Genomic DNA, 41,748 nt, shown 5'->3' with positions numbered 1-41,748 from the left:
CCAACTGCCAACTGCCAACTGCCAACTGCCAAAAACCAACTGCCAAAAACCAAAAACCAACTGCCAACTGCCAACTGCCAACTGCCAAAAACCAACTGCCAAAAACCAAAAACCAACTGCCAACTGCCAACTGCCAACTGCCAAAAACCAAAAACCAACTGCCAACATCCAACTGCCAACATCCAACTGCCAACATCCAACTGCCAAAATTATGCCTCATTTTAACGTCAAAATGTTAACATTTTACGGTATTTCTCTCGCCTTGGTTGCGGTACTTTTTAAAGTAGTAACTGCTTACGGCGAAACAAATTTAAAGGCTCCTCCGGCAATTGCAGGAAGTTATCGCTTCGATGCGAAAGAGTTGCCAGAATGTCTGAAATCAGATACTTTGGTATTGACAATCGATCAATCTGGTGTTTATTTGAGCGGTAATTTGCGATCGGGCAGCAGCCAGAGCGATCGGGAAAAAACAGCCGAGGAGAAAGCTTCTCTAGTTGGCAAGTGGGAAACTGAAGGATTGAACTTGTCGGGTGCTGTTCCTAATTTAACGGGTTGCAGCGACTCCACAGCAACCGGTCAAAACAGTTCTGTTAAACTGCGCGGAATTGTGGACAAAGAAAGCCTGAAGGGTAAAATTAGTCTTACCGATGGGGCGGCGGCTAGTGATTTTACGGCTCAAAGAGAAGCGGCGGTGCAACCCCAGAAGCAGGAACATTGATCGATCGCAATCGGGAATAAGAAATCGGAAATGGATAATTCTTTGTCGCTTTCCGACTCTCCCCTTCTCCCTTAAGGAAGCAAGGAATCACAAAGCGGCGGCGGGGGTGGGGCAGTGGGCGATCGAACTCCCGCCCCCAGAGCTCGCCCGCGACGGTCGGTTGCTGCTAGATTGGAAAATATATCTAAAAGTGAATGATAAAAATAAAGTATCCCAGAGAAGTTCTTGGTTGAGAATTTGTCTTGCTCAAGACCCCCCGTGCCCGTATAGTTTGTTTGGAATGGATGTTGCCGTGATCTTAATGCCGTCAGAAACTTCGCTTACCCAGTCAAAACCCTTGATTTTAGACAGTTTGCCAGACTTGTCGCCGCCGAACGGTGGCGGGTGTCCCCGCCGGGCTAGATTGCAAATTGACTTGATGTTGCTGGCGATCGAAGCCTTGTATCTCGGAGGTGCTGAAGAAATGCTGGCAGTGTCAAAGGACCTGGAATTGGAATCGATTATCCAAAATCGGGTTGTCCTTTGGCTGATGCGTAATACTAACCCGCTGAGACGGTACGCCCAGCGCCGCTCCCTTACCATTGTGGAGGCAAAAGCGCTGGTGGCGATCGCCTGCAATATGGCGCGCAAGTTAACCGCGACAATTCGGCAGTTGCTGCTAGACTCGCAGCAGTTGCGATCGAGAAATATCCCCCTCAACCAGAACTTGCCGCTGGCCGAGTATTTAGAACGCTTTCGTGCTCACTTTCGATCGCGCATGAACCCCAAGCGATCGCTAGTTGTAGTTTACGATTCCGACGAAAAGCTCGACGAACTAGCTTTGAACTTGTTGAGCAAACTGCTATTTTGTACAGGCACAGCCGGAATGCAGCGCTTCTGGGTTAGCCTGTTTGATGGAGAAGTTGAATAACGATGACTATTAGGCGTCAGTACAGTCTGCCAAATTGCACCCTGGTTCTAGAAGGGTTGAGCGATGGATCGGCAGCCAGCCAGTTAGATATACGGCCGGTGCTTTCTATACTAATGAGCGCTGAATGCTATGTTACAGGTCTCGGCGAGCCCCTGACGGGGGGACGGGAGTTTTTTGAAAGCTTGGTGAGGGCCGTCAGCAGCTACGCTCAAGAATTTATGAGCGGAGTGCATTATCCCGATCGCTACGGCCCGAATGTGGGTATGGTGCAGTTGCACAGAATTGACGGGAATGTGCATCGGTTGACCGTTCTACCCGCCTCCACAGGCAGCCCAACCCAAATCGATCAAAAAACAGAACTGTCGGCAAAAGTAGATTTGACGACGGTACAGCTATTTGACTTGGTAGAGGCGATCGATCAGTTTTTTGCCGACACGCAGACGCTGCCGGAATTGTCGCTGCAATTAACCCCTATTTCCAGGCGTTATATCAAGTCTGCCGAACCTTTGGCGAAGCGGAGTTTGCCTGCTGTCGTGGGAGTGTCGAGTTTGGCTTTGGCTGCGATGGCGTTTTTCTTGGTGCCGATACCCGAAGTCCATCGCCCGAGAGATCCGGTGCCGCAGCCCAATCGATCGGGCCAGAATCTGGGAACGCCGAATCCGGGCGGATCGGGTTCGCCGAATCCCAATCCCGCGCCTGCGGCTGACGGTTTGGTGCCTGGGAATAAAACTCCGAAAGCTGAATCGACTTCGCCGACTCCGATCCCCGCGCCGCAGTCGGAGGCTTCACCGTCGGCCACACCGCAGTCGAATACTTCGCCCGAAACCACGCCCAGTCCTGTTGCTGAAGGTTTGGCAAGCCCAGAGGTGGCAGCCGTGCCGATTACCGATCCGGCGGAAATTGAGCTGTTGAAGGGCAAACTTTCCCAGCAAATTGACGGAGTTGTGAAGAATAAGCCTCCGGTTGATGCGGAGTTAGTTTATCGGGTGAGTGTGGCTAAAGACGGGGCGATTGTCGGTTACAAGTCGGAGAATTCTGCTGCTGTCGATCGATCGGAAACGCCGTTGTCGGAGTTGCTTTACAAACCGATTGGCAGCAGGCCGCCTGCGGAACCGCTGGCTGATTTCCGAGTAGTTTTTGCACCGGGCGGCACTGTTGCAGTCACTCCTTGGTAAAGTAGGGTGTGCAATGCACACCTGACCAATTAGTCTGCGGAGGCAGACTTCGCTTGTGTAGTTAGAGATTTGAATCGCCGAATCATATCAATTCCGGTTGAACTCAGACAAAATATAGTGGACCCGGCAGTGCCGTTTCCCTACCCCTATTCCTTGTAGGGAAACGGCACTGCCGTGTCCTGATTTCGGGTAATGTTAATTCCGATGCTACCGGATTTGATATCATCTACTCAAAGTCCTGTGGGTGCGATCGGCTCAATGTCTGGGTCAAATCCTCCGACTTGATTTGTGCGAATTATCCACAAAAATGCTCCCTGTTTTAAGAAAATTTTGGCGATTTCATCCTGGGTTCGCCTGGGCAGCATTGTGCGGTAACTAATAGCAGCTTTTATCAGGTTCGCTATACCCGCAAAAAAGCTCTTTTTCAGTTCAGAATCAATCCCCGCTAATCTCGAATTTTTGCGCCAATCTGGACGGACAATGCCGAGGGGCATTAATACTGTTTCTAAACTTTCTCCTAATGCTACTAGCTGATTAAATCGTTGAGTTTGTGCGTCGGTGGGATGTGTTTTCAGCCAGTCTTGAATCTGAGGATTTGACTCGACTTCGGAAGTAATTTTTTTGATTGTCGCGTAAATTGCCTGACTTGAATCTTGGACGCAAGAAGTTGCTGGCGTGACTAAAGTTGCCCCAGTGCCGTCTCCGCTGCGGTAGCGCGCCATCATGATATCTAGCTGTTCGTTTAATTCGGTTAAAGGCGACAAAATAATTCCTTCAAAATCGTAGTCGCAACACACGCAGTCTAATTTACAAATGATATCGCAAACCGGGCGATCGCCCAACCAGCCGCGCTGCAAGTCTCCCATGTAACTTTGCCATTTGCTGGAACCGGCGACAATTCCGTCGGGATTGTGGGCGTAAACTTGTTTGTATTCTATGTCAAAACGCAGTTCGCTGGTAAAGCGATCGCGCACAACTTTGGCTACCCCGAAAGCAAAATGTCCGGTGACAATTCCCAGCGGTGGCCGTTCGCCTTTTTTGCCGCCGATACCGCCGAAACTGTGAATAACTATGCCGATATCTCCTTCTTGCCAAGGAGAGATTGAATCGTTTTCTGTAGCATCATTTGGCGTTAACAATACTCTTTTTGCTTGTCCTTTTTGGGCTGGTGTATTTTCCCAATTTTGGCTGCTTAAATAAGCGAGAGATTTTTTCAGTCCGAAATGTGTTTCATCTGGAATTAATTGGGCAATTTTGCGGGGTTCGATTGCCTGCACTACAAATATATTGTCTTCGTCTCTTTCGCCGTAAATGTACCAGCCGTCTGGATTTAATGGCGATTGTTCGATCGAGTGATTGGTAGACCTCGCTACGCCATTTTTGTCTGGCTGTACTTGGGGAATCCGAATGATTTCGGCGGCGCCGTCAAATTGTTGAGATGTTTTGTTGAAATGGCGGACAATAAATTTGTCGCTGTTGGGTTCTGTTCGCTGTAGAATTGAGACTAAGGCGCACAAACGTCCGATAATTTGTACTGGTTCGCGCTCGATCGTGAGTTCGCGGCGATCGCTGCTGCTATAATTAATCGCAATCACCGGCCTGCGTAGCATCACTGTCACGCTGTCTTCGAGTCGGGTGCCTGCTAGAGTTTCTAAAGGGCCTACATTTCGCAACCCATTCAATCTATCTGGATGAATGTTGCCAGATTTTTTACTATTTTTAGCCTGTTTGGTGAAGTTGATATCTTGGGTTACTGCGTGGAGAAAAAACTGTACTTCGCGATTTGTACTCCATTTCAAAAATGCTGTTTTGCCAATAAAGTTTTGATATCTTTTTGGTGCATTTATTACTTCAAAAAACACTGTATCGTAGGGCTGGCGCTGTTCGTTTGAGGGCAAAATCAAGCGGCCGTGCCAAAGAGCGATCGGCTTGTATAAATGGGCAACTGCTGCTGAACTTTCGCAGATAATCTCCGGCTCAAACGCTTCTGAAATATCGCTGCCCGAGCCAAAAATAGCAGCCGTTAAATTGCCCTCACTTTCTACGAACAGCGGTTCTAAAAAAAGGTTTTGCGAGTCAGAAAGATTAGCGGTTGACTTGCCGGGATTTTTGGGGAACTGCGGTCGAGAAAAATGGCGTTTTTCCTCCAATTTCACCTGCAACCAATTGAGAAACAGCCGAATAAAAATAAAAGCTGTTAGGCAGGAAATAACAGCCAGAACAATCAGCGCCAGAATCAAAATGAATTGGTCTAAAGATTGACCGGAAAGTAAAATAATTGTGAGCCCGATCGCAGAAAATGCCATAATATCTAAAAACGAGTTTTAGGTTCGATCCAGTCTGTGCTGGCTTGACTGCCGAAAACTAGGGGTTTGTCCTCGCTGACAGCTACCGTTTGGCCTGTCATATCCACTGCACAAAGAGGCCAAGATCGATCGCCCAAATTGCCGGCGCGGAACAGAACTTGTCCCGGGCAAACTTGACTCCAACCCAACAATACAGCATGAGTGTAAAGACTGCGAGCGGGAGCAACGGTATAAGTGTAATTATCATTTTTATCCCAGATGACAGCGTAGTCGGACATATCCGAAGAGTTAAAAAGCGCTTCAAATTCGCGGGCGAGAACGCGGGAATCGGCTTGATTCCAAGAAACAGGCACTAAAATCGCGATCGTCCCGGACATATCTGTGTCATCGCTAGCATACATTCCGCTTTCCGCCAGCGGCGAAGCAGCCGCCACTGTTTGCAGTTCCCCGGTTTTGAGATTTTCCACAAACATGACGCTGCTAACCCGACACCGGGAGAATTCCGGCTGCACTTGCAACTCAATTCGACTGTAAGCCGCGTATTGGCCGTTAGTTGAAACGAGGGAAGGGCTGCGATAGTAACGGAGGCCTGTACCGGCAGTGGAACTCACTTTAGCGTGAGTGGCACTAATCCATTCCCAAGGAACGGGATAAGCGCTATTTAAAGGGTCAGTCATCGGTTTTTTTTCCAAAAGTTTTACTGAATTATCCAACAGATTCACGCTGGCACGCAACGGATTAGAAACCCGGTTTCTGCCTCGATGCTTCGCCACCAAACCCCAGATTTATAGAAACCGGGTTTCTTTTTGAGATTTTAGATTGGAGGACAAATCTCAAATCTCAAATCTCAAATTTCAAATCGGATAGGTAAGATAGTATCGAAATTAATCTGGTATTTACACTGAGAGGGATGAAATATGACGCGATCTTTTAACCAAAAACCTTCAATCCCCCCCACTCGCGTCTCCAAGTCGCGGGGAAAAGGTTTGCTTGTACTGTCGCTGATTTTTCGGCTGCTGCTACTGGGAGTAGGCAGCGGTTTTGCTTGGGTTTTGGGGATGGCGATCGCTCAAATTTATCCGTCAGGCGGGACGGAGATGCCGCTGGCAGAGAGATTGCTGCGCGTAACTCAAAATTTGACCTCCAGCCCGAAACGCGCCCCAGCAACGCCAATTCCGGCGCTCCCGACACCAACCGCTACACCCAGTCCCCAGTCAAAAGTCAGTCCTGCCCAGAGAGAGAAATTGCAGTCGGATTTGAGACAGTTGCAGGGCGAGCTCAACGCGCTGATCGGGCGCACGGCGGCTTTGGAGAGTCAGTTGGGCAGCAGCCGCCCGACGGAAACTTTGGAAAAGCGTTTGCAGTTGATGTCGCGGGAATTGGCAGGGCCGGAAACGGCGGCAAGTCTTGCCCCTGCTTTACCGGCGATCGGCAGCAGCCCGAGTCTGAACCCTGAAACGGTGAATACTGCGCCACAGAATGCCAACAATCAGGTGTTTGGGGGGGATGGGCTGATGGTGACTCTGCCCAGCGATGTTTTGTTTGATACTGGCAGCATTTCTTTGCGCGCGGGAACAAGTGCGATTTTGGACAATTTGGTGGCGGAGTTGGGGAATCACGAGGGTGCAACTGTGCGGGTTGCGGGCCACACTGACGACGCGGGGGAAGCGGCGGACAATCGCAACGTGTCGTTTGCGCGGGCTCAGGCTGTGGTGCAGTATTTGTCTGGCGTGCTCGGTCAGAAGTATCATTGGGTGGCGATCGGCTATGGGGAAAGTCGCCCTTCGGTAGACAATAGTTCAGATATTAATCGGCAGCGCAACCGCCGCATTGAAGTGGCAATTAGTCCTTAGTTTTTAGTCTTTAGTCTTTAGTTTTTAGTCGGCGAATTTGTAGATCCTCTGTTGAATTGTCAAGGAGGTAGTTAGTGTCACGCCGAAGGTGTAACAGGCGGCAAATCAGAATTATTTTTAGCCCGATCTATTGCCTCTCGATGTTCGCCCCTCAGCTTTGGTTTTAAATACAAGTTTTCAATCAAAGCTGCCACTCCCGCAAACCAAGGCGGCACAATTACTGCCCCAATAATTCCCAATACTTGCACGCCTCCCAAGACAGACAGCAATTGATATAAAGGATGCACGCCAACCGATGAACCAACCAGCAAAGGATCGAGTACGTAAGTTTCCAAGTTCTGGATAAATAGAAATAACAGCAATACCCACAAAAGTACCCAGCCACCTTTAGCTAATGCTACGATTAATGCTGGTACTGCTCCCAACACTGGGCCGATGAAGGGTATCAAGTTGGTAACACCTGCGATCGCACCCAAGCCTAAAGCAAATTCCGGCATTCCCAAAACGCTCAAACCTGCGGTAATAAATATCCCTAAAATGCCCGAAACTAACACTCGCCCGCGAATGTAACTCCCCATTCTTTGACCGATTGGCGTGGCTTGTGCTGCTAATCTTTCATCCCAAGGTTTCGGGAAAAACTGCACCAAACTTTTGATTAATGTGTCGCTGTCGGCAACCATGTAACCTGAAATAAATAATGCTAAAACTAAACTGAAGAAACCGCCGAGAATGCCTCTCGTTAAACTGTACGATCGCAAAACCAGTTGTTGGCTCGATCGAATCAGCCAATTAGTCAGCGATTGAGTGTCCACTAACTGACCCACCAAGGTTGGGGCATTGTCGCTCAACCGGCTCAATACATTAGTTGCCACAGTTCTCAAACTTTCGACATAAACTGGTAACTGTCGCAGCAGTAACTCTATTTGTTCGATGACCGTGGGCCCGATTAACACTACCGTCCCGCTAAATCCGCCGATAAGAGTTAAATAAACCATAATCACCGCCAGCCAGCGGGGAACGCGCATGGTTTCGGCCCAATTAACGATCGGGACGATCGACGCGGCGAGCACGACTGATATCATCAGAATTACTAGCAGGCTCCGCAATTGCCACAGCAGCACTAGCAGCAAGGACGATGCTACAATTAGCAGCAAGTTAGGTAAAGAAATAGTTATCCGCTGTTCTGACATGATTATTCGGACAAAATTGAGTAATGATATTGTTGTCGATCGTGTCACTCTCTATTTTATGATAAACGATATGATATAAATAATATAATTAAGATTATGAATTCGCTATTAAAACCCGTTGAATGGATCGGCAGTTCCCGTGACGACTTGCGCGACTTTCCTGAAGATGTCCAGCAAATTATGGGTTTTGCTTTGTACCGCGCTCAACTGGGTAAAAAGCATCCTGATGCTAAACCGCTTAAAGGATTTAAAGGTGCTGGCGTTCTAGAAATTGTTGAGAATTTTGATGGAGACACTTACCGAGCGGTATACACCGTAAAAATTGAAGGAATAGTCTATGTTCTTCATGCTTTTCAAAAAAAATCAAAGCAGGGAATTGCTACCCCCAAGCAAGATATAGCTTTGATTTAATCTCGACTTAAGCGTGCCAAAGAACACTACAAAAAATATTTAGAACAGCAAGAATTGGAGGAACAAAATGACTGAAGAAATAAAAGTGCATTCCAGTAGTGGAAATGTTTTTGCTGATTTAGGGCTACCCAATCCAGAGGAATTACTGATTAAGGCAGAACTAGCTCATCAGATTAGTGAATTAATTTCGGAACGCCAACTAACCCAGAACCAAGCAGCAAAGCTATTAGGAATCGATCGACCTACACTCTCAGCATTGATGCGCGGTAAATTATTAGATTTCTCTACGGAACGCCTATTTCGTTTTCTCAACGCAATAGGCGTTCCGTAGAGATTCGGATTGCCCACTCGCCACCAAATGTTCAAGCTAAAACTCACATTGTCGTTGCATCATAAGTAAACAAACAAGTAAAAAAATAAAAGATTAATATGCAATCACCACCTTCAACCCAAGATTTGTCCGCCATTTCGTCTATTAAATCACCAACGCTGTTTTACGAATGGCAAAATTATCGCTGTGCTTATGATGTTTATCAACCAACTACTGCGACAGAAGATAGCATCCCTTTGTTATTAATTCATCCGATTGGAGTTGGCTTGTCAAGAGTCTTTTGGCATAGATTTTGCGAGAGTTGGTACAAAGCAGGGAACACTAATCAGATTTACAATCCCGACCTTTTGGGCTGTGGCGATTGCCAAATGCCGGCTGTGGCTTGCTATCCAGACGATTGGGCCGCACAGTTGCAGTATTTCTTGGAAACTGTGGTCAAAAAACCTGCGATCGTCCTCGTGCAAGGTGCTTTACTAGCTGTAGCCTTGGCTTTAGCAAAAAGGCAGCAGGAAAGCGGCTCAAATTTAATTCGCGGCTTAGTCCTCGCGGGGCCTCCCGCTTGGGCGGTGATGAACAAACATTCGACAGAAAGACAGCAAAGAATTGTCTGGAATTTGTTAGATTCTCCCTTGGGAAACGCTTTTTACCGCTACGCCAGACGCGCTGAGTTTTTGCGTTCTTTTTCCATCAAACAACTGTTTGGCGATGCGGCAAAAGTTGACAGCGAATGGTTGGATGCTTTGCAGGCTGGGGCGGCAAATCCTGACAGCCGTCACGCGGTTTTCTCGTTTTTAGCTGGGTTTTGGCGGCAGGATTACAGCGGTACGATTCAAAAGTTCGATCGGCCTGCACTCATTGTGATGGGAGAAAAAGCCTCCAGCATCAGTCAAGCTGGTAAGGAAGAGAAACCGGATGAAAGATTAGCGCAATATTTGGCCCATTTTCCCAATGCGGAAGGTTTATTAATGCCGGGGCGGAATGTTTTACCTTACGAATCAACCGCAGAATTTGTTATTGCTGTTGCGGATTTTGTGAATAAGTTAAATAAAAATTAAATCTATTTGTGGAGTTATTGTCTAATAACAACTGATATCGTTTCCGGTTGCATCGGTATTGTTCAAATACTCAACAGTTAACAGTCAACAGTCAACAGTCAACAGTCAGAACCAGTTGTCTCATGCTTCCGGCTCGTCCAAAGACTGGCGTAATGTTGCAATAACATCCTCGGCTGAGTGGTGTCGAAATTTGCCTGTACGGAAATCAGCTAAGGTTTGTTGGGCATCCGCAGCTATTTCCGCGCGGATACTCTCGCGGTGACGGTTTTGCAGGATTTTGATCGGCATTTCCTGCTGTTCGTATGACAATTGCAAAGCAGTTTCTAGCACTTGGTCGAGGGTATTCATAGAGCTAGGCTATTACCTCTAAGGTTGAACAACTTGCGAAGTTTAGTAAATTGTATCGCTTATTCCAAGACTAGGCTAAACTTCAAGAAAAATGTACTAAGCTCGGTCTTGTCATGAGCGATCGCAAAATCATTACGATCGAACCAGGTAAACGCGGTGGAAAGCCTTGCATCAGGCGAATGCGAATTACCGTGTATGATGTGTTGGGTTGGCTGGCTGCGGGAATGTCTCATACAGAGATTCTAGACGATTTCCCAGAGTTGACGGAGGAAGACATTAGAGCGTGTTTAGAATTCGGCGGTTGAAACCGCTTCTTGTCAAACAAAGTCTGCCTCCGCAGACTATGAATTTAGTTTCAACTCCGGTGCCAGATGGTTGTACCATCCTTTTGATCGATTAGAGTAATGCCTTTATCCTTAAGTTCATTGCGAATGCGATCGCCCTCAGCGAAATTCTTAGCTTTCCGGGCATCTTTCCGCTGCTGAATCATCACCTCAATCTCCTCATCAGTTAATCCCCCCCTAATGATTTCGACTTTACTAATACTGAAAGATACGGAAGCGCCGATATTGATAGTCGCACTTCCCGGGACGAGATTGGGTTTTCTAAATCCTAAAACTTCGGCTAACTTAACAAGATTCTGCCACTTTTGTTGCAACACTTCCGAAGATATTTCCGTTTTTCCCCCATGTACAATTATATTCCTTTCGCGCTGCAAGTCCTTCGCCAATTCAAACATAACAGCTAAAGCATTAGGAGTATTGAAATCATCATCCATCGCTGCTCTAAATTGCTGTACAGCCTCACTCTCCACTATGGGCAATTTCAGAATTTTATCTGAATCCCAGCCCAATTGGGAACCGTGCAAATCACCAAAAAGTAGGCTTTCTCGAAGAGTCTGCCAGCCATTTTTTGCAGAGGCGATCGCCTCTTCGGTAAAATCAATTTGACTGCGGTACTGCGCCATCAACACAAACAGCCTCACCGCCATCGGTTCCACCGCTTTTGACTTCTCGCTTTCTTCCAAATCTCTACCGCCAGACCAATTGCCCTCCAACAAATCGCGAATTGTAATAAAATTGTGCAAAGACTTAGACATCTTTGTGCCGTTGACAGTCACAAAAGCATTGTGCATCCAATAATTAGCAAGTGACTTGCCAGTCGCGGCTTCAGATTGAGCAATTTCATTCTCGTGGTGGGGAAAAGTTAAATCGGAACCGCCGCAGTGAATGTCAATAGTTTCGCCCAAGCAATCGCGCACCATCGCCGAACATTCAATGTGCCATCCGGGGCGGCCTTTTCCCCAAGACGACTCCCAAAAAGGTTCGCCCGGTTTAGCGCTTTTCCACAGGGCAAAATCAGACGAATCTCGCTTTTTTTGAGCCTCTATTTCTTCTGTTTCCAATCGACCGCTAGCCCCAGCCTGCATTTCTTCCAACTTGCGACCTGAAAGTTTTCCGTAGTCGGCAAACTGCCTAACGTTGTAGTAAACGTCGCCGCCAGACCCATAGGCATAACCTTTATTTTCTAACTCGTGAATCAGCCGTTGAATGCCGTCCATTGTGTGCGTTGCGCGGGGATATTCATCGGCCCTGAGAATATTCAGCTTGTCCATATCTGCAAAATATTCGTCGATGAAACGTTCCGCTACAGCTTCCATTGTTGAATTCGTTTCTCGCGCGCGGTTGAGAATTTTGTCGTCAATATCTGTAAAATTCTGCACGTAGCGGACATCGTATCCGCGCCACATCAGATAGCGACGCACCATGTCCCACACAATGTAAGCGCGGGCGTGGCCGACGTGGCAGTAATCGTATACCGTAACGCCGCAGCAGTACATCCGCACCTTTCCTGGTTCGATGGGTTCAAAAGGTGATTCGCGGCGAGTCAAGCTGTTGTAAAGCGTTAGGGGCATGGGATTTGAGATTTGGGATTGATGTACTGCTCTAATTTATTATATTGCTGTTGGCGAATCTTTCGCTGTCGCTACCAATTTGCTACCCCCTGTATCACTCGGCGGTTGAAACCGCAACTACACAAACAAAGTCTGCCTCCGCAGACTAAGAGATAAATGGGTTATCAAACCTGCATTTAGTATTACTACCAAACATCTGTTAAATCTAAGACAAATTCCGGTAACACATCTTTCCCTGACAAAGTGCTGGGATTATCTAATATTTCCACATCCTGACTTTGCCTGTATATCTCGACTTTCTTATTTTTGCGATCGATTAACCACCCCAAACTTGCTCCATTTGCCATGTATTCCCGCATTTTTTCCCGCAATGGTTCCATGTTGTCAGACTTAGAGCGCAATTCTACAACGAAATCTGGACAAAGGGGAGCGAAGCCTTCTTGTTGTTTGGGTGTGAGAGTTTGCCACCGTTCTAATTTAACCCAGGAGGCATCAGGGGAGCGATCGGCACCGTTGAGCAGTTGAAAACCGCTAGAAGAGTCAAATGCTATTCCCAGCTTGGTTTGGCGATTCCACAGCCTGAGTTGTCCTGAAATATCTAGGTTTCGATTGCCTGTTTCGCTTCCAGTGGGCGGCATCACGATTAATTCTCCTGTAGCACTTCTCTCTAGCCTTAAGTCACGGTTGACGGCAGCAATTTGCTGGAACTGTTCGTGAGTTACTTTGAAGGTTTGGGGAATGGTAATGGTGTTGTTGAGCATACTGTGCGGCCTCGCGATGGCTATTACCTATTCTATCGTGTCACACTCTTTTTTACTCTAAAAATTATGGTAGTCCTGCATAGTCAGGATAATTAAGGGTTTTATTTAATAGATAAATTGGCGTTATAGTTATGAATAAAATACCAAAGAGCTGCCGATATGATTGGAGAGTTTTTTAGAAAATGAAAGAGTTTTTCTTACCAATTGAGATATTCTTTGTCTCATGGTATTATTAAATCTTTTTATAGCAATCCTAAATGATTTGCTTGCATTATACGCGAGCTTTCTGGCTCGCACTGCAAGGATTCTGGTCTCGCTCGAGAGAGGCGGCTGATGCGAGGATTGCTATATATAGTTTGTCTGACCAATATCCTTTCCTACAGCTCTATGTCTTTTAGGAAAAACTATTCCATAAGAAAGGACAAAAGTCTGTATAACTTACAGCACATTGACGATATACTGCCCGCACGTGAATCCCAAAGTCCTTGAGCGCCAGCTTCATCTCTTTTACCAATATATACTCCTACAATCTATGAGAATCAACACATCAACTGCTAACCAAATCTACTGCTTTTTACCATTATTCCCTACAAATGAATGACCGCATTTCATCACATTTAATTGTTAGCTGATCCTTTTTTTTGACTTTACTTCTACTTGGATCTTGACGGCTCCCAACTTTTTGTTAACATAGTATTGTAGCCACCTTTCTGAAACCCCCGTCGCCCGCTTTTATTCCAGCCAGAGATATCTTTTCTAATAAAGGTTTATCTATCAACTTTCTTGTTTCTTCTTCCAGCGGTTGATGTCTGGGAGCCATCACAAATTGTCTGGCACAATCTCGACACTTAAAACTTTGTTTACCATTGTGAGTGTGACCATTTTTTACAATATATTGAGAATCACATCGAGGACATTTCATAAGCGAAAATTTAAGGCAGATTGAATAAGTAAATTATAACAGATATTCCTGACTGTGCAGGACTACCGTCTTCCAGTTTGTCATATTCCCAAAGAAAAATATATCTATTCTAAAGCGATCGCTAATTTTTAAATCGATCGCTTATGCTGGAACGATCGCCTCTTGAAGATGGATAATATTTCCCTCGGAATTTAAGATATAAAACCATTCCCTCGGAATGATAGTTTGATTCAGTATTCTGAGATGATGGCTCAACTCTTCAATAGAGAATGTTTCTACATAAGTGACAGTTTTTGTATCGCAGGGTTTGAGGATATCGTTTTCTCCAATGTAGCGACCCTCACCAACATAGCCTAAACTTGACAAAAGTTATTCTACTTCTGGTTCGATGATGGGCATACTTAAGTCGTCATCTGGGTAATCGACAAAAACAGCAATTTTACCTGTTGCCGGAACTTCTAGTTCTGGAGAAGTCCAACCCTGTTTATAGTCCCAAACAATTGTACCTTTAGTCTTCATCTTCGCCTCCTGGGAAAATACACTGCCAAATGTTCTTCTGAAAGTGTTGAACGGCGAGTAACTTCCGTCCTTTTGCTTCTTCTAAGCAACGTTCAACTGCTTTTTTTCTTGTTCCTGCTACAACGGATTCGGTTTGAGGGTTCCCCATACGCTGGATTTAATCTTCAGGATCTTCGATATAGCCCAGTGGGTTAGTTGTCATTGTCCGAACCTTCCTGCTGCTGTTGGCGGGAGTCAAGTGCTCGATCGATCAGCTTGGCGACTATCCAAGAAACCGATCGCTCTTCTGAGGCTGCCCACGTCTCTAAAGCGACTTTCTTTTCTTTGGGGATGTATACCGCTATCAACTCCCGCTTGCGTTTTCCACCCACGAGTTCTTTTTCTTTTAATTTTATAGACATTGTATCTTCTATCTTTGATTTAACTATGCTACTATATAGTATAGTAGCATATAGTATGGTCGCGACCACAAAAATTTAATCCCTTTGGGACAGGAAGTGATGGAGAGGGAAACATCGGGATAATAGTTGGCTGGAAGTGCGATCGTATTTATAAAGATATAGATATTGCATACCGATCGCCCCCACCCTCCAAACCTATCAAAAAGCCCCCTCCTACTCAAATGTCACCAAACCTTAACATCCGTCTCAACACCGATCCCTCAAGCCTCCAATATGTCAATATTCCCTGACAATTTGATCCCCGAATGCCTGAAAATGCGTATAAGTACCCATAATTCAGGGCAAAGACCCCTTGACCCGATCGCAAGTTGTCTGCAACATTGAGTCATGACAAAGCGATCCCAAAGAAATGCTTCGATTAAGCAACTCTGGGAGTCGAATAGCGCGTGTGCTGCCAGCACAGCGTTGCTAGCAGCACCGATCGCACTCACAAAATCGATCTTGTCAATCAAGAATCGACAGATAAAGTTTTATTTAGATCGGACGGTGCGCGCAGAAGCCAAGAAGTCACAGCCCCCGATCGGATTGGGGACAAGACAAGCTAAAAACAAGCAAGGCTTCAAAGGTTGGAGAGATGCGGAAGCTCAAGCATATTTGCACTTACAAAGAGTTTCTAACTCAAAAAATCAACACATTTGTGTTGAAACGAAAAATCTAACCCGCCATCCCAAATAAGTGGAGAACAAACTCATGGCAAAAGAACGCCCACCATTAGAAGAGATGACTTTGCGACAACTCCGCAGAGTTGCTAGCGAATGTGGAGTCTCTCGCTACAGCCGGATGCGGAAATCGCAACTCCTGGCATCAATTCAAGAAATTCAGCGCACCAAATTTTCCTACAGCCCATCTCGCAAACTAGAGGCACAAGAAGCAGTGGAAGCAGCAAAGTTTGAACTCGGTCAAGAAGATAGAACAGGCGGTTCTTTGTCGTCTGTAGATGAAGGTTTAGCAGATTTGCCCAACGGCTACGGCGAAAGCCGGGTTGTGTTAATGCCCCGCGACCCAGAATGGGCCTACACTTACTGGGATATTCCCAACGATCGCAAACAAGAATTGCGCCGCCAAGGAGGACAGCAACTCGCCCTGCGGATCTACGACGTTACAGATGTTAATCTCGACACGCAAAGCCCGCACAGCATTCAAGAATATCCCTGCGACGAACTGGCGCGGGAATGGTACGTGCCAATCCCCGTGAGCGATCGGGACTACGCGATCGACATCGGCTACCGCTGTGCAGACGGCCGCTGGCTGGTATTAGCTCGATCGGCCGAAGTCCGCGTTCCTCCCGTCTATCCCAGCGACTGGATTGAAGATCAATTCATCACCCTCGACTGGGAAGAAGACTTGCAAGGCAAAACCTTCGCCGAACTGGTTCCTCCCGCCAAGAAAATGGCACAAGCAGCCAATGGCTTCGGTTTCAGCACCGGCAACGCCATCTACGAACAAATCTTCGGCATGGCAGAATCTGCCGAAGCCATGCGCGTAGCTGGTTCTATCTTCGGTTCCATGCAGCACGTCGCCGGTTCCGTCCAGCAAGTAGGCATCCACGAACAAGCTTTGAGTTCCTACGTGTTCCCCTCCGGCGTCGGAATGTGGGCTGTTCCCACCATGTCCGGCCTCACCGCGTCGGGTGTCGGTATGTCCGGCCTCACCATGTCGGGTGTCGGTATGTCCGGCCTCACCATGTCGGGTGTCGGTATGTCCGGCCTCACCATGTCCGGTTTCGGTATGTCCGGTGTCGGTATGTCGGGAGTTGGCTTCGCCGCCCCGATGCGCCCCCGCCAGTTCTGGTTAGTTGCTGATGCCGAACTGATCGTTTACGGCGCCACTGAACCCGACGCTACCGTCTACGTAGGCGGACAGCCGATTAAACTCAATGCTGACGGCACTTTCCGCTTCCAGATGTCTTTCCAAGACGGCTTAATCGACTATCCGATTTTTGCAGTAGCAGCCGACGGCGAACAAAACCGCGCTATCCACATGAAATTCAACCGCGAAACCCCAGAACGGCACACCAATACCAAGGAAGATGCTGTTGTGGAATGGTTGGGCTGATCGCTCGCGGTCGATCGCAATCCGGGCGATAATGCAGGTTTGTGCCAATTTTTTAACCATCACAAGGCATAGCCTGAGCCGATCGTGATTTGTTAGGGTTAATCCCAGACAACAACCCATAACACCCCCTATACACCGTTCTCCTGTTTTGAGGAGCGGTGTTTTTTGTATTTAGGACTTACTCAGAAACCGGGTTTTTATAGCAGAATAGATCGCCAATCGGGCGATCGGCAAAAGTTATACCAATTCTCAAAAGTAGGGATAAATATAGATTGTATGCGAGTAGGGACACGGCAATGCCGTGTCCCTACTTTGTTTCATCTGAGATATTGCACAATTCTCAATTACTTGTTGAGAAACAGGCTTTTCGGCCTGTGAAGCGAGAGATCAATTTCATTGTGGAACAGGCCGAAAAGCCTATTCTTGACAATGGTGCAAGATGCGAGTTTCATCCGATTGACAACTGCTATATTAGACAATTATCTCAATATCTATCTGTAGATAGATGTCTACTTAACTCGCTATCGAGCTTGTTCAATCAAAATTTGGACTTTTCACTCCACCATTATTAAGTAAGCTAAAGTTTACTTAAATTTTTATTGCACAAACTCGCTAAATCCAGCGAAACAAAAGAAAGCGAGTTATGAGAGAAACAAGGCGATCGCACCGCCACTTCTCAAAAACAAACCAATGCAAAAAATAAATTCCCCGCCGCAACGAAGGCAGAAGCCTCGTCTTTTAGCCTTATTCGCTGCCACATTAGCCGCCGTCTTGCTTTTATTTATTCTGCTTATTCTGCCGGCACTGACTCAACAGCCAGTCGTGCTCACCATGTTAATGCAAGGTCAAGACATTGTTAACTGGAGACCCTTTGTCAAAGAATTTGAACAGAAAAACCCCAACATTCGCATCAACCTCATAGAAGGGCCTTTTGACAGCAACCTCATAGAAAATCTTTACACATCTGCCTTTCTTTTAGGCGAATCGCCCTACGACATCATCAACATGGATATTGTCTGGGTTCCCAAATTTGCAGCCGCAGGTTGGGTAAGGGATTTGACAGACAAAATTCCCCCCAAACAACTATCAAAATTCATCCAAGGTAACGTCGAAGGCGGCCGATATCGAGGCAAACTTTACCGAATTCCCCACGCTTCCGATGCCGGAATGCTTTATTACCGCAAAGACATTTTAGAACAAGCGAAAATTCCAGCGCCGAAAACCTTTGAAGAGATGGTAAAAATCTCTCAAAACTTGCAGAAACAGGGAAAAGCAACTTGGGGTTATCTGTGGCAAGGCAAACAATACGAGGGAGTATCTGCGATGTTTGTCGAAGTGCTCTCCGGTTTCGGCGGCTTCTGGGCTAACCCTGAAACTTTTGAAGTTGGGTTAGATAAACCGGAGGCAATTAAAGCAGTGGAATTTCTCAAAAATACGATCGCCTCCGGCATTTCTCCTCCGGGTGTCACCACCTACGCCGAAGAAGAAACCAGGCTGTTGTTTCAAAACGGCAAAGCGCTTTTTTTGCGAAACTGGCCGTATGTTTGGAAGCTGGCAAATGCCGAAGGATCGAATGTTAGAGGCAAAATTGCGATCGAGCCAATGCTCAGCAGTACCGGTAAAACAGGCGGTTCCTGCTTGGGCGGCTGGGGCTGGGGAATTGCCAAAACCTCAAAACATCCAGAACAAGCGTGGAAAGCAATTCAGTATCTTACCAGCGAGGAAACCCAGCGCAAATTTATTTTAGAAACCGGTTTAGTTCCCAGTTACAAATCCCTATTTACCAACAAACAAATAGTCGCCAAATATCCCCACTACCCGCAACTGCTAAAAGTAGTGGAACGGCCAGCTTTGCGCCCGCCCATAGCACAATACGCTCAAGCTTCTGATATTTTGCAGCGCTATTTGAGTTCAGCTTTTACCGGGAGAATGAGTGCAGAACAAGCAATGAAAGCAGCAGCTAGCGAAACTCGCAATTTATTAGGGAGTTTGAAACAAGCCAAAGTTTCTTAAACAGTTGACAGTTGACAGTTGACAGTTGACAGTTGACAGCGAGGTTTTGCGGATGGGAATTTACACCCGGCCCTCTAGATACCGTAGGGTGCGTCGCCCTCGACAATCTACAAACAAACTCGAAAATCTGGCAGCGACGCACCATACAAGATACCGTAGGGTGCGTCGCCCTCGACAATCTACAAACAAACTCGAAAATCTGGCAGCGACGCACCATACAAGATACCGTAGGGTGCGTCGCCCTCGACAATCTACAAACAAACTCGAAAATCTGGCAGCGACGCACCATACAAGGTGAAAAATATGCAATTAGACAAGATGCGACAGCGCGAACAAAAAACCGGATGGATATTAGTAGCACCAGCTTTGATAATTCTGCTGCTAGTATTTGCTTACCCAATATTGCGCGCTTTTTGGCTGAGTTTATTCACCCAAAACCTCGGTACTGAATTAAAACTAATTTTTTCCGGTTTTGCTAACTACAGTCGAATGTTAGGCGACGGGCGTTTCTGGCAGACTTTAGGCAACACGACAGTATTTACGATCGCCTCTGTTGTGCTGGAATTAATTCTCGGCATGGGCATTGCCTTAGTTTTAAATCAATCCTTCACAGGGCGCGGCATTGTCCGCACAATCTCCCTGCTACCTTGGGCGTTACCGACTGCATTAATGGGTGTAGCTTGGGCGTGGATTTTTAACGACCAATACGGCGTAATAAACGACATTTTGATCCGCTTGGGATTGATTCAAAATAGCATTAGCTGGCTGGGAGATCCGACTTTGGCAATGATGGCAGTGATTGCAGCAGATGTGTGGAAAAGTACGCCGTTTGTCAGCTTGCTTTTGCTAGCAGGATTGCAGTCGATTCCTGCTGATTTGTACGAAGCCCACGCGATTGACGGCGCGAGTAGCTGGCAGAGTTTCCGTCAAGTTACCGTACCGCTGCTGATGCCCCAAATTGCGATCGCTTTGCTGTTTCGATTTACTCAAGCTTTCGGCATTTTTGACTTGATTCAGGTGATGACGGGAGGGGGGCCGGCAGGGGCAACAGAGACGGTTTCTATCTACATTTACAGCACGGTAATGAGGTATTTAGACTTTGGGTACGGAGCGGCTTTGGTGGTGTGTACTTTTTTGATGTTAGTGGCAGCAGTTGCGATCGCCGCTTACCTGTTATCGAGAGCCCGCGTCAATTGATTTTAGATTTTAGATTTTAGATTTTAGATTTGAGGATTGTAGATTGTAGATTTTAGATTGCTGAACGGTTTGAATTTTTCCTTTCATTGGTATAAATTATGTCGATCGCCCGCGAACAACCAACAAAAAAAACCTTTGACATCCGGCAATTAATCTTGCCAATCTCCGCGATATTAATCGTCGGATATTTCCTCGCACCTATTATCTGGCAGGTGCTAACTTCTTTCAAAGTAAATGCGGATATTTCGGCAATTCCCAACGTCTACATTCCCAAACGAATTACTTTCGAGCATTACCTGTCCTTGTTCCAGCGCCGTCCGTTTGCACTTTACATTTTAAATAGCGCTTTTGTTTCCATTAGTTCGACATTGCTGTGTTTGGCTGTAGGCGCTCCCGCAGCTTACGCTTTGACCAGGTTGCGGCTGTGGGGCGAGAGAATCATCCTGGCAACTGTGACGATTGTTACCCTATTTCCGGCGGTGCTGCTATTTTTAGGACTGCTGGAAATTGTCAAAGCTTTGAACTTAGGCAATAATTATTTAGCCTTAATTATTCCTTACACCGCGATCAATCTGCCCCTGACAATTTTGGTAATGCGGAGTTTCTTTCAACAGTTGCCAAAAGATTTGGAAGATGCCGCTAAAGTTGACGGATACAACACTTTCCAAATGCTGTGGCAAATCGTGCTACCGATGACATTTCCCGCGTTAGTCACAACTGGAATTTTGACATTTATTTCAGCTTGGAACGAGTTTATTTTTGCACTGACATTTATGACTCGCGAATCTCTGAAAACTATTCCCGTCGCCACGGCTCAACTCAGCGGCACGTCTGTCTTTGAAATTCCTTACGGGCCGATCGCCGCAGCTACCGTTTTAGGAACTTTGCCCTTAGTTTTCCTGGTTTTGGTGTTCCAGCGGCGCATCGTTCAAGGTTTAACAGCCGGGGCTGTAAAAGGATAGTTATACGACTACAGTGCGAGCTTCTAGCTCGCGAGCGCTCGGATCGCGAGCTAGAAGCTCGCACTGCACAATAATTATCAATAATTATCAGCGATTACCCGGACATGATATTCCCAATTACCCATTAAAAATCATGGCAAAATTGCAACTAAAAAACCTCAATAAAACCTACAGCCCTAAAGTAGTTCCCGTAAAAGACATTAGTTTGGATGTCAGCGAAGGGGAATTTCTGACTTTGCTGGGGCCGTCGGGGTGCGGCAAATCTACGACACTGCGGTTAATTGCAGGGTTGGAACAGCCGACTAGGGGCGAGATTATAATTGGCGATCGCAATGTCACCGATCTCAGACCGGGCGATCGCGATATTGCAATGGTTTTTCAAAGTTACGCGCTGTATCCGCACATGACAGTATACGAGAATATGGCATCGAGCCTCAAACTTCGCAAAATCTCCTCCGGCGAAATCAACAGATTAGTGACGGAAGTTGCAACATCCCTCGGATTGACAGAATTAGTCGATCGCAAACCAGGAAAACTATCAGGCGGACAGCGGCAGCGAGTCGCCCTCGGCCGCGCATTAGTGCGCCAACCGGAAGTATTTTTGCTCGACGAACCTTTGAGCAATCTCGACGCATTATTGCGGGAAAAAGTTAGGGCCGAACTCAAACAATTATTTGCATCACAAAAAGCTCCTGTAGTGTACGTAACTCACGACCAAACCGAAGCAATGACGCTTTCTACAAAAGTCGCAGTTCTCAACAGCGGCAGCGTGCAGCAGCTAGATCCGCCGCACTTAATTTATACCCGTCCTGCCAATCAATTTGTAGCCGGTTTTGTGGGCAGCCCGCAAATGAATTTGCTAGTGCTTAAATGCCAGGGCAATTTTGCGATGTTAGGTGATTTTAGAATTCTACTGCCAAATATGCCGACTCTGCCGCCAGAAATTGTGTTAGGAATTCGCCCGGAACACGTCGGTTTTGCAGATGCAGAGGCCGGCAAGATAGCGGCCCCAGAGGCAATTAAAGGTGAGGTTTATTTAGTGGAAAACTTGGGAATGCAAAATTTAGTTAGCGTCCGAGTTAAAGGTGTGGAGCCACTAACGGTACGGGCTTTGCTGCCCAATGACCGCCACTGGAATTCCGAAATTGTAGAGCTGGTTTTTGGGCCTCAGTTGCTGCACTGGTTTGATGTGAAAACTGGCGATCGCTTGCAATAAGAATTTGCCCTGAATAGCATGATTGATTAAAAATTGTCTAACCATGTGTATAAAAATATGTTTTTTACTTCTAATTAAGTTATGACTTTAGTTAGAGGTCTAACTATTTTGCTGCTGTTAACGTGATATTCATGTGTGAAAAAGCTAATTGGCTCACACATAGGTGGCGTATTTACCATAATTTATCGCTAACCTATAACTCTATTTATGTGGTTAATGGCAAGGTGAAGCTAAGTTGGCTTTCTCTGGCGTTAGCTGCTCAGTTTGGAGCGAGTCAATTAGATGAAAAAATGTTGAACTTTATCACCAATCAACTTAGGGAGTATTACCGAGATGAATTTGATTTCTACTGCGATCGCTCGCATCAGTTCCCTGCTTAAGGGCTTTCAAGTGAAGAGTTTTTTGAGTGTTGTCCTAGTCGGTTTTATGCTGCTGACGGCAAATGTTGATTCGGGACACAGTAACAAGGCTTTCGGCACTCCAGGAGGATCAAAAGCGGATCTAAACAATCCTGAAAGACCCCAAACAACCCGGGAATGGAGGCAAGAAGCTCGCGAAACGTCAGACTCTCCGGGCGAACGAGCTCAGAAGATTGGACAAGAAGCAGGAGCAGCCGTGAAAGAATTCGGGGAGATGTACCAAGACACGGCTAAGAGAAGTATCCGCGAATTAAAGGATAAGTAGGGCAGACGCAAGCAATTAGGCGAGCATAAATAAACTAGGACTGACATTCAAAAACCCGGTTTCTCTTGTGAAACTGGGTTTTTGAGTGGGCAGCGTTTTATGTTAAATTATATCAAATTTGGGTGACAAACCCCGTTTATACAGGATATTCCAGGTTCATGAAGTACACTATAAAGCTATATTGTGCGGTACGTGTTATGTAGGGTGCGTCGCTGCGGAGCAGGTTCAATGGAACTTGCAGATTGACCCGTGGCGACGCACCTTACTTACGACTCTTATTGTGTGTACCGCATATACATGGAATATGCTGTAAGACTCGGCGGTTGAAACCGCTCAAGACTCAAACGAAGTCCGATGAATAAACATCTTAACAGTCTTTGCCTGACAGGTATGCTATTCGTTCTGCCTGTTTGTCCGGCGACAATTGCCCGCGCTCAACTTCCCCAAAGTGCAGATACTAACGTCAACCAAACAAATCTCCTCAAAGATGAACTGTATTTTGGCTTAACTAAACCGGGAGGCGAGACAGTTTCTGAATCAGAATGGCAGGAGTTTGTCAAGGCAGTTATTACCCCTCGTTTTCGGGAAGGGCTAACGGTATTAGACGGATCGGGGCAGTTTCTCAACAGCTCTGGAATGTTGATTCGAGAAAACTCTAAAATAGTTATTTTGATTTATGACAGTAGCCCGGACAAAAATCGAGCTATTAATGAAATTATCGAAACTTACAAGCGCACTTTCCAGCAGGAGTCAGTGTTGCGGGCAACCAGCGAAGTTAAGGTTTCTTTCTGATGCGGTCATCCAATCAGCATATTTATGATATTATTCGTGGTAATCAAGGTCATACCCTCAAAGATAAGTAGGGTGCGGGTGCAATAAAAATTATAATTTGTGGGTATCGTTTGTGGGTATCGATCGCACACAGCAACAAGTCGCTAGAAAAACCAGCCCCGGAGAAAACAAAAACATGACGAACGACAGCAACCAAAAAGCTGAACCGCCGAAAAGCGATAATTCAAAAAATTTGTCCGGCATGGCGAAAGCTTTTATTGTGAGCGTGGCTTGGTCTTACGCAGAGGCATTGCAGCGAACGAAACGCTCGCAAAATCAACAGGAACCGAAGCCGGAATCTTTACCAGAATCTCAAACAGAATCTCAGACAGAAAAAGTCGATCGCACTTTTGAAAGCAATTAATCACAGAGGCTGTTTTGCGTTGAGAATAATCAACGCAAAACAGTCTCAGCGATTGCTTTCCGAAAAAAAGCGATTGCTGAGGCTACAGCAGACAACGCCACAAAATCGGTAGCGAGCAGATTTGGGGCGATCGACTTTTTCGGCAGATCCCCCAAATTAAAGCGGTTGGTATTCAATTTGACTAAATGTATTTCCGTGTCCAAAAGAGATTAAAACTAAACAATTTACGTTTTTACCGCTACAGTATACAAAACAAATAACTAATTTTGACATCGGTCTCATGTCTAATTCAAAAATGATTGGCAAAGCGATCGCAGGTGGCATTTGCTTCGGCATCCTCGCCAGCTTCAACGCCTCACAGGGCCCCGCATCCGCAGCAGCACCAACAATTGCCCAAGAAACAGCAGCCCCGGCCGCCAGCAACATCGACCAGCAACTCCTAGGTCAATGGCAAGGCACAGTCCCCTCCGGTCAGTCTTTCACCTTCGTCTTTGCCCCAGAAGGCAAATTGTTTCTCATGGCTAAAGGCCCCGACGGAGCCGCCCGCGCCAAAGAAATGAGGTACAAAGTTAATCTCGGTGAAAAACCGATGCACCTTGATGTCGGCCTCAGCAGCACAGAAACAGTTCAGACTGTTTTTGAATTGACTCCCGAAGGTCAAATGCGGCTTCAGTTGCAAGGCACCCAACCCGGACAGGCGAGACCTGATTCCTTAAACGAGCAGGCAACGGTGTTTAAAAAGGTCTCCGAGGCCACTGCACTGCCTCCTGACACTCAAGTCATCGGTTTTTGAGGAAAATTCTATCATGGACGGTTGCATCGGAATAATATATTTGTGATGATATAGCGCGCTCGCGTCGTCCATAGCGAACGATCTATGTCGCGAGCGAGACGCTCGCACTACATAATTCCGATGCTGCCGGATTTGATATTACTCGCAGGCAGAAGGCACTCCAGTAGTTCTGAGTTTTGAGTTTAAAGTTAAAGAATTTAAACTTTAAAATTCAAAACCCCGAAGCGTTGCGAGGAACGAAGCAATCTTAAAACTTTCCTCGTGCCTTCTGCCTTTAACAGGCCCTGCTACAATCCACTTAATCTCCCTTTAATTTTTGCCATAGACTTCCATGAGTGAAACCGTCCTAGAAGTTCGCAACCTGCGGGTTGAATTTCAATCTGCGGACGCAGGCGATGCGTCTGCAACAGTCAAAGCTGTTGACGGCATTTCGTTTGAGGTCAAGCGAGGGCAAACTCTGGGAATCGTGGGAGAGTCGGGGTCGGGAAAATCGGTAACATCCCTGGCTGTTATGGGTTTGCTGTCGAGTTCGTCAACGAAAATCGAGGGCGAAATTTGGTTTTCTCCGACAAAAGACGGCGCTAGCAATGGGCCTGTGAATCTGCTGAAAATGCCGGACAGGGAAAAACAAACATACCGGGGCAGCCAGATTGCGACGATTTTTCAAGAGCCGATGAGTTCGCTCAATCCCGTTTATACGATCGGATTTCAACTCACAGAAGCCATTTGTTTGCACCAAAAGGTGTCGCAGACAGAAGCGCGGCGCAAAGCTGCTTCTCTGCTGCAAGAGGTGAAGCTGCTACCGGGCGACGACGAGCTCAGGCAGCGGTGTTTGGCTTTGCAGCAAGAAGCTGTTCGGGAGGACGATCGCGATTTGATGGAGCTCGTCAACGGTCAAAAACAAGCTATGCTCGATCGCTACCCCCACGAACTCTCCGGCGGTCAAATCCAGCGCGTGATGATTGCAATGGCCATTTCTTGCAATCCAACTTTATTAATTGCTGACGAACCGACCACGGCTTTGGACGTAACCGTGCAGGCAACAATCTTAGCTTTGCTGCGCGAGTTGCGGGACTCTAGAGGCATGGCAATGATTTTTATTACCCACGATTTGGGCGTCATTGCTGAAATTGGCGATACGGTGGCGGTGATGTACCGAGGCAAGATTGTTGAGTGCGGTGCGATCGAACAAATTTTCAGCAATCCCCAACATCCTTACACAAAAGGTCTGTTAGCTTGCCGCCCAACTCTCGATCGGCAACTGCGCCGCTTGCCGACAGTTTCCGATTTTATGGATGTCACCACAAATGCTAGCGGCGAATTAGTAATTGTCGAGAAAAATGCCGATATTGACGGCGACAGCAGCGGGGGAAATCCCGCTTTTGCAAATGGAAAACCGCCTCGGCTGCCGAATATTTCCGAGCCTTTGCTGGCTGTTAATAACTTGCGAGTCGGTTTTCCGGTGCAGGGAATGTTTGGCGAAACTAAACGCTTGTTTATGGCGGTAAACGATATTTCTTTTGAAGTTTACCCAGGCGAAACTTTGGGTTTGGTGGGCGAGTCTGGCTGCGGCAAGTCAACTTTGGCGAGAGCTTTGCTGCAATTAATTCCGATCGCCAGCGGTAAAGTATTTTTTGAAGGTCAAGAAATTACGCCTCCTGCCAGAAGTAGTTCGGCATCGCAGTGGATGGCTAATTACCGGATGAAAAAAGAGTACGATCGCAAATTGCGGTGGCTGCGGCGCGACCTGCAAATTATTTTTCAAGACCCTTTTAGTTCTCTCGATCCGCGCCTGAATATTGGGGCGGCGGTGATGGAACCGATGGTGATTCACCGCTTTGGTAAGAACCAGAAAGAACAGCGCGACCGCGCGGCTTATTTGTTGGATAGAGTGGGTTTGAATCCCAATTTCATGCAGCGTTACCCTCACGAGTTTTCCGGCGGACAGCGGCAGCGAATTTGTATTGCTAGAGCTTTGGCTTTGAATCCTAAGTTTATTATTTGCGATGAGTCGGTTTCGGCATTAGATGTGTCGGTGCAGGCGCAAGTTTTAAATTTGCTGAAGGAGTTGCAAACAGAGTTTGGACTGACTTATATTTTTATTTCTCACGATTTGAGCGTGGTCAAGTTTATGAGCGATCGCGCGATCGTCATGAACAAAGGTAAAATTGAGGAAATTGGCACTGCCGAGCGCATTTACCGCCAACCGCAGCAAGCTTATACGCGGCAACTCATAGCTGCTATTCCTGCGGGGAATTTGGAGCGAATTCGGCAACAGCAACTAGGTCGCCAAGCTGCTTGGCCCCCATCGCCTGCAGATGAATCCGAACAAAATTGATATCTAGTGTTTTAAACTCGTAAGCTGTTGAACATTTAAAACAGATTGTATGGTGCGTCAGTCCGAAGTGTTTCCCGTTTAAGCGTAAGTGTTCTAGCTGACGCACCCTACAAGCCTAGTTAGTGCTTTAAATGCACAACAGCTTATCAATTACCAATTGCCCGTTACCAATTACTAATTAGCCATTACGCGCGAACATCTCGTGCAAGGAAAAACTGCTACGAAGATTTTTTTTCTTTTATCTTCACAAATTAGCAGTCGATCTTTATTTTAACTTCATAATTTATGCTCAAATTCAACCTGTTTGAACTTGACTAATATTCCGGGCTGTTTAACCCACAGCCAGGGAGCTCCACGCAGTATTTTCGTACATCAAACGCGGTCATTCCTGGACGCAAAAAGTGGTATAACACGCTACTCTAACGCGGTAAGCAGCTTCATGTGCAGCGTACATAATTAGGTTCTGCGTCCAGGACTACCGTAAATTAGGCTAAATGTCCAATGACTAACAACAATATGTAGCGTAGTATTATAGATAAACTCTCTCTATGAGTCGGAAAAAGTATAAAATGCCCACCCTAGCTAAAAAAAGATCGATCCCTAATTCCGTAAATACACTTAATTCTCTGGTCTGGTTGCGTAAATTTACGCAAATTTTAAAAGGCTAGATTTCGCAAGCTAGGAAAGTTTTACAATATTTAAACATCTTTATTCTTGTAATTTTGGCTCATCACAAGTAAAACGGGATCAAGAGTAAAAAAATGAAATCTTCTGTTCGTATCGAAGAATCAAAAAGCAGTAAATTCTCGAACTTAGTGCAACTGTTGTTGATAAAAATTACGGCAGCAGCCACCAAAATAGAAAAGGCAGAATGCAGCAAGCAGGATGAAAAAACAATCAGCCTAGCGACGATCGCCCCAGGCACTTTATTCTCAGTTTTGATAATTGTACTGCTTGTGTTAAACGGGTGGCTCGTAGCTGGCAGCCGCGATAATTTGTACGGTGGCCAACTCGCCCTGGGATTTTTGGGAATAGCAAATATTGTCTTTTTGGCGGTATCGGCGCGCTCAAACGCCTCTGCTGCCGCAGCCCAAAACGATCGCCCATCCAGCCAACCCAACGGGTGCGATCGCTTTTTTAGCCTCTCGCCAGATTTGCTGTGCGTCATTGGTTTTGACGGTTATTTCAAACGCATCAACCCAGCAGCAGAAAAAATCCTCGGCTATTCCCCAGCAGAAATGATTGGCAAACTGTTCGTTGAATTCGTGCATCCAGACGATCGCGAAGCTACTCTAAAACAAGCTGAAAGTATTGCTGCGGGGAATAATAACGTTGGGTTTGAAAATCGCTGGCAGTGTCGAAACGGGTCTTACAAATGGGTAGCCTGGACTGCGATCCCTTTCTGCGAGGAAGAATTGATGTACGCTATCGGCCGCGACATTACCGATCGCCAAAGCGCCCAAGAGTCACTCCAGCACAGCAATTCTATCTTGTATTCCGTGATTGAAAGCACGCCGGATATCATTTGTGTCAAGGATATTCAAGGCCGCTACACGATCGCTAATTCTGCGCTAGCTCAATTTTTTGAAAAACCGATCGAGGCAATTCTAGGCACAGACGATGCAGGATTATTTCCCGCTGAAAGGGCCAGCCAAATTATCGAAATCGACAGCAGAGTGACGGCAGGAGAATATTTGACTTATGAAGAATATCTACCAAAAAACGGGGCTGTGCGAACGTTTCTAACCGCAAAATACCCTTGGCGCGACTCTCAGGAAAATATTATCGGCGTAGTTGCCATATCTCGCGACATCAGCGATCGCATACGCGCCGAAAAAGCCCTGCAAGAAAGCGAGGAACGCTACCGCTGCTTAATTGAAGCCACATCCCAAATTGTTTGGGATACTAAAGCCGCAGGCGAATTTGTCACCGAACAAACAGGCTGGAGTGCATTTACAGGACAGACTTACGGCGAACTTAAAGGATGGGGGTGGCTGAATGCTATCCATCCAGACGACAGACAACATACTGCAAAGATTTGGTCTGATGCAGTTGCCAACTGCACTTTATACGAAGTAGAACACCGCTTGCGGAGGCACGACGGCGAGTACAGGTACATGAGCGCGCGCGGTGTGCCCGTATTGAACGCAGACGGCAGCGTTCGCCAGTGGGTGGGAGCGCACTTCGATATTACCGATCGCAAAATAACAGAAGAACAAATACAGCAGCAAAAAGAATTTTTACGCAGCATTTACGACGGCGTAGACTACAGCATTTTTGTAATAGATGCCTGCGAAGACGGAGAATTTCGCTACGCCGGCTGGAACCCAGCAACAGATTTACTCGGCGGCATCAGCAGCGAATTCGGGTACGGCAAAACTCCACAAGAGCTTTTCCCAGAAGCTACAGCAGCAATGTTGCGACAGAATTTGATCGACTGTTTGGAAAAAGGCAGCTCGATTTCCCGCGAATATTCTGCTACTTTTGAGGCTAGACAAATCTGGTCGATCCTAACTCTGACTCCGCTGCAGGACGCATCGGGCAAAATTTATCGCGTTGTCGGCAGTTCCACCGACATTACAGAACGCAAAAAAGCCGAAACACAATCGCGCGAACAAGAAGAATTTTTAAACAGCATCTATAACGGCTCCAGTCAAGCTCTTTTCGTGGTCGATGTCGGCGCCGACGGAGAGTTTCGCTATGCAGGCTGGAATACAGCCACAGAAGCCTCTACAGGTCTTTTGAGCGCCGATGTCAAAGGCAAAACCCCAGAAGAGGTTTTTCCCCCGCCAGCAGCAGCAGATTTTCGGCAAAGATGCGTCGATTGTTTGGCAGCCGGCAGCTCGATTTCTTATGAAGACAGCGCCGAGTTGGAAGGCGCACAACATTGGTTTATGGTAACTCTGACGGCGCTGCGCGATGCCTCTGGCAGAATCTACCGCCTGATTGGCAATTCGATCGACATTACCGATCGAAAACTTGCAGAAGCAGCGCTGCAAGCCAGCCAGCGTTTTGTTGAGCGAATTGCCAATACCAGTCCGAATCTTCTCTATGTTTACGACGAAACCGAGCAGCGAAATGTCTACAGCAACCGCGAAATCACTGACACCCTCGGCTATACCGCCCAAGAAGTTCAAAAAATGGGCAGCAGTCTGTTACCTACCATTATCCACCCTGATGATTTAGCTAAATTTCCCGAATATTGGCAGCAATTACAAAATGCTCCCGACGGTGAGGTTATTGAGTACGAATATCGGGCGCGCAACAAAAATGGCTGTTGGCACTGGTTGATCAGCCGGAATGTTGTATTTAGCAGAACAAAGGATGGGAAAATTCAGCAGCGCCTCGGTGCTGCTACGGACATTACAGAGCGCAAAATAGCAGAACAAGCTTTAGCAGAACAATTGAAACTTTCTTTATTCACAGCAGATGTGGGAATTGTTCTAACTCAAAACCAGACTTTGCTTGCAACTTTGCAATATTGCACCGATGCAGTTGTGCGCCATTTGGATGCTGCGTTTGCTCGGATTTGGACGCTGAATCAAGAGGAAAACGTATTGGAGCTGCAAGCAAGCGCGGGGATATATACTCGCATTGACGGCGCTCACAGCCGCATTGCTGTCGGTGAGTTCAAGATAGGTTTAATCGCCCTGGAGCGAAAACCTCACATCACTAATTCTGTGCAAGAAGATCCCCGAGTCCACGACAAAGAATGGGCCTCACGAGAAGGAATGGTGGCTTTTGCTGGATATCCGCTAATTGTTGACAATCAGTTGCTGGGAGTAATCGCGATGTTTGCTCGCCAGGAGTTCAAGGAATCAACGCTGGTTGCTTGGGCGTTAACTGCCGATTCGATCGCCCTGGGAATTAAGCGCAAACAAACAGAAGTTGCTCTCGCCACACAAAAGCAAACGTTGAGGAGCATTATTGACAACGCTCCCATCTGGGTATGGATGGCAAATGCTAGCGGGCGGATGTTATTAGTTAACAAAACTTTCTGCGAAGCTGTGGCTATTCCCGAATCAAGATTTTTAGCAGCATCTCACTATTCCGAAGCTTTGGGATTAGAAGCATCTGTTAACTGTATGGAATCTGACACGCAAGCGTGGAGCCAAGATATTCCCTGTTATGCTGAAGAAGTGCTGCAGCTTGTTGACGGTGAATATCACCAGTTGGAGATAATTAAAACTCAGGTCAAAGATGATTGCGGTAACGCGATCGGCTTGATAGGTTTGGGTTTGGACGTGACGAAACAAAGAGAAGCTCAAAGACAGTTGCAAGAGTCGGAAGCGAGATTCCGCAAATTAGCCGAGCAGGAAGTGCTGCTGAATCAACTAGCGAGCAATATCCGCAAATCTCTGGATTTAGATACTATTTTAGCGACAACTGTGCAGCAGATTCGCGAGTTGCTGCAACTCGATCGCTGTCAGTTTATTTGGTATTGGCCAGACGCCTCGCCACCTGTTTGGGCAGTGCAATACGAGGCAAAAAATGCCGGTTTGCCTTCGCTTTTGGGTTTAGTTCCTGCTGGTGTGACTGGTTCTCACGTCGAGCGGATTGCCAATTTGGAAATAATTCGGGTCGATGATTGCGAGACAGTCACCGATCCAGCAGAGCGCGAATTTCTTAGGTATGTAGGATTCAATTCTCTGCTGGACATTCCCCTTCAAACATCTGCTGGTAAAATTGGGGTAATTTGCTGTAGCGCTTCTAGCAGCGTGCGGTGTTGGAGCGATACAGAAGTGGAATTGTTAGTAGCAGTAGGGAATCAATTGGCGATCGCCATTAATCAAGCCGAACTTTACACTCAAAGCGTCGATTCAGCTCGGATAGCGCAAGAACAAGCAGCTAAACTCGAAGTAACTCTGTGCGAACTCCAGACAGCTCAAACTCAACTCGTGCAGGCAGAAAAAATGTCGAGTCTCGGCCAGATGGTAGCAGGAATTGCCCACGAAATCAATAACCCGGTCAGCTTTATTTTCGGCAATCTTACCTACACAGAAGAATACACCGGAAACCTGATGAAACTGCTGCAAATGTATCGAGATGAATACCCGGAACCTTCTCCAGCTCTTCAGGAAGAAATAGAGGTGTTAGAGCTGGATTTCTTGTTAGACGACTTGCCGAAAATGCTGTCTTCTATGCAGGTGGGAGCCACTCGGATTCGGGATATCGTGCGGAGTTTGCGGAATTTCTCTCGCCTCGATGAATCCGACATGAAAAATGTTAACATTCACGAAGGAATCGACAGCACATTGATGATTTTAGAACACCGTCTGAAAGTTCAGCCCGTTAGCGTAGCGGGTACGGAGTACCATCGCCCCGCAATTCAACTCGTTAAAGAATACGGACAATTGCCGCTGGTGGAGTGCTACGCCGGACTGTTGAATCAGGTGTTTATGAATATTATCGCTAACGCTATTGACGTTTTACAAGAACCGCTCGAAAATCCGGGAATTATCCGCATTCGTACAGAGGTAGAAGGTACTTTCGCTGTGATTAAAATTGCTGATAACGGTGCAGGTATCACCGATGGAGTCCAGCAGCGGATATTTGACCCCTTCTATACTACAAAACCGATCGGTTCGGGGACGGGGATGGGTTTAGCGATTTCCCATTCAATTATTGTCGAAAAACATAAAGGTGAAATCAAGTGTTTCTCCGTAGTGGGGAAAGGCTCTGAATTTACGATCAAGATTCCAATTGTTAGTCATTAGTTATTTGTTATTAGTTATTAGTTGTTGGTTATTAGTTGTTGGTTATTAGTTGTTGGTTATTTGTTGTTTGTTGTTTGTTGTTTGTTGTTTGTTGTTTGTTGTTTGTTGTTTGTTGTTTGTTGTTTGTTGTTTGTTGTTTGTTATTAGTTATTAGTTGTTTGTTATTGGCGATCGTAGCATTTCTCAGTTGAGTGAAGTACAGATGTCCGGTAGGGACACGGCACTGCCGTGTCCGTACAGATGTCCGGTAGGGACACGACAGTGCCGTGTCCGTACAGCAAAGTTGGTTATAATAGCCAATAACCAATTCCTCAAACCCAAAACCTAAAATCTAAAATGGCATTACCTCCCGGCAGTTTCGGTTTGCCGCTAATTGGCGATACCCTCAACTTTTTGCAAGATTCCCAATTCGCCAAAAAACGCCACCAGCAGTACGGAAATATTTTCAAAACCAGCATTTTCGGACAGCCTACAGTTTTTATGTGCGGCCCGGAGGCGAATTTATTTGTTTTAAGCAATGAAAACCAGTATTTTGTTGTTGATTTTCCTCCGAGCGCGAAAGCGCTTTTAGGGCCGCTTTCCTTGGCGTTGCAAACGGGTGCTGACCACCAAAATCGGCGCAAGTTGCTGTACCAAGCATTTCAACCGCGAGCGCTGGCTGGCTACATCGACGCGATGGAAAATATCACTCGGCGCTATTTGGAAAAATGGGAAGAAATGGAAACCCTGACTTGGTATCCCGAACTGAGAAATTATACTTTTGATGTTGCGGGTAAGTTGTTGGTTGGGATTGATTGTGGTTCGGCAACTGCGCTTGGCAATTATTTTGAAAATTGGTCTAAGGGTTTATTTTCTATTCCTTTAAATTTGCCTTGGAGCCAGTTTGGCAAAGCTAAAAAGAGCAGAAATTTACTGTTGCCAGAACTGGAAAATATTATTCGCGATCGCCAACAGGGAACGCCTCGCGGCAATGATGCTTTGAGTTTGCTGATTGCGGCTCGCGATGACGAGGGAAATAGTTTGAGTGCCCAGGAGTTAAAAGATCAAGTGCTGCTGCTGTTGTTTGCGGGGCACGAAACTCTAACTTCGGCGATCGCCTCTTTGTGTCTTCTCCTAGCTCAACATCCCGATGTGATGGCAAAAGTGCGAGCCGAACAGCAGCAGTTCCCCGCTACGCAACCCCTAACATTGGAACAACTCAAACAAATGACCTATTTAGAACAGGTGCTGCGAGAAGTGCTGCGTTTAGTTCCACCGGTGGGAGGTGTTTTTCGGACAGTAATTAATGCTTGTGAGTTCGGCGGCTATGAAATTCCTAAAGGTTGGAGCGTGCTTTCTGAAATTAATCTGACGCATCAGGATAGCGCAGTTTACCCCGAACCAGATCGATTCGACCCCGATCGATTTAACTCCGATCGATCGGCTAAACCTTTCAGCTACGTGCCCTTTGGTGGAGGTTTGCGAGAATGTTTGGGCAAAGAATTTGCCCGATTAGAAATGAAGTTGTTTGCAGCGAGGATGATTCGGGAGTACGAGTGGGAACTGTTACCGGATCAAGATTTGAGTTCGATCGCAGTACCGATTCCTCATCCTCGCGACGGTTTGCAAGTGAAATTTCGGCGACTAAAAATTGCCAGTTTAGGACTTAAGCAATAACTTTAGTTCTAGGGTGTGCAATTCGCACCTTACCTATGGGATAATTTGAATGGATGGTGAGATGTATAGCCTTTCTCAGAAAGATGAGGTACTATCCGGCATAGGGCATAGGGCATAGGGCATAGGGCATAGGGCATAGGGCATACCTCACCACGCTTGAGAACCGCTGTAGGTGACTCCTGCTATCAATAAGTAAAGTTTCATATCTAAACTTTTGTGCCTTCCGATGGACGAGTTCTGTACCGCGTGGTATAGCTAAATATAGCCTTTCTCAAAAAGATCAGGTATGACTGACAGCTTACATAACCACCCAAACTAAGAGGGCTGAAGCCCAACAACGTACCTCATCTTTCGCTCGAACCGCTATAAGTAGGAAATTATAATTTCTGCTGTATGTCTGTAATCGAACAGTTAGAGCTTGCAGAGTTGGTTCGCCAGACATGGCAGCGCCTTGAACTCTCTCAAGTCAAATTTGCAAAAAAGCTAGGGGTTTGCTTTCAAAGTGTTAATCGTTGGGAAAACGGGCGGACTGAGCCCTTACCGGTCGCTTTGAAGCAGATCGATCGCTTGCTGCATCAGATGGGCGATCGCGCCAAGATTAGATTAGCCAAATATTTTTCAGCGCGAGGACTGAGAATTTATGACTTCTAGCTTCCACAGTCACTCTGTCCCTTCAGAGAATGGTTTACCTCAAAACAGCCAAAAGGTAATTACTGAAGCAGATGTCCTGATTACAGCAGCACTGGCCGATCGTCCAGCAAGAATGCCGGACTTAGCGGCTGAAAACCAAGCGCTTCATATTCTCGCTCAACAACTGACCGACGAGCCGCAGTCCATGCTCAAAACCCTGGTTCAGATTGCCAGGGATCTCTGTCGTTGCGACACTGCTGGGGTCAGCTTGTTGGAAACTTTAGCAGATGGCAGCTCCGTTTTTCGCTGGGTGGCGATCGCAGGTGCATTAGCATCTTTAGAACAAACAACTACACCTGGCAACTTTAGTGCTTGTCGCACGACGATTCAGTGCGGACACCCGCTACTATACGCGCGTCCCGAACGCTATTTCACATACTTGCACGATCCACAGTTTCCCATTGTTGAGGGACTGCTGTTGCCGCTTGGCGCGAACGATCTACAGCTAGGCACAATTTGGATTGTTTCTCACAACGAGCAGCGACATTTCGATCGGGAAGACCTACGATTAATGACCAGTCTCGCAGGCTTTACTGCTGCTGCTTTGCAGAGTATTCATCAGCGTCAGACGGCTGAATTAGCCTTGCAGCGCGAGCAAGCCGCGAGGCTAGAAACAGAAGCAACCCGTCAAGCCTTGGACGAGGCGGCGGGGCGGGCAGTCAATATTCTCGAAAGCATTACCGATGCCTTTATGTCTCTGGATGGGGAGTGGCGCATTACTTACGTCAACCAAGAAGTTGCCAAATTAAATAACGTGCAACGGTCGGAGATAATTGGTAAAACGCATTGGGAAATGTGGCCTTGGTCAGTCGGCACGATCGTCGAACAGACTTATCGCCAAGTTGTGGCAGACCAAGTAGCGGCTCACTTTGAGGTTCTCTACGAACCCCTGACGATGTGGTTAGAGATTCACGCTTATCCCGCGATCGCAGGTCTCAGTATTTATTATCGTGACATAACCGATCGCAAACAATCTGAACTCGTGCTGGTCGAGCAAAAGCGACTGCTGGAGTTGACTGCATCCGGGCAGCCGCTGGAGCAATGTTTCTCAGCTTTGTGCGCCTCGATGTCTAAGCTGAATCCCCATGTCAGCGCCTGCGTCCTGCTGACCGATGCCCGACGACAAACATTTCCCCGCTTAATTGCCCCAGACTTGCCACCGTCGTTCAGTCAAGGACTCAAAGATGCGCCGATTAATGAACTTGCCATTGGGACGTGCGGCGAGGCGGTATATCGCAATCAGCCTGTCACTTGTGCAGACATTGCCCGCGACGATCGCTGGTCGCAGGAATGGCGAGACTTATGTGTGGCTCACGGCGTGCTGGCTTGTCACTCCGCACCCATCCCAGGCGTAGATCGTCTGCCACTGGGGTCTTTAATGCTTTGCTTCGGTGAGGCACGGATGCCGACCGATTGGGAATACCGACTCGCTGAGTTTGGCGCTCAAATCGCCAGCATCGTGCTAGAGCGCGATCGCTCTAGCCTTGCTGTGCGCGAATCTGAAGCAAAATACCGCACCCTCACGGAACTTTCCACGCATCACGTCTGGATGTTAGACGCGGCGGGGGAACTGGTCTTCCTGAATCAGAGCTTTTTGGATTATTTCGGCAAACCGTTCAATGAATTGCAGCGCGAAAAATGGCCGGAAAATGTGCATCATCCTGACGATCGCGATCGCATTGTCCAAGAGATTGCTAGCGCGATCGCAACAGGCAGAAATATCCGTTACGAACATCGCCTGCGGCGGCACGACAATCAGTTTCGCTGGTTTTTGAATGAAGCCACTCCCTGGCGCGATGCGAATGGTGAAATCGCACATTGGATCGGTGCTTCAGTGGATATTGACGACAGCAAACAGGCAGAAGCAGCACTGCGAGACAGTGAAGAGAAATTCCGCAACATGGCAGACAATGCTCCCTTTATGGTCTGGGTGACAGACCCTAGGGGCTACTGCCACTATCTCAGCCAAAGCTGGTACGACTTTACAGGACAAACCCCAGAAACGGGTTTAGGATTTGGCTGGTTGAACATGACCCATCCAGACGATCGCGAGTATGCCGAGCAAACGTTCGTAGCAGCGAATCAGCGCCAAGAGGCGTTCCGAGTGGAGTATCGCTTGCGCCGTAAAGACGGTGAGTATATTTGGGCGATCGATATGGCGAATCCCTGGCTTGGGCCAGAGGGTCAATTTAAAGGCTACATTGGCTCGGTGATTGACATTGACGATCGCAAACAAGGCGAGTCTGCCTTACGCCGATCGGAGGAACGCTATCGAACGCTGTTTGAGTCGATCGATGAAGGCTTTTGCGTCATTGAGATGCTGTTTGACGAGAACGACACGCCGATCGACTACCGCTTTTTGGAAATCAATCCCGTCTTCGAGGAACAAACTGGACTTCGACAAGCACTCGGTAAAACGGCGCGTCAGTTACTTCCCGATCTTGAAGACTACTGGATTAAGATTTACGGCCAAGTCGCACTGACAGGTGAATCCGTTCGTTTTGAGAGTGGTTCCGAGGTAATGAATCGTTGGTTCGACGTTTATGCCTGCCGCACCGGGCAGCCAGAGGAGCGAAAAGTTGCGATCGTGTTTAAAGATATCAGCGATCGCAAGCGCATCGAAACCGAGCGCATCGCAGCCCAGAAAGCTTTGCAGGCAAGCGAGGAGCAAAGCCGGAATATCTTAGAGAGTATTACCGACGGATTCTTCGCGCTCGACCGAGATTGGCGGTTCACCTACGTGAATCGGCAGGGAGAACGCTTGCTCGATCGCACTCCGGGCGATCTGCTTGGCAAAGTGATCTGGGAAGAATATCCAAGCGCCGTCGGCCTGGAATTCGAGCGAGCCTATCGCCAAACCGCCAGCGAGCGGGTTGCTTCTTCGTTTATCTCGTTTTATCCTGACCACAACCGCTGGTACGAAGTCCAAGCCTATCCTGCCGCAGACGGAATCACTGTCTACTTCAGAAACGTCACCGATCGCCAGCGCATCGAAGCTGAACGCGAACAAATCCTGCAACGCGAACAGAATGCACGGGAAGTCGCCGAAAATGCCAACCGCATTAAAGATGAGTTTTTGGCTGTTCTGTCCCACGAGTTGCGATCGCCGCTCAATCCCATCTTGGGCTGGTCAAGGTTGCTCCAAAACGGCAAGCTAGACGCATCAAAGACGGCACTAGGACTAGCAACGATCGAGCGCAATGCCCAATTGCAATCTAGACTGATTGAAGATTTGCTCAATGTCTCTCGGATTTTGCAAGGCAAACTCAGTCTGACTGTTAGTCCGGTCAACTTGGCATCAACGATTAGAGCCGCGATCGAGACTGTGCAGTTGGCAGCAGAAGCCAAATCCATTGGGGTAGAGGTCAGCCTCGATCCGAACATTAGCTCTGTTTCCGGCGATGCCACCCGCTTGCAGCAAGTCGTATGGAATCTGCTTTCCAATGCTGTTAAGTTTACCCCCGCAGGTGGTCGGGTTGAGGTGCGATTAGCACAAGCGGACAATCAAGCTCAAATCACCGTCCGCGACAACGGCAAGGGAATTCCTTCAGAGTTTTTGCCCTACGTCTTTGACTACTTCCGTCAAGCTGATAGTAGCACGACGCGCCAGTTTGGTGGCTTGGGATTGGGATTGGCGATCGTGCGTCATCTCGTTGAATTACATGGGGGCACGGTTAAGGCAGACAGCCCCGGTGAAGGACTAGGAGCCACTTTTACCGTTAGGTTGCCGCTGCTGCCGATTAGTCCAGCCAAAAATCAGGCGGAGCAATTCTCCCAGCCATCTCTCAATTTGCAAGGCGTTCGAGTTTTGGTGGTTGATGATGATATCGATTCGCGCGAGTTTGTGGTGTTTCTGTTGCAGCAGGCCCAGGCAAGCGTTATTTCAGCAAGCTCAGCAGAAAAAGCCTTTGCAGCGTTAAGGCAATCTAAGCCGGATATCGTCTTGAGCGACATTGGGATGCCAAATATGGATGGCTATATGTTAATGCGGCAAGTGAGAGCTTTGCCGCCAGAGCAGGGTGGGCAAATTCCGGCGATCGCCCTGACTGCCTACGCTGGAGACTTTAATCAGAAACAAGCTCTCGCTGCTGGGTTTCAACGTCATGTAGCAAAACCGATCGAACCGAATGAATTACTCAAGGCGATCGTGACATTGCTCAGGAGACAACCTCGCTGACTCCGACGGGGCGGGATGGACAAGGGCGCTTTGACAACCTCCCGTCCTGAAGGAGCGGGGATTCTTGGTTCATCGGGACTACCCATGTAGCTTGCCCTCCCCAAAATTCACTGCGATGTGCCCCACCGCTGTATAACCACGCTGCAAAACCACTTGTGCGGCTGCCACGTCTCGATTCGTTTCATACCCGCATTCAGAGCATTTATGTACCCGTTCAGACAGTTGTTTTTTGCCTGTATGAATTTGACATCTTGGGCAGGTTTGGCTAGTGCCCTTGGCATCCACCTTGGCGAAGTATGCACCTCGTTTGAAGCAAACATGGTTCAAGATGTTGAGGAACTGACCAAATCCTGCATCTAACGTGTGCTTGCTCATCATTCACTGGCTAGACATCGCTTTAAGATTCAAATCCTCAGCAAATACAGCACCAGCCTGTTCGCACAAATGATGGGCAGTCTTGAAATGGAAGTCTTTCCGACTATTCGAGATGTACTCGTGGTGCTTGGCAATTTGATGTTGCAGTTGACGAAATTTTCTAGAGCCTTTTTTCTTTCGTTTCAATTGACGTTGCAGCAATTTCAGCTTGCGCTGTCCATCCACAAAGAATCGAGGTCTATCAATCAACTCGCCATCAGAAGTTGCCAAAAAGTGTTCTAACCCTAAATCAATCCCTAATCCATGTCCTGAAGGTAATGCTTGAGGCACTTCAACATCGCATTGCAGCGCGAGCATGGCATAGTAACCAGACGCCCGTTTGACGACGCGAATTTGCTTGACCTCAAAACCTTTTGGGATTAGTCGAGATAGGTGCATTTTGACGGGGCCAATTTTAGGGAGATTAACCCAGTCCGCACCGTTAAACCGTTTGACAGATTCTAGATTTAATTGCGGGAACACAAATGAGCGCATCCGCTTTTTGAATCTAGGGAACCCGTGCCCCTGTTCCCACATCGCCACAAACCCGGCTTCTAATTGCCGCAATACTTGTTGCAAAACATGGGTGTGAGGTAGTTTCAATTCAGGAATTAACTTCTTCGCGAATGCCAGTGCTTTGCACTGACGGGCAAAGGTTGGACGAGGTGCATCGACAGGGATAATGTATTCCTGTTTGATGCTGCACGAGTTGATATCACACTTGCGAGAATTGACCCAATCCTTCCGTTCCCGCAACGCAAAGTTATAGACCTTGCGGCAGATGTTCAGCCACTGGTCGAATGTTTCGCGTTGCGCGTTGGTGGGAATGAGCTTGTACTCGTAGGTTAGATTTAACATACAACCATTCTACAGCGAGTCTGAATAAATGGTATTTGCTTGATTCAAAATCTTCGATGAGGATATCCGCCCCAAAAGTCCCCCTAGAAGGGGGAGGCTTGTATCCCATTTCTTCGGTCAATCAATGAACCTATCCCTAAAGGTTTATTGCATAGGCCCCAAATACTTAGTTAAATAAGGCGAAAAAACCTCATAAATCAGCGTCAATGGCTTACCGTGATGCCAAAACAAATAGTGTCGCCCCCAAAAAGGCCCCGACTGTTCAAAAGCTGACTCCAAAGCAGCCGAATTACCCAAATAAATGCCTTGCACGTCGCGATACAATTCCGTCCGCAGCCGCGCTAAACTCGCCCAAATTGGCAAAGATTTATTTTGCAAATATTCGTCTACATGACTCGCTTCCCACCAAGAAGTTGCATAGGCTAAACGCTGTCCAGAAGCAGTCCGCAGCCACACTTGTCGGCGCAGGCGCGGCCCCGGAACCGCGACAATTTGCTCCGGCGCGCCGTCTGCGTCTTCACCCACTAAGGACATATCGATCACATCTACTTCTGTGGGTTCCCCTGTCAGCAGTTGCAGGTGACGGGTGGGGGAACCGTCGCCCAGGAGCAGTATTTGCCACGCCGGTGCTAGCTTGGTGTGGGGTAAACCCTTCTGTACTGCGTCTTCTGCTCCTTGCCACAGGGGGTTGAGAGCGTGCCAGGTTCGGCTGTTTTTGGGTGTGAATGTTGCAGTCAATGGTCTTTACAAAACTTAAATTTTTGTTTATTATAACGCTTCTGCAATCTACAATTTAAATCTGTTTAGAAACGGGCAAGATGCCCGTTCCACAATAAAATTGAGTTTGTGTGGAACAGGCATCTTGCCTGTTGTTGAATAAAATTGAGTTTGTGTGGAACAGGCATCTT

Annotated in this window: 35 protein-coding genes and 2 pseudogenes; 23 read left to right on the top strand and 14 right to left on the bottom strand. The window is 47.2% G+C overall.

Annotation, left to right across the window (positions count from 1 at the left end):
• Nucleotides 1-207, bottom strand: a 207-nt coding sequence (locus QUA56_RS13375) for a hypothetical protein (RefSeq protein ID WP_333358251.1), incomplete at its 3' end; no start/stop codon positions are given.
• A 4-nt stretch (nucleotides 208-211) separates the two neighbouring features.
• Between QUA56_RS13375 and QUA56_RS13370 the strand changes: the two genes are divergently transcribed.
• The 3 genes from QUA56_RS13370 (at nucleotide 212) to QUA56_RS13360 (ending at nucleotide 2,803) form a co-directional block, all read left to right on the top strand.
• A complete protein-coding gene (locus QUA56_RS13370) occupies nucleotides 212-718 on the top strand; it encodes a hypothetical protein (RefSeq protein WP_333358248.1) in 507 nt (168 codons plus the stop codon).
• 280 nt (nucleotides 719-998) lie between these two features.
• Nucleotides 999-1,628 carry a DUF3038 domain-containing protein gene (locus tag QUA56_RS13365; protein WP_333358264.1) on the top strand — a complete coding sequence of 210 codons (630 nt, stop codon included), beginning with the start codon at nucleotides 999-1,001 and terminating at the stop codon, nucleotides 1,626-1,628.
• A 2-nt stretch (nucleotides 1,629-1,630) separates the two neighbouring features.
• Entirely contained in the window at nucleotides 1,631-2,803 is a 1,173-nt protein-coding gene (locus QUA56_RS13360) for a DUF4335 domain-containing protein (RefSeq protein ID WP_333358245.1), read from the top strand.
• A gap of 230 nt (nucleotides 2,804-3,033) precedes the next feature.
• On the opposite strand, the gene QUA56_RS13355 is transcribed toward QUA56_RS13360, so the two are convergent.
• The gene (locus QUA56_RS13355; RefSeq protein WP_333358243.1) at nucleotides 3,034-5,109 is read right to left on the bottom strand and encodes an abortive infection protein; all 2,076 of its coding nucleotides are present in this window, start codon (nucleotides 5,107-5,109) and stop codon (nucleotides 3,034-3,036) included.
• Between the two features lie 5 nt (nucleotides 5,110-5,114).
• Entirely contained in the window at nucleotides 5,115-5,786 is a 672-nt protein-coding gene (locus QUA56_RS13350; RefSeq protein WP_333358239.1) for a hypothetical protein, read from the bottom strand.
• Between the two features lie 240 nt (nucleotides 5,787-6,026).
• Between QUA56_RS13350 and QUA56_RS13345 the strand changes: the two genes are divergently transcribed.
• The gene (locus tag QUA56_RS13345; RefSeq protein WP_333358236.1) at nucleotides 6,027-6,962 is read left to right on the top strand and encodes an OmpA family protein; all 936 of its coding nucleotides are present in this window, start codon (nucleotides 6,027-6,029) and stop codon (nucleotides 6,960-6,962) included.
• A gap of 77 nt (nucleotides 6,963-7,039) precedes the next feature.
• Here the strand turns inward: QUA56_RS13345 and QUA56_RS13340 are convergent, their stop codons facing one another.
• A complete protein-coding gene (locus QUA56_RS13340) occupies nucleotides 7,040-8,152 on the bottom strand; it encodes an AI-2E family transporter (RefSeq protein ID WP_333358233.1) in 1,113 nt (370 codons plus the stop codon).
• A gap of 96 nt (nucleotides 8,153-8,248) precedes the next feature.
• On the opposite strand from QUA56_RS13340, the gene QUA56_RS13335 reads away from it, so the two are divergent.
• The 3 genes from QUA56_RS13335 (at nucleotide 8,249) to QUA56_RS13325 (ending at nucleotide 9,949) form a co-directional block, all read left to right on the top strand.
• Nucleotides 8,249-8,563, top strand: coding sequence for a type II toxin-antitoxin system RelE/ParE family toxin (locus QUA56_RS13335; RefSeq protein ID WP_333358230.1), 315 nt, complete (start codon nucleotides 8,249-8,251; stop codon nucleotides 8,561-8,563).
• A gap of 67 nt (nucleotides 8,564-8,630) precedes the next feature.
• Nucleotides 8,631-8,894, top strand: a complete 264-nt coding sequence (locus tag QUA56_RS13330; RefSeq protein WP_333358227.1) for a helix-turn-helix transcriptional regulator — start codon at nucleotides 8,631-8,633, stop codon at nucleotides 8,892-8,894.
• 98 nt (nucleotides 8,895-8,992) lie between these two features.
• A complete protein-coding gene (locus tag QUA56_RS13325; protein ID WP_333358224.1) occupies nucleotides 8,993-9,949 on the top strand; it encodes an alpha/beta fold hydrolase in 957 nt (318 codons plus the stop codon).
• 120 nt (nucleotides 9,950-10,069) lie between these two features.
• On the opposite strand, the gene QUA56_RS13320 is transcribed toward QUA56_RS13325, so the two are convergent.
• Complete coding sequence (locus QUA56_RS13320; protein WP_333358221.1) at nucleotides 10,070-10,297, bottom strand: hypothetical protein; 228 nt, start codon at nucleotides 10,295-10,297, stop codon at nucleotides 10,070-10,072.
• 113 nt (nucleotides 10,298-10,410) lie between these two features.
• On the opposite strand from QUA56_RS13320, the gene QUA56_RS13315 reads away from it, so the two are divergent.
• Complete coding sequence (locus QUA56_RS13315) at nucleotides 10,411-10,602, top strand: DUF433 domain-containing protein (protein WP_333358218.1); 192 nt, start codon at nucleotides 10,411-10,413, stop codon at nucleotides 10,600-10,602.
• Nucleotides 10,603-10,652: 50 nt separating this feature from the next.
• Here QUA56_RS13315 and cysS read toward each other — a convergent pair whose 3' ends face one another.
• The 7 genes and pseudogenes from cysS to QUA56_RS13280 form a co-directional block, all read right to left on the bottom strand.
• The gene (gene cysS, locus QUA56_RS13310; protein WP_333358215.1) at nucleotides 10,653-12,212 is read right to left on the bottom strand and encodes a cysteine--tRNA ligase; all 1,560 of its coding nucleotides are present in this window, start codon (nucleotides 12,210-12,212) and stop codon (nucleotides 10,653-10,655) included.
• A gap of 185 nt (nucleotides 12,213-12,397) precedes the next feature.
• Entirely contained in the window at nucleotides 12,398-12,973 is a 576-nt protein-coding gene (locus tag QUA56_RS13305; protein ID WP_333358212.1) for a Uma2 family endonuclease, read from the bottom strand.
• A gap of 101 nt (nucleotides 12,974-13,074) precedes the next feature.
• Nucleotides 13,075-13,219 (bottom strand): annotated as a pseudogene (locus tag QUA56_RS13300) (IS1 family transposase); the annotation flags it as partial.
• A 439-nt stretch (nucleotides 13,220-13,658) separates the two neighbouring features.
• Entirely contained in the window at nucleotides 13,659-13,895 is a 237-nt protein-coding gene (locus tag QUA56_RS36830; protein WP_445242905.1) for an IS1/IS1595 family N-terminal zinc-binding domain-containing protein, read from the bottom strand.
• Nucleotides 13,896-14,036: 141 nt separating this feature from the next.
• Complete coding sequence (locus tag QUA56_RS13290) at nucleotides 14,037-14,261, bottom strand: hypothetical protein (RefSeq protein ID WP_333358209.1); 225 nt, start codon at nucleotides 14,259-14,261, stop codon at nucleotides 14,037-14,039.
• Nucleotides 14,262-14,264: 3 nt separating this feature from the next.
• Nucleotides 14,265-14,414, bottom strand: a complete 150-nt coding sequence (locus QUA56_RS13285) for a hypothetical protein (protein ID WP_333358206.1) — start codon at nucleotides 14,412-14,414, stop codon at nucleotides 14,265-14,267.
• 191 nt (nucleotides 14,415-14,605) lie between these two features.
• Nucleotides 14,606-14,815, bottom strand: coding sequence for a ribbon-helix-helix domain-containing protein (locus QUA56_RS13280; protein ID WP_333358203.1), 210 nt, complete (start codon nucleotides 14,813-14,815; stop codon nucleotides 14,606-14,608).
• Between the two features lie 387 nt (nucleotides 14,816-15,202).
• Between QUA56_RS13280 and QUA56_RS13275 the strand changes: the two genes are divergently transcribed.
• From QUA56_RS13275 to QUA56_RS13205, 15 genes are all read left to right on the top strand, one after another.
• On the top strand, nucleotides 15,203-15,550 hold the full coding sequence (locus QUA56_RS13275; RefSeq protein ID WP_333358200.1) for a hypothetical protein: 348 nt from the start codon (nucleotides 15,203-15,205) through the stop codon (nucleotides 15,548-15,550).
• 15 nt (nucleotides 15,551-15,565) lie between these two features.
• Nucleotides 15,566-16,930 (top strand): DUF4912 domain-containing protein, encoded by a 1,365-nt coding sequence (locus tag QUA56_RS13270; RefSeq protein WP_333358198.1) that lies wholly within the window; start codon nucleotides 15,566-15,568, stop codon nucleotides 16,928-16,930.
• Nucleotides 16,931-17,620: 690 nt separating this feature from the next.
• Nucleotides 17,621-18,943, top strand: a complete 1,323-nt coding sequence (locus tag QUA56_RS13265) for an ABC transporter substrate-binding protein (protein WP_333358196.1) — start codon at nucleotides 17,621-17,623, stop codon at nucleotides 18,941-18,943.
• 303 nt (nucleotides 18,944-19,246) lie between these two features.
• Complete coding sequence (locus QUA56_RS13260) at nucleotides 19,247-20,140, top strand: sugar ABC transporter permease (protein WP_333358193.1); 894 nt, start codon at nucleotides 19,247-19,249, stop codon at nucleotides 20,138-20,140.
• Nucleotides 20,141-20,238: 98 nt separating this feature from the next.
• The gene (locus tag QUA56_RS13255) at nucleotides 20,239-21,102 is read left to right on the top strand and encodes a carbohydrate ABC transporter permease (protein WP_333358190.1); all 864 of its coding nucleotides are present in this window, start codon (nucleotides 20,239-20,241) and stop codon (nucleotides 21,100-21,102) included.
• Between the two features lie 133 nt (nucleotides 21,103-21,235).
• Nucleotides 21,236-22,318, top strand: a complete 1,083-nt coding sequence (locus tag QUA56_RS13250; RefSeq protein WP_333358187.1) for an ABC transporter ATP-binding protein — start codon at nucleotides 21,236-21,238, stop codon at nucleotides 22,316-22,318.
• 333 nt (nucleotides 22,319-22,651) lie between these two features.
• Nucleotides 22,652-23,002 (top strand): hypothetical protein, encoded by a 351-nt coding sequence (locus tag QUA56_RS13245; RefSeq protein WP_333358184.1) that lies wholly within the window; start codon nucleotides 22,652-22,654, stop codon nucleotides 23,000-23,002.
• 354 nt (nucleotides 23,003-23,356) lie between these two features.
• Nucleotides 23,357-23,794, top strand: a complete 438-nt coding sequence (locus QUA56_RS13240) for a DUF3574 domain-containing protein (protein ID WP_333358181.1) — start codon at nucleotides 23,357-23,359, stop codon at nucleotides 23,792-23,794.
• A 97-nt stretch (nucleotides 23,795-23,891) separates the two neighbouring features.
• Complete coding sequence (locus tag QUA56_RS13235; RefSeq protein WP_333358179.1) at nucleotides 23,892-24,197, top strand: hypothetical protein; 306 nt, start codon at nucleotides 23,892-23,894, stop codon at nucleotides 24,195-24,197.
• 280 nt (nucleotides 24,198-24,477) lie between these two features.
• Nucleotides 24,478-24,990, top strand: coding sequence for a hypothetical protein (locus tag QUA56_RS13230; RefSeq protein ID WP_333358177.1), 513 nt, complete (start codon nucleotides 24,478-24,480; stop codon nucleotides 24,988-24,990).
• Nucleotides 24,991-25,321: 331 nt separating this feature from the next.
• Nucleotides 25,322-27,328 (top strand): ABC transporter ATP-binding protein, encoded by a 2,007-nt coding sequence (locus QUA56_RS13225; RefSeq protein WP_333358174.1) that lies wholly within the window; start codon nucleotides 25,322-25,324, stop codon nucleotides 27,326-27,328.
• 761 nt (nucleotides 27,329-28,089) lie between these two features.
• Nucleotides 28,090-33,045, top strand: coding sequence for a PAS domain S-box protein (locus QUA56_RS13220; RefSeq protein ID WP_333358171.1), 4,956 nt, complete (start codon nucleotides 28,090-28,092; stop codon nucleotides 33,043-33,045).
• A gap of 336 nt (nucleotides 33,046-33,381) precedes the next feature.
• Complete coding sequence (locus tag QUA56_RS13215; protein WP_333358169.1) at nucleotides 33,382-34,701, top strand: cytochrome P450; 1,320 nt, start codon at nucleotides 33,382-33,384, stop codon at nucleotides 34,699-34,701.
• A 393-nt stretch (nucleotides 34,702-35,094) separates the two neighbouring features.
• Nucleotides 35,095-35,352 carry a helix-turn-helix transcriptional regulator gene (locus tag QUA56_RS13210; protein WP_333358167.1) on the top strand — a complete coding sequence of 86 codons (258 nt, stop codon included), beginning with the start codon at nucleotides 35,095-35,097 and terminating at the stop codon, nucleotides 35,350-35,352.
• Nucleotides 35,342-39,568: a PAS domain S-box protein gene (locus QUA56_RS13205; RefSeq protein ID WP_333358164.1), complete on the top strand. Its 4,227-nt coding sequence runs from the start codon at nucleotides 35,342-35,344 to the stop codon at nucleotides 39,566-39,568. Before QUA56_RS13210 ends, QUA56_RS13205 begins: the two co-directional genes overlap by 11 nt.
• Here the strand turns inward: QUA56_RS13205 and QUA56_RS13200 are convergent.
• Together QUA56_RS13200 and QUA56_RS13195 are read right to left on the bottom strand one after the other, a co-directional pair.
• A pseudogene (locus QUA56_RS13200) lies at nucleotides 39,549-40,840 on the bottom strand (RNA-guided endonuclease InsQ/TnpB family protein). The gene QUA56_RS13205 and the pseudogene QUA56_RS13200 sit on opposite strands and share 20 nt — an antisense overlap.
• A gap of 144 nt (nucleotides 40,841-40,984) precedes the next feature.
• Complete coding sequence (locus QUA56_RS13195) at nucleotides 40,985-41,578, bottom strand: chorismate lyase (protein WP_333358161.1); 594 nt, start codon at nucleotides 41,576-41,578, stop codon at nucleotides 40,985-40,987.
• Between the last annotated feature and the right edge of the window lie 170 nt (nucleotides 41,579-41,748).

This window comes from Microcoleus sp. N3A4, from assembly GCF_036701805.1.
GTDB lineage: Bacteria > Cyanobacteriota > Cyanobacteriia > Cyanobacteriales > Microcoleaceae > Microcoleus.
Note: the sequence above shows the minus strand (reverse complement) of the source record. Positions and strands in the feature narration are given on the sequence as shown.

Excerpts from the sequence above, each read along its gene's own strand:
- QUA56_RS13370 (WP_333358248.1), top strand. The coding sequence starts at position 212 with ATGCCTCATTTTAACGTCAAAATGTTAACATTTTACGGTATTTCTCTC.
- QUA56_RS13365 (WP_333358264.1), top strand. The coding sequence starts at position 999 with ATGGATGTTGCCGTGATCTTAATGCCGTCAGAAACTTCGCTTACCCAG.
- QUA56_RS13360 (WP_333358245.1), top strand. The coding sequence starts at position 1,631 with ATGACTATTAGGCGTCAGTACAGTCTGCCAAATTGCACCCTGGTTCTA.
- QUA56_RS13355 (WP_333358243.1), bottom strand. The coding sequence starts at position 5,109 with ATGGCATTTTCTGCGATCGGGCTCACAATTATTTTACTTTCCGGTCAA.
- QUA56_RS13350 (WP_333358239.1), bottom strand. The coding sequence starts at position 5,786 with ATGACTGACCCTTTAAATAGCGCTTATCCCGTTCCTTGGGAATGGATT.
- QUA56_RS13345 (WP_333358236.1), top strand. The coding sequence starts at position 6,027 with ATGACGCGATCTTTTAACCAAAAACCTTCAATCCCCCCCACTCGCGTC.
- QUA56_RS13340 (WP_333358233.1), bottom strand. The coding sequence starts at position 8,152 with ATGTCAGAACAGCGGATAACTATTTCTTTACCTAACTTGCTGCTAATT.
- QUA56_RS13335 (WP_333358230.1), top strand. The coding sequence starts at position 8,249 with ATGAATTCGCTATTAAAACCCGTTGAATGGATCGGCAGTTCCCGTGAC.
- QUA56_RS13330 (WP_333358227.1), top strand. The coding sequence starts at position 8,631 with ATGACTGAAGAAATAAAAGTGCATTCCAGTAGTGGAAATGTTTTTGCT.
- QUA56_RS13325 (WP_333358224.1), top strand. The coding sequence starts at position 8,993 with ATGCAATCACCACCTTCAACCCAAGATTTGTCCGCCATTTCGTCTATT.
- QUA56_RS13320 (WP_333358221.1), bottom strand. The coding sequence starts at position 10,297 with ATGAATACCCTCGACCAAGTGCTAGAAACTGCTTTGCAATTGTCATAC.
- QUA56_RS13315 (WP_333358218.1), top strand. The coding sequence starts at position 10,411 with ATGAGCGATCGCAAAATCATTACGATCGAACCAGGTAAACGCGGTGGA.
- cysS (WP_333358215.1), bottom strand. The coding sequence starts at position 12,212 with ATGCCCCTAACGCTTTACAACAGCTTGACTCGCCGCGAATCACCTTTT.
- QUA56_RS13305 (WP_333358212.1), bottom strand. The coding sequence starts at position 12,973 with ATGCTCAACAACACCATTACCATTCCCCAAACCTTCAAAGTAACTCAC.
- QUA56_RS36830 (WP_445242905.1), bottom strand. The coding sequence starts at position 13,895 with ATGAAATGTCCTCGATGTGATTCTCAATATATTGTAAAAAATGGTCAC.
- QUA56_RS13285 (WP_333358206.1), bottom strand. The coding sequence starts at position 14,414 with ATGAAGACTAAAGGTACAATTGTTTGGGACTATAAACAGGGTTGGACT.
- QUA56_RS13280 (WP_333358203.1), bottom strand. The coding sequence starts at position 14,815 with ATGTCTATAAAATTAAAAGAAAAAGAACTCGTGGGTGGAAAACGCAAG.
- QUA56_RS13275 (WP_333358200.1), top strand. The coding sequence starts at position 15,203 with ATGACAAAGCGATCCCAAAGAAATGCTTCGATTAAGCAACTCTGGGAG.
- QUA56_RS13270 (WP_333358198.1), top strand. The coding sequence starts at position 15,566 with ATGGCAAAAGAACGCCCACCATTAGAAGAGATGACTTTGCGACAACTC.
- QUA56_RS13265 (WP_333358196.1), top strand. The coding sequence starts at position 17,621 with ATGCAAAAAATAAATTCCCCGCCGCAACGAAGGCAGAAGCCTCGTCTT.
- QUA56_RS13260 (WP_333358193.1), top strand. The coding sequence starts at position 19,247 with ATGCAATTAGACAAGATGCGACAGCGCGAACAAAAAACCGGATGGATA.
- QUA56_RS13255 (WP_333358190.1), top strand. The coding sequence starts at position 20,239 with ATGTCGATCGCCCGCGAACAACCAACAAAAAAAACCTTTGACATCCGG.
- QUA56_RS13250 (WP_333358187.1), top strand. The coding sequence starts at position 21,236 with ATGGCAAAATTGCAACTAAAAAACCTCAATAAAACCTACAGCCCTAAA.
- QUA56_RS13245 (WP_333358184.1), top strand. The coding sequence starts at position 22,652 with ATGAATTTGATTTCTACTGCGATCGCTCGCATCAGTTCCCTGCTTAAG.
- QUA56_RS13240 (WP_333358181.1), top strand. The coding sequence starts at position 23,357 with ATGAATAAACATCTTAACAGTCTTTGCCTGACAGGTATGCTATTCGTT.
- QUA56_RS13230 (WP_333358177.1), top strand. The coding sequence starts at position 24,478 with ATGTCTAATTCAAAAATGATTGGCAAAGCGATCGCAGGTGGCATTTGC.
- QUA56_RS13225 (WP_333358174.1), top strand. The coding sequence starts at position 25,322 with ATGAGTGAAACCGTCCTAGAAGTTCGCAACCTGCGGGTTGAATTTCAA.
- QUA56_RS13220 (WP_333358171.1), top strand. The coding sequence starts at position 28,090 with ATGAAATCTTCTGTTCGTATCGAAGAATCAAAAAGCAGTAAATTCTCG.
- QUA56_RS13215 (WP_333358169.1), top strand. The coding sequence starts at position 33,382 with ATGGCATTACCTCCCGGCAGTTTCGGTTTGCCGCTAATTGGCGATACC.
- QUA56_RS13210 (WP_333358167.1), top strand. The coding sequence starts at position 35,095 with ATGTCTGTAATCGAACAGTTAGAGCTTGCAGAGTTGGTTCGCCAGACA.
- QUA56_RS13205 (WP_333358164.1), top strand. The coding sequence starts at position 35,342 with ATGACTTCTAGCTTCCACAGTCACTCTGTCCCTTCAGAGAATGGTTTA.